31 protein-coding genes and 2 pseudogenes (1 of these 33 running past the window's edge) are annotated in these 45,097 nt (G+C 64.5%); 19 read left to right on the forward strand and 14 right to left on the reverse strand.

The window, feature by feature from the left end; all coding sequences use genetic code 11:
- The 5 genes from IEX32_RS12270 to IEX32_RS12290 all read left to right on the forward strand — a co-directional run.
- On the forward strand, positions 1-73 hold the final stretch of the coding sequence (locus tag IEX32_RS12270) for a phytanoyl-CoA dioxygenase family protein (protein WP_188771826.1). It extends 809 nt beyond the left edge of the window; only the last 73 of its 882 coding nucleotides appear in the window; its start codon lies off the left edge, out of view; the stop codon is at positions 71-73.
- Positions 70-678: a GntR family transcriptional regulator gene (locus tag IEX32_RS12275; protein ID WP_188771827.1), complete on the forward strand. Its 609-nt coding sequence runs from the start codon at positions 70-72 to the stop codon at positions 676-678. Before IEX32_RS12270 ends, IEX32_RS12275 begins: the two co-directional genes overlap by 4 nt.
- A 129-nt stretch (positions 679-807) precedes the next feature.
- A complete protein-coding gene (locus tag IEX32_RS12280; protein ID WP_188771828.1) occupies positions 808-933 on the forward strand; it encodes a benenodin family lasso peptide in 126 nt (41 codons plus the stop codon).
- An 87-nt stretch (positions 934-1,020) separates the two neighbouring features.
- Positions 1,021-1,680: a lasso peptide biosynthesis B2 protein gene (locus IEX32_RS12285; RefSeq protein ID WP_188771829.1), complete on the forward strand. Its 660-nt coding sequence runs from the start codon at positions 1,021-1,023 to the stop codon at positions 1,678-1,680.
- A complete protein-coding gene (locus IEX32_RS12290) occupies positions 1,677-3,443 on the forward strand; it encodes an asparagine synthase-related protein (protein ID WP_188771830.1) in 1,767 nt (588 codons plus the stop codon). Before IEX32_RS12285 ends, IEX32_RS12290 begins: the two co-directional genes overlap by 4 nt.
- A gap of 169 nt (positions 3,444-3,612) precedes the next feature.
- Here IEX32_RS12290 and IEX32_RS12295 read toward each other — a convergent pair whose 3' ends face one another.
- The 10 genes from IEX32_RS12295 to IEX32_RS12340 all read right to left on the reverse strand — a co-directional run bounded on the left by IEX32_RS12295 (position 3,613) and on the right by IEX32_RS12340 (position 21,899).
- Positions 3,613-4,077, reverse strand: a complete 465-nt coding sequence (locus tag IEX32_RS12295) for a PIN domain-containing protein (RefSeq protein ID WP_188771831.1) — start codon at positions 4,075-4,077, stop codon at positions 3,613-3,615.
- A complete protein-coding gene (locus IEX32_RS12300; protein ID WP_188771832.1) occupies positions 4,077-4,307 on the reverse strand; it encodes a type II toxin-antitoxin system Phd/YefM family antitoxin in 231 nt (76 codons plus the stop codon). Before IEX32_RS12300 ends, IEX32_RS12295 begins: the two co-directional genes overlap by 1 nt.
- A gap of 249 nt (positions 4,308-4,556) precedes the next feature.
- Positions 4,557-6,671, reverse strand: coding sequence for an Atxe2 family lasso peptide isopeptidase (locus IEX32_RS12305; RefSeq protein ID WP_188771833.1), 2,115 nt, complete (start codon positions 6,669-6,671; stop codon positions 4,557-4,559).
- Positions 6,665-9,238, reverse strand: coding sequence for a TonB-dependent receptor (locus IEX32_RS12310; protein WP_188771834.1), 2,574 nt, complete (start codon positions 9,236-9,238; stop codon positions 6,665-6,667). Before IEX32_RS12310 ends, IEX32_RS12305 begins: the two co-directional genes overlap by 7 nt.
- 100 nt (positions 9,239-9,338) lie before the next feature.
- Positions 9,339-10,334: a FecR family protein gene (locus IEX32_RS12315; protein WP_188771835.1), complete on the reverse strand. Its 996-nt coding sequence runs from the start codon at positions 10,332-10,334 to the stop codon at positions 9,339-9,341.
- Positions 10,327-10,899, reverse strand: coding sequence for an RNA polymerase sigma factor (locus IEX32_RS12320; RefSeq protein ID WP_188771836.1), 573 nt, complete (start codon positions 10,897-10,899; stop codon positions 10,327-10,329). The genes IEX32_RS12315 and IEX32_RS12320 overlap by 8 nt, the downstream gene beginning before the upstream one ends.
- Before the next feature lie 612 nt (positions 10,900-11,511).
- Complete coding sequence (locus IEX32_RS12325; protein WP_188771837.1) at positions 11,512-12,678, reverse strand: tyrosine-type recombinase/integrase; 1,167 nt, start codon at positions 12,676-12,678, stop codon at positions 11,512-11,514.
- A 775-nt stretch (positions 12,679-13,453) separates the two neighbouring features.
- Positions 13,454-15,634 carry a 1,4-alpha-glucan branching protein GlgB gene (gene glgB, locus IEX32_RS12330; RefSeq protein WP_229736351.1) on the reverse strand — a complete coding sequence of 727 codons (2,181 nt, stop codon included), beginning with the start codon at positions 15,632-15,634 and terminating at the stop codon, positions 13,454-13,456.
- Positions 15,631-18,828 (reverse strand): maltose alpha-D-glucosyltransferase, encoded by a 3,198-nt coding sequence (gene treS / locus IEX32_RS12335; RefSeq protein WP_188771839.1) that lies wholly within the window; start codon positions 18,826-18,828, stop codon positions 15,631-15,633. Before treS ends, glgB begins: the two co-directional genes overlap by 4 nt.
- Positions 18,825-21,899 (reverse strand): alpha-1,4-glucan--maltose-1-phosphate maltosyltransferase, encoded by a 3,075-nt coding sequence (locus IEX32_RS12340; protein ID WP_188771840.1) that lies wholly within the window; start codon positions 21,897-21,899, stop codon positions 18,825-18,827. Before IEX32_RS12340 ends, treS begins: the two co-directional genes overlap by 4 nt.
- Before the next feature lie 250 nt (positions 21,900-22,149).
- Here IEX32_RS12340 and IEX32_RS12345 point away from each other — a divergent pair, with 250 nt between their 5' ends.
- Genes IEX32_RS12345 through treY form a run of 4 tightly spaced genes read left to right on the forward strand, consistent with a single transcriptional unit; the run spans position 22,150 to position 28,777 of the window.
- A complete protein-coding gene (locus tag IEX32_RS12345; RefSeq protein WP_188771841.1) occupies positions 22,150-22,410 on the forward strand; it encodes a DUF2934 domain-containing protein in 261 nt (86 codons plus the stop codon).
- A gap of 18 nt (positions 22,411-22,428) precedes the next feature.
- The gene (gene glgX / locus IEX32_RS12350) at positions 22,429-24,531 is read left to right on the forward strand and encodes a glycogen debranching protein GlgX (RefSeq protein ID WP_229736352.1); all 2,103 of its coding nucleotides are present in this window, start codon (positions 22,429-22,431) and stop codon (positions 24,529-24,531) included.
- Positions 24,528-26,246, forward strand: a complete 1,719-nt coding sequence (gene treZ, locus IEX32_RS12355) for a malto-oligosyltrehalose trehalohydrolase (protein ID WP_188771843.1) — start codon at positions 24,528-24,530, stop codon at positions 26,244-26,246. The genes glgX and treZ overlap by 4 nt, the downstream gene beginning before the upstream one ends.
- A complete protein-coding gene (gene treY / locus IEX32_RS12360; protein WP_188771844.1) occupies positions 26,243-28,777 on the forward strand; it encodes a malto-oligosyltrehalose synthase in 2,535 nt (844 codons plus the stop codon). Before treZ ends, treY begins: the two co-directional genes overlap by 4 nt.
- A 70-nt stretch (positions 28,778-28,847) precedes the next feature.
- Here treY and IEX32_RS12365 read toward each other — a convergent pair whose 3' ends face one another.
- Complete coding sequence (locus IEX32_RS12365) at positions 28,848-29,957, reverse strand: glycosyltransferase family 4 protein (RefSeq protein WP_188771845.1); 1,110 nt, start codon at positions 29,955-29,957, stop codon at positions 28,848-28,850.
- 416 nt (positions 29,958-30,373) lie between these two features.
- Between IEX32_RS12365 and IEX32_RS12370 the strand changes: the two genes are divergently transcribed.
- Together IEX32_RS12370 and IEX32_RS12375 are read left to right on the forward strand one after the other, a co-directional pair.
- Positions 30,374-31,378, forward strand: coding sequence for an SDR family oxidoreductase (locus IEX32_RS12370; protein ID WP_188771846.1), 1,005 nt, complete (start codon positions 30,374-30,376; stop codon positions 31,376-31,378).
- A complete protein-coding gene (locus IEX32_RS12375; protein WP_188771847.1) occupies positions 31,375-33,195 on the forward strand; it encodes a glycoside hydrolase family 15 protein in 1,821 nt (606 codons plus the stop codon). Before IEX32_RS12370 ends, IEX32_RS12375 begins: the two co-directional genes overlap by 4 nt.
- 95 nt (positions 33,196-33,290) lie before the next feature.
- On the opposite strand, the gene IEX32_RS12380 is transcribed toward IEX32_RS12375, so the two are convergent.
- On the reverse strand, positions 33,291-34,007 hold the full coding sequence (locus IEX32_RS12380) for an extensin-like domain-containing protein (protein ID WP_188771848.1): 717 nt from the start codon (positions 34,005-34,007) through the stop codon (positions 33,291-33,293).
- 320 nt (positions 34,008-34,327) lie between these two features.
- On the opposite strand from IEX32_RS12380, the gene IEX32_RS12385 reads away from it, so the two are divergent.
- The 4 genes from IEX32_RS12385 to IEX32_RS12400 all read left to right on the forward strand — a co-directional run bounded on the left by IEX32_RS12385 (position 34,328) and on the right by IEX32_RS12400 (position 38,987).
- Positions 34,328-34,624 carry a hypothetical protein gene (locus tag IEX32_RS12385; RefSeq protein ID WP_188771849.1) on the forward strand — a complete coding sequence of 99 codons (297 nt, stop codon included), beginning with the start codon at positions 34,328-34,330 and terminating at the stop codon, positions 34,622-34,624.
- Positions 34,625-34,762: 138 nt separating this feature from the next.
- Positions 34,763-35,818, forward strand: a complete 1,056-nt coding sequence (locus tag IEX32_RS12390; protein WP_188771850.1) for an AI-2E family transporter — start codon at positions 34,763-34,765, stop codon at positions 35,816-35,818.
- 3 nt (positions 35,819-35,821) lie between these two features.
- A complete protein-coding gene (locus tag IEX32_RS12395; protein ID WP_188771851.1) occupies positions 35,822-36,793 on the forward strand; it encodes a DNA topoisomerase IB in 972 nt (323 codons plus the stop codon).
- Between the two features lie 355 nt (positions 36,794-37,148).
- Complete coding sequence (locus IEX32_RS12400) at positions 37,149-38,987, forward strand: type II toxin-antitoxin system HipA family toxin (protein ID WP_188771852.1); 1,839 nt, start codon at positions 37,149-37,151, stop codon at positions 38,985-38,987.
- A gap of 323 nt (positions 38,988-39,310) precedes the next feature.
- On the opposite strand, the pseudogene IEX32_RS20700 reads toward IEX32_RS12400, so the two are convergent.
- Positions 39,311-39,523, reverse strand: a pseudogene (locus tag IEX32_RS20700) (IS110 family transposase); the annotation flags it as partial.
- Positions 39,524-40,211: 688 nt separating this feature from the next.
- Here IEX32_RS20700 and IEX32_RS12410 point away from each other — a divergent pair.
- Positions 40,212-41,222 carry a 2-hydroxyacid dehydrogenase gene (locus IEX32_RS12410; RefSeq protein WP_188771854.1) on the forward strand — a complete coding sequence of 337 codons (1,011 nt, stop codon included), beginning with the start codon at positions 40,212-40,214 and terminating at the stop codon, positions 41,220-41,222.
- Positions 41,223-41,224: 2 nt separating this feature from the next.
- Positions 41,225-42,727, forward strand: coding sequence for an L-lactate permease (locus IEX32_RS12415; RefSeq protein WP_188771855.1), 1,503 nt, complete (start codon positions 41,225-41,227; stop codon positions 42,725-42,727).
- 28 nt (positions 42,728-42,755) lie between these two features.
- On the opposite strand, the gene IEX32_RS12420 is transcribed toward IEX32_RS12415, so the two are convergent.
- Positions 42,756-44,321, reverse strand: coding sequence for a Fic family protein (locus IEX32_RS12420; RefSeq protein ID WP_188771856.1), 1,566 nt, complete (start codon positions 44,319-44,321; stop codon positions 42,756-42,758).
- Positions 44,322-44,546: 225 nt separating this feature from the next.
- Between IEX32_RS12420 and IEX32_RS12425 the strand changes: the two are divergent.
- Both IEX32_RS12425 and IEX32_RS12430 read left to right on the forward strand, forming a co-directional pair.
- A pseudogene (locus IEX32_RS12425) lies at positions 44,547-44,642 on the forward strand (transposase domain-containing protein); the annotation flags it as partial.
- A 31-nt stretch (positions 44,643-44,673) separates the two neighbouring features.
- The gene (locus IEX32_RS12430) at positions 44,674-44,988 is read left to right on the forward strand and encodes a hypothetical protein (RefSeq protein ID WP_188771857.1); all 315 of its coding nucleotides are present in this window, start codon (positions 44,674-44,676) and stop codon (positions 44,986-44,988) included.
- Positions 44,989-45,097: the final 109 nt, after the last annotated feature.

Raw genomic sequence — 45,097 nt, forward strand, 5'->3', positions numbered from 1 at the left:
TGTCGATGCGCTCCGGCCCGACCAGGAAGCGCTGGTCGAAGCCTATCTGGAGATGCAGCGGGCACGGTCATGAACCCGGGCGCGACCGCCGAGCGCGTGCTCGATACGCTGCGCGGGCGCATCGCCGGCCGCGAGTTCCGTCCCGGCGACCGGCTCGATGCGGCCGTGCTCGCGGCCGGCCTCGCCGCGAGCGTTACGCCGGTGCGTGACGCGCTGCACCGTCTGACCGGTGAGGGCCTGGTGGAAACACGCCTGGGAAGCGGATTTTACATTCCCGCGCTCGACGAGCCGCTGCTCAAGGATCTCTACTACTGGTCCGCCGAGCTCGTGTTCCTGGCGATCCGCGGCTGGCCGCGCAGCGAGGCCGGGACGAGCCTGCCCCCCACGTCTGCGGAGCCATCGGTGGCCGAACGCGCCGGCACCCTGTTCCTGGCCATCGCGCGCCTTTCGGCCAACAGCGAACACGCGCGGGCGCTCGCGCGTCTGAATGCCCGGCTCCATGCGGTAAGGACAGTGGAGCCGCTGGTTCTGGGCGACACCGACGGGGAACTCGACACCTGGCTTCCCGTCCTCGCGGCAGGCGAGCGCGAGGGGCTGCGGCGGCTTTGCACGTCCTATCACCGCCGGCGCATCCGCGCCGCGGCCGAACTCGTGCGCGCGGTCTACAGGGCGGAGTGACGCGCGTCCTGCTCTGCCGCCAGCGCGAACAATCGGCATATCAGGCGCGTATAAGTTTCGGATAATGCGCCCGCGTTCCTAGCATTCTCGTGCTGCAGCGCTTTGCAGTGAACCGAGAAGGAGCACATCATGGAACGTGAAACGCATGACGAAGTGATCGAGATCGGCAAGGCGAGCGTCGAAACGCTCGGCGCCTCCGGCATCCCGGTCGATGAAAACCTCGGCCAGTTCCAGGCCGGACTCTCCGACGACTGACGACAAGGCGCGCGGATCCTTCTGTGGGGAGGGGGCCGCGCGCCGCTTGTCCTTGCGGACACCGAAAAACTCGCCGGATATCACACCATGGGCCATAGTCTGCGCGCCGGGATCAGTTACTGCGATGCGGGCGGGCGCCTCATCTTCCTCGACGTTCACGCCGATCGCTACTTCTGCCTCGCGCCCGAAGCCGAGGCGGCTTTTCGCCGTCTCGTGGCGCATCCCGGCGCGAGCGAAGCGGCGGCGCCAGGACTGCTGGAGTCCGGGATGCTGGTGCGGACCCGGCACGCCGAGGTGCCGCGCCCCTTTTCGCTCGCCAGGCGCGCCGAGACCAGTCTTCTCGACCTGCCGCGCCTGCGTGCTTCTTCAGCCGAGCTTCTCGCCGCGCTGTCACGGCTGGCGCTTGCCGGCCTTTTGCTACGGCGGCGCGGCCTTCGCCGCAGCCTGGAGCGTCTGGCCGCAGCCAGGCCCAGCTGCGCGCCGGCGCGCCTCGACATGCCGCAAGCGCTACAGCGCCCGGCCGCGGCCTTCGAGATGAGTGCGCGCCTCGTGCGCTCGCACGACCAATGCCTGCCGCGATCGATCGCGCTTGCCCGGCACTGCGCGGCGCGCGGGCTTGCGGCCGATCTCGTCATCGGCGTGCGCCTGCGCCCTTTTGCCGCGCACGCCTGGGTGCAGGCGGGACCCTGGCTCCTGAACGACCGTCTCGACACCGTGCGCACCTACACGCCGATCCTTGCGGTATGACGCGCGCACGCTTCATCGCGCTCGTGCGGCCTTCCCGAGAGGCCGGCGCCGGGCTAGCCCGGCGCATCGAGGAGCGATCGCGCGAAATGCCCGGCCTGGAACCGGTGCTTGAAACGGGCACGCTCAGTGTCGCGACAAGCGCTTGCTGCCCGCTCATTCTCGAAGGCGCGGGAGTCATAATCGGATCGCTGTTCCGGCGCGGGGCTCGTCGCCGGACGGACCGGCTCGAACCGGAGGAAGCCGCGCGCATCGCGGCCAGTCGCGGCGGCGATCTCGTGGAGCACTACTGGGGCCCCTATCTCGCCATTCTGGCAAGACCAGGGGGATCGGGGGTGGATGCTGTGCGCGCGCCGCTGGGCGAATTGCCCTGTTATTTCGCGCGGCACGAGGATGCGATCGTCCTCGCCTCCGACACCGAGCTTCTCGCCCGCTTCGGCTTCTACCGGCCCGCGGTGGCCTGGGACGCCGTCGTTCGCGCCCTGGCGGCACGCGACTTGCGTACGCCCGCGACCTGCCTTGCGGGCCTTGCCGAACTGCCGGGCGGGCAGCGCCTCGAAATCGCCAGCGGGCAAACCAGGAGGCGCGAGCTGTGGTCGCCCTGGAGCTTTGCCGCACGCGATGGGCAGATCGCGCGGATCGAGGATGCGGTCGAAGCGCTCGCCGCCACCGCGAGTGAATGCATCGCGGCAAGGGCCTCGGACTACCGCAGGAGCGTGCTCATGCTTTCCGGCGGGCTCGATTCGTCGATTCTCGCGGCAGGTCTCAGCCAATGTAGCGCGCAGGCGCATGCGCTCACGCTCGTAACCGGCGATGCCGTCGGCGACGAGCGCGACTACGCGCGCTGCACCGCGGCGGCGCTCGGCGTGCCGCTTGAGGAGGGCCTGCGCGATGTTTCCCGGATCGATCCGGGCCGATCGGGCGCGAGCCGCCTGCCGCGCCCATGCGTGCGTCTGTTCCTCCAGGAATCGACGCGCCTTGCGCGCGATCTGGCCCGGCGCACGGGAGCCGACGCGGTCTTTGGCGGCGGCGGGGGCGACAATGTCTTCTGCTCGCTCCAGTCCTCCGCTCCTGCCGCCGACCGCCTTCTCACCTCGGGGCCCGGCTGGAACTTCCTTGTCACGGCCTACGAGATCAGCCGCCTCGCGCAGGCCAGTCTGCCGGCGGTGATGCACGATGCCGCGAGGCGCGCCTGGCTGGGCAGCAGCGCCTTCAGGCCCTTTCGCGACGTCAACCTGCTCGCGCCGCGCGCGCTTGAAGCCATCGCCCCTGCCGGCGGTCATCCCTGGTTTTCCGCCGCGCCCGGGGCGCTACCCGGCAAGGCGGCGCATGTGCGGCTCATCGCCTATGCCCAAAGCTACGTCGAAGGCCTCGATCCGCAGGGCTCGCCGGCAAGCGTTGCGCCGTTGCTTTCGCAGCCGCTGGTCGAGACCTGTCTTCGCATCCCCAGCTGGCTATGGTTTGAGGAGGGCCGCAATCGCGCCGTCGCGCGCCGCGCCTTTGCCGGAAGGCTGCCGGCGCGGATCGTTCAGAGGCGGTCCAAGGGCACGCCCGACAGCTTCGTCGCCGAGATCTTCGAGACCCACCGCGGCGCCTTGCGCGAAATGCTGGCTGATGGCCAGCTGGTCAGGCGCGGCCTGATCGAGCGCAACCGCCTGCTCGAAGTGCTGGACGACCCGCGGCCGGCAAGCGGGGAGGGGTTTCGCCGCGTACTCCAGTTCGTCGATGTCGAAGCCTGGGCCCGCGGCTGGGAGAACCGCGCCTGATCGCTTTCCCGCGCTCGGCCGTGCCGCGCATGCCGGTGAAGGTAGGCTAGCCGCGAAGGCGCGAGCTTGTCAGTTCAGCCGTAGCGGGAAGCCGGTCCGTGGCCCGCACGAACGCACAGGGATAGCCCGAGGCCTTCAGCCGCGCTGCCCCATCCGGCCGCTTTGATGCCTATCCTGAGCCACCGATCAGAGCCGAGAGCCTGGGATGCGTGTCGTCCGCCAGCGGATTGATGACCGTCAGCCCGCGCGTGACGAATCCGTGCTGCATGTCCTCGGACAACAGTAGCGTACAGCCTGCGTCCGCAGCCGCGGTCAGAATCAGGGCATCCCAGAATTGCAGCTTGTGATCGATCACCAGGTCGGCGGCAGACAGGGCGGTGCGTGTTTCCGAAGCCGAGGTTCCAAAGGCTTCAGCGAATTCGAGCAGGACTTCGCGCGCCTCATTCGCCGTCGCGCCGCTCCGCCTGAGCACGACAAACAGTTCGCCGAGGGTTTGGGCGGGGGCGACGATACTTACCGATTCCGCTAGCCGGGAGACCAGCGCCCGAACCTTCGCGATCTTGTCATCGTCCTGCGCCGAGCGGCTGACGCCGGCGAGGTAAGCGAGAATGTCGCTGTCGAGGGCGACACGCATCAGTCGTAAAGATCGCCGCGAGACCATTCTCCGGAATGGCGGACGGGAAGGCTCTTGACGAACTTGAGAAGCCGGTCGACCGAACGGCGTTCCCGATCGCGGTCTACGGGGAGCACGCGCGCGACGGGGCGACCGCGAGACATCACGGTAAAGCTCTGACCTTCGGAGACATCGCGCAGAAGCTCCGAGAAATGCTGATTGGCCTCGCTGGCACTGATCGCTCTATCCATGAACGCAATTTAGTGGATAACACTAGATTGTGCAAGATCGGCAGCTAGGGAGTAACGCGGTCTTTCCAGCGGCCCCGGCGAACAGATGGAAATTTCTGAACCCGCAAGCGGTCAGCGCCCTACCTTGGCCAAAGCCGTCGGCGAAACCGGCGCTCGCGACCGGTTGCCCTCCCCGCGCTTGAGCGCTCATATCATCCAGGCCGATGAAACGCGGCGCGGCAGGGCCGATACCGGCCGTAGGGCACCCGATCACGAGTGCGAGGGCCTCTCCCGCCTTGCCTCGCGCAGGACCTGCCAGCGGCGGTACTGCGCGGCTTTGCCCGGATCGGTATCCCGCCTGCCCTGCAGCCAGAAGGCGAACCAGTCGAGATTGCGTTCGTAGATCGCGCGGCGATGCGCCGGCTGCCACTTGATATGGTGTTCGCCGGGAAAGACGTGCATCTCGACCGGCTGGCCGGCCTCGCGAAGCGCGGTGAACGTCTGGAGCGCGAGCAGCGTTTCCTCGTCGGCAAGCTGCATCAGCAGGGGAACATCCATGCGGCTGGCATTGAGCGCCATCGAATAGGGCCGCCAGAAGTCCGGACTATCGCGGCTCGCGGGCGGAAAGCCCATCGCCTCCATGGTCTCGGCATAAGCGATGCCGCCATATGTCGTGATCGACTGGGGCTCCATGCAGCAGGTGCTGATCGCCGCGGCCGCGAAGAGATCGGTGTTGATGAGCGCGAAGCGCGCGCTCGAGGATCCGTCGCTCAACCCGGTGATGCCGATGCGCGCCGGATCGGCGATGCCGCGATCGACGACCATCCCGATGCCGGTTTCCAGCGACGAGAGCAGACTGCGCCGCTCTGCCCAGTCTTCAAGATTCGCCGCATTGACGTCAGCCCAGGAGCGGATGCCCGGCCGGCTTGCCGCGACGAAGGGCGCGCGCTCGATGCTCAGGACCGCGAAGCCGCGCGCGGCAAAAGCGTGGATCGGATATTCATCGCCCGTGCCGCCGCGCAGGAAGCCGTCGCTGTGATACTGGACGACGATCATCGGCAGGCGCACGCCGGGCCTGTAGCCGGGTGGTAGCACGAGATCGCCGCGCGCCTCGAGCCCGACGTCGTTCTTCCAGTGCAGCCGTTCGACTTTCCCTAGGGCAATATCGCGGAACTGCAGATTGGGATCGAAGGCACGGCGCGTCTCGCCCGTGTCGGGATCGATCATGACCAGATGGCGCGGCGTGGTCGCGTTCTCCGACGTGCACAGCAGCGAGGTGCCGGCCATAACGCAGCCGAGCAGGACATTGCCGGTGCGCAGGATCGCGCGCGGCGCGGCGGCCTCGCCCGGGCGCCAGCGATATAGGCCCATGCGTCCCTTTGCCCAGCCCTCGCGCCTCAGGAAGATGAGGTCCCTGCCCTCGCGGTCCCACCACATAGCGGTAAAGCCCCCATCGCAGGCCTTCGCGCTGCACACGATGCGCTCGCCGCCGCGTTCCTCGACCACGAGCCGCAAGGGCGCCAGCGGACTGGCGCCGCTTCGCTCGGTCAGCGCGCGCCGCCCGCCGGGCGCCGCTGCCTGCGGCGCGATCGACGCGCCCGACTGGTCCTCCATCGCCACCAGCGCCTTTTCAGCCGCGCTGGCGGATCGAACCTCGCCGCTTTCCGGGTCGATCGAGAACGCCCGGCGCGGCGTATCGGGCAGTAGCGGGCGCATGGCGTAGTTGGGCGCGAAACGCGCATCATAGAGCCAGCCCCCGCGTCCCTCGCGCGCGACCTTGTCTGCCGCCTCCGCCTGCCCGGGCTGCGAGACGAAGACGAGGCGCTTGCCCTCCCCGCTCCAGGCGAGCGTCTTCACATCGACTTCGGAGCGTGTGACCCGCCATGCCCCGCGGCCATCGGCGCGCGCGCGCCAGACCTGCGTCACGCCGTGATCGCGTCGCAGGTAGGCGATCCACCTGCCATCGGACGACCAAGCCGGCGTGACGATCGCCGGAAATCCAACGTCGACGACAAGGCCGCGCGCCAGCGTCGTGTTCGTGATCATCTCCCCCCCGCGATCGAGAATGCGCGGACCTTCGCTTCCGGAAAGATCGATCACCACCAGCGCGCGGCAGTAGCTGTTGGTCTTGGGGTCGGCGCGGCTGAGAATGAAGGCCGCCTTCGTGCCGCCTGGCGAGACCCCAAGCGGGCTGGGCTGGCCGAACATCGCGCCGTCGGGCTGGCCGATGTCGCGAAGTCCGACAAGATCGTCCGGCGTGACAGGCCGCTTGGCTGCCGCCGCGCGTGGCGGCGGCAGCAGGTCGTCGCAGGCCGCAAGCGCTGGCGCGGGCAATGCCGCGAAGTTCGCGGCAGCAATGGCTCCAAGAACGCGCGTGCTTACCATGACCTGGCAATCCCGAATCCGAGGTAGCGTCCGACCGGCGAATAGTTGGTCGAATCGTAAGCCGTGTCGGAAAAGAACGTGGTTGCAATCGCATCGGGACGATCGTTCAGCAGGTTCTGCGCGGTCAGGCTCAGCTCGAGCCCACGCAGCGGCCCGTCGCCGTTCTTGAAGGCATAGCGCGCGGTCAGATCGAACATTGTCATGCCGTCCACCGCGATGACGGGGCTGGAGCGCGTGTCCTCGACGCCCCCGATCCGGCTTGCCGCAGCGTTGAGCGTGAGGCCGCCTTTCGTCCAGGTCACGCTGCTCCGGCCGCGCCAGTGCGGCGGGTTGAACAGCGTGCCGGCTTTCTCGGTGATCGGCGCACCCGAAGTCAGCTGCTGGCTGCTTTCGATATAGCTCGCATTGAGCGCGAAGCGCAGAGTCCCACCCGTTTCGCCCAGACGCGCGCGGTATTCGGCCAGGACATCGACCCCGCTAATCGTCTGCCGCCCGGCGTTCAGGTTGGTGTTGTCGATGATCGCCACGACCCGGGCCGGATCGTAGGCGCTTCCCGAGACGTTGAAGAACTGCGCTGCGTCGGCGACAGCCGCCGCGACGGCGGCGCTGCCAGGCGCAAGCACGACCTGATCTGCATAGAGCGGGTCGCTGAGCGCCTGGGACTGGAAGGCGATCGGCGTGACGATACGCTCCGCGTAGCGAATCGAGAAGTAGCCGGCCTGAAGGCGCAGGCCCGCAAGGCCTTGCGGCTGGAACTCGATTGTCGCCGTCCAGGTCCGCGCGCGCTCGGGCCTCAGCGCCGCATTGCCGCCCTGGATGAGAAGCGCGCTCGCGCCTGCCGGATATCCCGCACCGCCAAGGCTCGCGGCCGGATAGAGCAGCGCGGTGCGCGCCTGGTATTGCTGGAACAGCGTCGGCGCGCGAAACGAGCGGCCCCAGCTCGCCTTGAGCGCGACATCGGGGAGCGGGGCGTAGATCACACCGATCTTGGGCGTCGCGACCGCATCGATGCCCGGATAGCGCTCATAGCGGATCGCGCCGCTCACATGGAGCCGGTCGATCCCGGCGATGTCCTGCGCCGCCGAGACGAGCGGCAGGTCGATTTCGCCGTAGAGGTAGTAGCTGTCCTGCCGGGCCCGGACATTGTTGGGATCGCCCTCGGCCCGAAAGGCGTCGAGCAGATTGTCGCGGTAGCCCGCGCCGATCGCCAGCTTCGCCGCGCCGCCGGGCAGGGCGAAGAGCGGACCGTCGGCGGCGAGTTCGGCGGACCTCGCCGAATTGCAGTAGCACACGAATGCCGAAGCGATCGGTGCGGCGCCCACGAAGCTGTCGCTGCGAAGACGGACCTTTTCCTCGCCATAGACGCCCGAAAGCACCGCGCGCCAACCGGAGGCCAAGTCGAGTTCGAGCGAGGGCGCCAAGGCAAGCGAGCGGCTGGTCGATCGCTTCTCGGCCCGGCTCACATCCAGATCGCCCGCAGCGTTGAGCGGAAAGCCCGATGTACTCCAGCGCTTGTTGAAAAGGGCATCGATCCTGAAGGTCAGCGCCTCGCCGAGCGCCTGGTGGCCGGCCATCGCGGCCGCATGGCGCCGCTGCGCCGGGTAGAGTGTGACGCCCGGGCGCGAGGCGGCGTAGGAACGCTGGCCGGAAACGATGTCGCTTTCGCGGGCATATTCGTAGGCGGCAACCAGACCGCCCGATCCCCAGCGTCGGCCCGCAAGAGCACCGTATTGCTGGCGAAAATGGCCGCCCTCGGTCGAGCCGCCGATATCAACGCGCGTTTCCAGCCCCTGGTAGTCGCGCTTGAGGATGACATTGGCCACGCCGGCCACCGCGTCAGAGCCGTAGAGCGCAGAGGCGCCGTCGGCGACGATCTCAATGCGATCGACCATGGCAAGCGGTATCGCCGAGACATCGACGCCCTGGCGCGAACCGTTGTAGGCGAGGCGGTGACCGTTGATCAGCGTAAGCGTAGCATCGCTTCCCAGGCCGCGCAGATTGATCGTCGTAGCGCCGCCGACATTGATGCCGCTCGAGGACGGCACGTTGTTGCCCACGCCCGGGTTCTGCCCGCCGCCGAAGTTCTGCGGGATGGCGCGCACTACATCGCCAGTGCCAGTCTGGCCGGCTTCGCGCATCTGCTCCTGATCGATGCGCACGACCGGCGAGGCGACAGGCGCGCCGCGGATGCGGCTCCCGGTTACCACGATCTCGCCGTCGCTGCCCGCGCCCAAGGTTCGAGCCTCGCCCCGGGCGCGGATCACATAGCCGCCCCCGGACTGCTCGAAGCCGAGACCGGTCCCTTCCAGCAGGCGCGTAAGCGCCTGTTCCAGCGTGTAATAGCCCTTGAGCGCGGGTGCCCGCCGATCGCCGACAAGCACGGTCTCCACGAGAACTGTCCTGCCCGAGAGCAGCGCCGCTGCCCGGATGGATACGCCGAGCGGCTGCGCGGGCAGGTCGAACGCGATTCGCCTGGCAGGCTCGGCCTGTGCGACCGAAGGGACAGCGAGCGCGATAATGGCCGCCCTGCCCAGACAATGGAGCGCTGTGCTTTGAGGTGTTGGCATCGTTTTTTGTCCTCCCCCCTTGGCCGACGATCGGCGGGTCACAGAGGAGGACGGCGGGCGGCGTGAATACCCGCCAACTATTTTCTAGCGAGGCGCCGATTCAGGGTTCGGGTTGCCTCCCGAGCAGAATTGTTCCGGAATCGGGATGTTCGATGCCGAGCCCGAAAATTCCGGCCACGGCCTCGGCGAACCTGTCCGGCTCGCGCGCCGGGAAGGCCCCGGTGACCTTGAGCTCGCCAAGCTGCGGATCGGCGAGGCGCAGCTGAACCTCGTTGTAGCGATTTATGGCCGCGAGCGCGGTGCGGAGCGGCGTAGCATCGAGCGCAAGCATGCCCGAGACCCATTGGATGTCCTCCTCGGCGACCCGAGTCGGCGCCGTTCCGGATCCCGGCACGACCTTTTCGCCTTGTGCCAGTGTTTGCCTCGCCGCGTCGCGGGAAGTAGCACCGGCGCCGCGCAGTTCGACGGAACCTTCCAGCGCGGCAACGACGGGCCGGCCGCCGACCAGGCTGACGTCGAACAGCTTGCCCGCCGGGACGATCCTGATGCCGGCGGCCGAGACAACGAAGGGGCGGCGTCCGGACGCGACATGGAAGCGCGCCCTTCCCTGCTCGAGTTCCAGGCGGCGCGCCGACGCGGTGAGCATCACTTTCACCCGGCTTTGCGTATCGAGAACGAGCCGCGAACCATCGTCGAGTGCGATGATACGGATTTCTCCCAGGCCGGTCTCGTATGTGGCCGCCTCGGCCTGCGAAACAAGACCGAAGGGAGACATGCCACGGACAAGGCCGAAACTTGCCAGTCCCGCAATCATGGCAAGGCCCGCGCCGGCCATGGCCAGATGCGTGGAGCGGCGCATATGCAAGGGTGCCTTCGCCAGCTTGCGCTCCCGCGCGATCCGGCTTGTGGCCAGCCCCGAACTCTCCTGCCAGGCGCCCGCGATTTCTTCAAACGCGATCTGATGGCGCGGATCGGCGCGCAGCCAGGCATCGAGCGCGCGCTCGATGCCCGCTTCGCCGGCCTCGCGCCGCGCCAGCCAGCGGGCCGCCGCGTCGTGCACGCGCCCGGGAATGTCCGGCGACTGATTGTCAGTCATGGCGGCGCAGGTGACGGCCCAGTTGCTTGATCGCCCGGCTCATCTGCTTTTCGACTCCTCTCACGCTCAGTCCCGTCGCTTGCGCGATTTGCGCATAGCTATAGCCATCAATACGGCAGGCGAGAAAGATCTGCCGGGTGAGCGGCCTGAGGCGGCTCACCGCCTCCTCGATGCGCATCAGCCGGTCGCGTGCCTCGAGCGCGGCAACGGTATCGCCGCCGGAGAGGGGTACATCGTCGATCGGGACATGGTCGGCCTCGCCGCGGCGCGCGGCCTGCCTGCCCTGGTCCCTGAGCGTGTTGCGCGCGGCCTGGCGCAGATAGGCCCCCGGCGCGGCGATCGCGGCGCGCGCGCTCGTTGCGGCCATTCGGACGAAGACCTGCTGGACGATGTCTTCGGCTTCACCCCGCCGCGTACGGGCGGACACGAAACGCATCAGCGCGGAGCGCTCGCGGCGGTAGATGTCCTCGAGCGAGGCGGCGTCGGATACCGGCCGGTCGGAATCAGGCGGCAGCGGATCGCCTTCCTCGAGCGGCACGCGCAGGGCGCCTAAACTCGCCGGCATGGCTCTGGGCGCCTGGACGCCGGTTCTTGCTGCATAGCCATCGATCGCCTCCCTTTGACCGGCGAGGCGGGCCCGGCGCGAGCCGGGTGTTGAGAACATGCAAGAGAACATGCGCCGACGCCTTTGGCCGCAAGCGGCTTGGACATGCACGTCGGCCACCCGGCCGCGTCTGAAGCGGGTCGATCTTTCCCTTGCGAGGTTCTCACGCCTCGGCGCCGCACGAAACTGCGGCACGCGCTCAGGTTACAGTGCGAACAGCCAGGCGCAACCCCCTTTGTTTTCAATGCGATTCAGGACTTGGCGAGCGGGGGAGACGAACTGCTGTCGCTGCGTATACGAGGGCCTGATGGTGAACGACATGCTCGACGACAACCGATCATTGCCGGGCGGAGGCCGGCGGCGGCGCACTGTCCCGACACCGTAGTACCCACGCCTGCGCAGCTCAATCCGAGATGGCCTCCCCCCATTCCCGGCCCAAATGCTCTTCGGTCCGGTACATCAAGGATGGCGACGGCAGCACACATTTGACATTTGATCGGCAATGCCGAGGCAGGGCTTCATTGCGTTGATGAAGTGCGCCGAACTAAGGCCTTTGCCTTGCCTCCGGTCCATTCATAACGCTAATTTCCCGAGCGCTTTCACCGCCGCGTCACGGGCAAGGTGGCTATAATGCCACTCAATCATTTCGACGCTCGTTCCCGAGATTTGCCCAATCGTGAGAAGCGGGAGACCCTCCCTTACCAAATCCGTTATCGTGCTGTGCCGCAAGGTATAGGCAGTTGTATTGTCCGGAAGGTCAGCAGCCTTTGCCGCGCTTTCTATCGCGTCGCCCCAAGTGTTGCGGTTCCAAGCATCACCGTTAGCTCGGCGAAACAGCGGCACGGTGGCGATCTGATCACTCGCCTGTTCGGCGAATAGCGCAGCCGCCACGGGCGAAATGACGAAGCGCCGTACGTTTCCAGTCTTGTCCGTCCCGGTGGTCAGCTCCGAAGTGCGCTTATCGAAGTCGCCAACGGTCAGCGCGGCCATTGCACCGGGCCGCAACGGCAACAGGCACAGCGCTCGTACAAAAGGCGCAGCTTCGGCATCTACATGCTCCAGCAGGCTCCGACGCTGGTCTTTGTCGAGGTACAGCAACCGCCGCCTATTGGCATTCCTGAAGGGTTGGAGGGCTTCCTGCCAAGCCGCGTCCGTCCCCGGCTTGCCGTGTGCCAGAAACTTGTTGAGGGCCGCCCGGAGCGGGGCCATGTCGCGATTTATGGTAGACTTTGCCCGCGCCCTCGTGCGCTGTTCGCCCTTCTTACGACGGCTGATCACGGCAGGAGCCTCCTCCAGCCGCCTGCGCCATTCCCTCAGATGATGGCGACGCAGCTTGTCCAGTTTCACATTCGCCAGCAGATCACTGTATACATGACGGCGAAAGACGCCCTCAGCAATTCGGTGATCGTCGCTGATGGCGGTCAAGTAGTCGCGGCAGGCATCCGCGACGGTCTGGATTTTCTTCTGCGCGGCACCGCCAGACTCGACGAGGTCGGCGAAAGCCTCGGCCTCCTTCTTCGCCGCAGCAAACTGCTTCCGAGATGGCAGAGCGGCGAAGTCACCCAGCCTTTTGAAACGGTATTTCCGGTAGTCCTCGTCATAGGCACGCGCGATCCAAGTCCCCGCGCCTTCCCGCGCGGACGGGCGATAGCCGAGATACCGGCCAGGGCTAAGGCGCTGCCAGTGAGGCTCGCGCCGTGCCTTCAGATTGTCGCGTTCCTTGACCGTGCTGAGGTCCATCTCCTCCTCCGAAGTGTTCCTTACGGAAAATTTACGGAAAACATGTGCGGATTGCAATCGACTTATCTGGAAAAACTACTGTTTTATCAGAATGTTAATTGTCCATAAGGGTCCAGAAGCGTCCGGCTTCACACCCTTAAAAAGGGTGAGGTCGGGAGTTCAATCCTCCCCAGCAGCACCAGTTTTCAGGGGACTTAGCTGAGACAGCCCGGCCCAGCCTGCATAGAACAGGTTCGGAAGAAACGGCGGGCGAAAAGCCTACCCCAAAATTGGGGTGCATAGTCGTTGCATCGCCAGCGCGCGCATTCGCCTCTGCCCGGCTTGGAGAGGCGCTCCGGACAATGTCTGTCCGATCTTCGGGAGTGCGCCTGGCGGGTCCGCCGCGCCGCCGGCGCGCCCGCGTTCGCTGCAATAGGTTTTGCCGCGCTTTCGGGGCGAATGTCAGCGGTCTCGGCCGATGGTGGCCACGCTATGCGCACCGACGCTGCTGATCATCGCCTACTGGGTAATGAACCGGCTGGCGGCGCAGTTGGCACGCCGGATGCCAAGACGATGCGCGGGCGCGGGGTAAGCGCCTGAGGCCGCGCGTCTCTCGGGCCTCTCCAGCACCGACGAACTCAACGAGACCGTGCTTGAGCGCAACGGTGCGATCAGCCCAATCGCGCGTCGGCGAGATCGCCGGAACGAATAAGCGCCACCACGCGTCTTCGCGGTCCCGGCCCGCGCCGCGATGGCGAAACTGGTGTGCAAGGAATTCGGTCAACCCGTCCTGGCATCAGGCTTCCTGACGCAGGATGGTCGCGCCCAGCGGAGGGATGACCAGTCGTGCCACCGATGGCTGGTCTTCGGCCAGCACGTTGCCGGCGTGCACCGTTCCGCCATTGCCGATATTCGCTCCGCCATAAATCGAGGCATCGCTGTTCAGGACTTCACGCCAGGTTCCCGCGTGCGGCAGGCGCACCTCATAGCCGTAGTGCGGCTGCGGGCTCAGGTTGAGCGCGATGACGATCGAAGGCGTGCTGGGCGCGCGCCGGGAATAGACAAAGATGCTGTTACGGCTGTCATCGCCGACCAGCCATTCGAAGCCGGCGGGGTCGGCATCTCCGGCGTGCAACGCGGCCTCACCCGAATAGAGCCGGTTCAGATCACGCACGAGCCGCTGCAGCGCGGCATGCTCCCCGCGGTCGAGCAGGTCCCAGCGAACCTCGGCATCGTGGTTCCACTCGCTCTCCTGAGCAATCTCGCTGCCCATGAACAGCAGCTTCTTGCCCGGATGCGTCCACATGAACGACAGGTAGGCCCGCAGCGTCGCGAACTTTTGCCAGCGGTCTCCGGGCATCTTGCCGATCAGCGACCCCTTGCCATGCACAACTTCGTCATGGCTGATCGGCAGCACGAAGCGCTCCGAGAAGGCGTAGACAAGGCCGAAGGTCAGTTCGTTGTGGTGCCAGCTTCGGTACATCGGATCACGCTCCGCGTACTTCAGCGTATCGTGCATCCAGCCCATGTTCCACTTGTAGGAAAAGCCCAGCCCGCCTTCGCTGACTGGCGCCGACACTCCCGGCCATGCGGTTGATTCCTCGGCAATCGTCATTGCTCCGGGACAGCGCTCGGCAATGACCGTGTTCATCCGCTTCAGGAATTCGACCGACTCCAGGTTTTCGCGTCCGCCATGGATATTGGGAACCCACTCACCGGCGCTGCGGCTGTAATCGCGGTAGAGCATCGAGGCGACGGCATCGACGCGCAGTCCGTCGACATGGAAGGTTTCCAGCCACCATAGCGCGGAGGCCAGCAGGAAGCCCGAGACTTCCCTGCGGCCGAGATTGTAGATCAGCGTGTTCCAGTCCTGATGGAACCCCTCGCGCGGGTCGGAATGCTCGTAAAGGTGCGTGCCGTCGAAGTGGGCAAGGCCATGCGCATCGGTGGGAAAGTGCGCGGGAACCCAGTCGAGAATAACGCCGATCCCGGCGCGATGGCAGGCATCGACGAAAGCGGCAAAACCTTCCGGCGTGCCGTACCGCGCCGAAGGTGCGAACTGCGAGAGCGGCTGATAACCCCACGAGCCGCCGAAGGGATATTCCATGATCGGCATCAGCTCGACGTGGGTAAAGCCCATGTCGGCGACATAAGGGATCAACCGCTCGGCCAGCGCCCGCCAGCCGAAATGGCCTTGCGGATCGTCTTTCGGCCGCAGCCAGGAACTGGCGTGAATCTCGTAGATCGAAATCGGAGCATCGCTCCGCTGGCGGCGCGCACGCTCACTCATCCAGTCGTCGTCGGTCCAGTGGTAGTCTGGCGCGGCGGCAACGATGGAGGCGGTTGCCGGCGGAGGTTCGGTCTGACGGGCCAGCGGATCGGCTTTCTGGGCAATGCCGCCGCCCGCGCCCAACACTTCGAACTTGTAGCGCGCTCCGGGGCCGATCCTCGGGATAAAGATTTCCCACACGCCGGCGCCGTGCCGCAGCCGCATCGGGTGACGCCTGCCGTCCCATGCGTTGAAGTCGCCGATCACCGAAACCCTGCGCGCATTTGGCGCCCACACCGAAAACGCGACGCCTTCCACGCCGCCCAACACGCGCGACTGTGCGCCGAAGTTTCGTGCAAGGTCCCAGTGCCGCCCTTCGCCGAACAGATAGAGGTCGAGATCGCCCAGAACGGCACCGAAGCGGTAGGGGTCCTCGGTCTCCTGTTCGCCTCCCGGCCAGCGGATGCGCAAGCGGTATCGCCCGGCATCCGGCGCGGGGCCAACGAACAGGCCGTCCGCCACCTTCGTCATCGTCTCGCCTTCGCCGCTATCTGCGCTTACGACGGCGACACTCAGGGCGCCCGGCTGAAAGGTCCTGACAATCCGCTGGCCGTCTTCCTCGTGAGGGCCGAGAAAAGCGAACGGGTCGCCGAGCTGCCCTTCACGCAGGGCCGCGATCCGTTCGTCGAGACCAAAGGCAGCAGTCACGGCGTATCTCCGGACAAGAGCCGATCCGCCGCCAGCGCAAGACCCGTTACCGGAACGCCCATCCATTCCGGCCGGTTCGCCGCTTCATAGGCCACTTCGTAAGCCGCTTTCTCCAGCACGAAGAAGTCCAGCAGCGGATCGGGAGACGCATCCTCACCGTAATAGCCGGCAAGGAACGCCTTCCCCGCCTTCTCGCGGAAGCGGGCCGCCACCTCGTCAGCGCGCTGTTCCTGGGTCTCGGGCGCGGCCGGCCTGTTGCGTTCGGCGACGGCGGCGGCGTAATCGAACGAACGCAGCATGCCGGCGACGTCGCGCAGCGGCAGATCCTTGGCGCGCCGCTGTTCGAGCGGCCGCGCGGGCTCGCCTTCGAAGTCGATGAACATCACGTCGTGGCCGGTCACCAGTACCTGCCCGAGATGCAGGTCGCCATGTATCCGCGTGCGCAGCCGCCCTACGAACCGGCGCGGATCTTGAGAAATGCTCTCGATGAGGAGGTCGCGGTTCGCGATCAGCCTATCGGCCGCCGCGCGCGCTTCGGCATCGAGCGGCGGATCGCCGAGAAGGAGATCGAGAGCCTTGCATACCTGGGCTGCCATGCGCTCGCCGAGTTGTTCCGCATCGTCCGGCACCATGGGCTCGGGCGCGAACGCCCCGTCGCTGCTGCCGCGTGCGAGCACCTCATGCATCTGAGCAAGTCGCCGGCCAAGATTGACGGCGAAGTTCTGGTAATTGGAGAAGCTCAGCTCAACGTCGGTGGCCAGCCGCTCGAGCGCGTTCAGCGTCCACTGCCAGCCGTCGCCCTGATTGGCGACAAAGCGTTGCACCAGCATCAGCAGGACAGGGTCGCCATTAGTAATGTGAGTCACGCTGCCCAGCATGGGCGGCACGTTTTCAAAGCCGTTCGCCGCCAGGTACCGCACCATCTCGAGATCCGGGTGAATCCCCGCCTGAATCTTGCGAAGCAGCTTGAGAACCGCCGTGCGGCCGACAACCAGCGTGCTGTTGGATTGTTCCGCCGCGATCCATTCCGGCTCAGCGTCCGGATCAAGGTCGAAGCCCTCGCATTTCTCGAATCGGATCTCTCCACCGTCGAGCGAAATGACCGCATCGTCGCGCAGGCCGGTGAGGATGGACCTGGCGAACGCGGCGGTCGCGAAGCCATCTGTCAGGAGCCCGACCCGGTGCCCGCGCCGGACGCGGGCGATGGCGAGATTGGAAGCGAAGGTTCCCGACGGCGTCCCCTCCCATGCGATGCCGAGGGGGAGCGTGTAGATGGTGGTGCCGGAACCGGTCGTCACTTCGATCTCGGTCAGCAGCAGATCGTCCGCCGCCGGAAGACTGGCGACGCTTCCGGTTCTGACGGAGTTGACGACTTCGTCCTTGGCGCCGAACCACCGGCGGTGAGTCAGGTAATCGGGAAGAACCTCGCGCTCGAACACCGTGCGTCCATCGCCCTTCACGACATCGTCAAGGCGCGGTCGAAGCACGAATGTATGCTGCTCGACTTCGACGCCGGGGGCGCCGCTCGACCAGTCCGGTGGGGCTGCCGCTTCGGACAGCAGGAACCACAGAAAGCCGTAGGGCTGCAGCGTGAGCAGGTAGGGCAGCTGGCCGAGCTTGGGAAATGGCGTGCCGCCCGACAGCTCCACCGGAGTTCGCCCTTCGAACTCCTGAAGGTCAAGCTCCACCGCCTGCGACGTGCGGCTGAGGTTGGCCACGCACAGGACCAGTTCATCCTCGTGCTCGCGAAGATAGGCAAGGATCTTGCGGTTCGCCGGGCGCAGGAAGCGCTGCGAACCACGGCCAAAAGCCCGGTTCCCGCGCCGCACCGCCAGCATGTTCTTGAGCCAGACCAGCAGCGAATGCGCGTCGCGCTGTTGCGCCTCGACGTTGACCGCCTGGAAGCCGTAAAGCGGGTCCATGATCGGCGGAAGGGTCAACGCGGCCGGGTCGGCGCGCGAGAAGCCGCCGTTGCGGTCCAGTGACCACTGCATCGGCGTGCGCACGCCGTCGCGGTCGCCGAGGAAGACATTGTCCCCCATGCCGATCTCGTCGCCATAGTAGAGGATCGGCGTTCCCGGCATGCTGAGCAGCAGGGCATGCATCAGTTCGATACGGCGGCGGTCGCGCTGCATCAGCGGGGCGAGCCGGCGCCGGATGCCGAGATTGATCCGCGCGCGGCTGTCGGCGGCATAAGTGTCCCACAGGTAATCGCGCTCGGCGTCGGTCACCATCTCGAGCGTCAGTTCGTCGTGGTTGCGCAGGAAGATCGCCCACTGGCAGTTTTCCGGGATATCCGGCGTCTGACGCATGATGTCGGTGATGGGGAAGCGGTCCTCCTGGGCCAGGGCCATGTACATTCGCGGCATCAGCGGAAAGTGGAACGCCATGTGGCATTCGTCGTCGTCGCCGAAGTACTGCTGCGTGTCCTCGGGCCACATGTTCGCCTCGGCCAGCAGCATGCGGTCGGGATAATGCACATCAAGGTCCGCTCTTATCTTCTTGAGGACGGCATGGGTTTCGGGGAGGTTCTCGTTCGAGGTGCCGTCGCGTTCGATAAGGTAGGGAATGGCATCCAGCCGCAGGCCATCGACCCCCGCGTCGAGCCAGAAGTGCATCACCGCGATCACTTCCTCCAGCACGCGCGGATTATCGAAGTTGAGGTCTGGCTGGTGCGAGTAGAACCGGTGCCAGTAGTAGGCCTGCGCCTCCTCGTCCCACGACCAGTTCGACTTTTCGGTATCGCAGAAGATGATGCGCGTGCCGGAATAGAGCTTGTCGTCGTCCGACCAGACGTAGAAGTCGCGCTCGGGAGAGCCGGGGGGTGCCTTGCGCGCGGCCTGGAACCACGGGTGCTGGTCGGACGTGTGATTGATTACCAGCTCGGTGATGACGCGAATGCCCCTCTCGTGCGCCGCGTCCGTGAACCGGCGCGCATCCTCCAGTGTACCGTAATCCGGGCTGACATTGCGGTAGGCGGCGATGTCATAGCCATCGTCCTTGCGCGGGCTCGGGTAGAACGGAAGCAGCCAGATCGCCGTCACGCCGAGATCGTCGATGTAGTCGAGCTTCTGCATCAGCCCCGCAAAGTCGCCGATGCCATCGTCGTTGGAATCGAAGAAGGACTTCACATGAAGCTGGTAGATGACGGCATCTTTGTACCAGAGCGGGGCGGCTGGGCTTTCGACATTCATGCGTCTGCTCCGGGAGCTATTCGCCAGATGCGGAACGGAAGGCCGGGACCGAGCCTGACGTGCTGCCATTTCCCGAACCAGCGGAAGCGCGCGCCCGATGGCAGGTCCTCGACACCGATGCTGCCGTGATCGTCGATGCCGAAATCCCACAGCGGCACTTCGAAGTCCGCCGACTGGTCGTGATGCGGATCGAGATTGACCATCACCAGGATGATGTCGCTGCCATCGGGGCTGGGCTTGGCGTAGTAGAGGATCGCATCGTTATGCGCGGTCAGGAACCGGGTGTTGAGGTGGGTCTGGAGAGCGGGATGGCTGCGGCGCAGCCGATTGAGCATGGTCACGTCGCCCACGATGTTGCCGGGCGCGTTCCAGTCGCGGGGGCGTATCTCGTATTTCTCGGAATCGAGATACTCTTCCTTGCCCGGCACCGGTTCCGCCTCGCACAGCTCGAAACCGGAATAGAGGCCGAACAGCCCTGAAAGGGTCCCTGCCAGCACCGCGCGGATGCGAAAGCCGGCGCGGCCCGATGTCTGCAGGTAATGGGGATTGATGTCGGGTGTGTTGACGAAGAAGTGGGGGCGGTAGAACTCTTTGGGTTCGGTCGTGGTCAGTTCGGTAAGGTATTCGGTCAGCTCCGCCTTGTGGTTACGCCAGGTGAAATAGGTATAGCTCTGCGAAAAGCCGATCTTGGCGAGCCGGTACATCATGGCGGGCCGGGTGAACGCTTCGGCGAGGAATATCGCGTCGGGATGCCGCCCCCGGATGTCGCCGATCATCCATTCCCAGAATGGCAGCGGCTTGGTGTGGGGGTTGTCGACGCGGAATGTCTTGACCCCGCGATCGATCCAGAACTGCACCGCGTCGCGCAGCGCCACCCACAGCGAGGGGATCGCCTCGCGCTGGTAGAAATCGACGTTGACGATGTCCTGATACTTCTTCGGCGGGTTTTCGGCGTATTTGATCGTCCCGTCAGGCCGCCAGTCGAACCAGTAGGGATGCTCCTTGATCCAGGGATGATCGGGCGAGCACTGGATCGCGAAATCGAGCGCGATCTCAAGGCCGTGATCGTGCGCCGCCGCGATCAGGCGCGCAAAGTCCTCGAAGCTTCCCAGTTCGGGATGAAGCGCGGTATGGCCGCCCTCACGGCCGCCGATGGCATAGGGGCTGCCGGGATCGCCTTCACCCGCGACGAGGCTGTTGTTGGGCCCCTTGCGGTTGATCCGTCCGATGGGGTGGATCGGCGGGAAGTAGAGCGTGTCGAAACCCATCTCCCGAATGGCGGGCAGGCGCTTGATGACGTCGTCGAACCTGCCATGCCGGCCGGGATCATCGGTCTCGGAACGCGGAAAAAGCTCGTACCAGCTTGAAAAACGGGCCTGAAGCCGTTCCGAATCGACGCTTTGGGCTGGCGACAACAGAAGGTGCGGATGATCGTCGGCCTCGTCCATCAGCACGGCGAGGTCGTCCGAGAGCAGCGCCTCGTCATCCTCGTCTTTCTTGAGCCTTTCCATCCATCTGTGGAGCGCCTTACAAAGCTCGCCCGAAGACCGCGCGATGGCCTGCTCCACGAGCACGCGCCCTTCAGCAAAATCGACCTTCTGCGCGACGCCGGCGTCCAGCTTCTTGCGGAAGTCCCGCCGGAATCCCCCGAACCGGTCGAGCCAGGCCTTGATGCGGAACTCATGGCGGCCCAGCCGGTGCAGCGGAAAGGCGCCCTGCCACAGGTCGTTCGGAAACTGCGACATGCGCACGGACATCCAGTCCGCCTGGTCGCGGGGACGCCAGAGGATCTCCGCGGCAAGCTGCTCGTGCCCGTCGCCGAAGACTTTCGCGCTGACCTCGACGGTCTCGCCGACCACGCGCTTGACCGGGAAATCACCGCCGTCGACGCTCGGTGAAATCTGCTCGATGACCAGCCGGGGCTGCTCGACCGCGCCCATGGCCGTGGATGGGGTCTCAAGCAGGATCGGTGCTCCCGAAGTCGCCTCCGCGATGCGGACCTCGCATCCCCGCAGCGGCTTGAAGACATCCTCCGCAAACGTGAAATTCGCCCCCACCGATGGCAACAGCAGGTCCGGATCCGGTGCGGGTTGCGGCTCGGGGGCAGTGTTGATGAGGACAAGCATCAGCGAAGACGCGGTCCTGACATCGCCGCCGTCGCTGCGCAGCAGCGCCGTGACCGGGCTGCTCGACCCGGTCAGCCGCCGCATCTCGCCGAGGTGCCGTGCTGCCCGGCGAGCGGTCGCTGTCGCTCGCGCCGATGCCTCAGGGCACAAGTGGACCGCGCCGAGCGGGGCGATGATGCCCCCGGTTGTGGCGGCGCCGGCGATCAGGGCCCGTCCGATAACCGCCGGGTTATCGCTGCGCACCTGCGCGGGCCTCGGCTCGGCCGCCAGGAAGGTGCAGCAGCGCAGGGCCTCGGTTTCCTCGACCAGCCAGGCGGCGCGCAAGTCCCACCAGCCGAACGAGGAAACGAGGAAGTCGAGGCCGAGTTCGGCGCGGGCCACCGCCTCGGCGCGCGGCATCTCAAAGCCATCCGCGAAAAGCAGCAATGATCCGTCGCGCTCCTTGACCATGGCAATGAGCCGCTTCAGCAGGCCGGGGTCGATCCGCTCGACGTTCCGCAAGCGGAAACCGCGCACCCCGGCATCGACAAGGTCGAATATGGCGGCCGCTATCGGCTCAAGCAGCACTTCGCTTTCCGGCTGCCTCAGGCGCGCGCGCGCCGTACCGGCCGCCGGCCTGTGCTTGCGCGGGTCGATCGGCGCGTCACCGCTGCCCGTGCGGCGGATGGCGAAAAGCGCGGGATAGCGTTCGATCAGCGGATGCTCGATGGGAAAGCTGGTGACATCGACCTCGGTCGCCACCTGCAGGCCGGCCTTTCCGGCTTCGGCCAGCACGAATTTGGGAACGAGCGGCGCCCTGCCGAACATCGAGCCGTCCTGCTTCCACAGCAGCGACTGGAATCCGCCCCTGGCCGCGGCTGGCAATTCCAGGGCGAGCATCTCGCCCAACTGGGCGGAATTCTGGTCGACGGAGACCAGCAGAGGGGGGAGCGCTTGGGACGCCAAAGCATGCTCCTCAGCAACGGGCACTCACCAACCAACGCGCGCCTCGTCCCTGCGTTCCGAAGTGGTCGACATCCTTTTGAGCAAATCGGGCTTTTGAGCAAAACCGGGTCGCCTCGTTCTGAATCGTCCGTGCCGGTGAAACTCCAGCGGCCGCGAACCGTTTCAAAACTGGACTGCGTGTCTGCCGGGGCTGCGTGAGGCGGGGCCGGTGCCGCATCCACGAGGCGTCATGTCATGAAAGGCGAGTACCATGGCTGATCAGGATGGTAGGATCCGCGAGCGCGCGCACGAACTGTGGGAAAAAGAGGGACGGCCGCAGGGGCAGGAACACAAGCACTGGTTGCAGGCGGAGAGAGAAATCGCCGCCGAAGGCGCGAGCAAGTCAACAAGCGCCAAAGGCAATTCCCCACCCGGAAAGCCAGCACAAGGGGAACCCGCGAAGACGAAGACAAGCAAGGCCGCTCCCCAAGCCGCAAAGCCGAAGAAGCCGGGGACAGCCGGCGGCGGCTAGTCACGCTGAACCGGAATGGTGTCCCTGCCCGATCGACTTGAAAGCGGCTCGCCCTACCCCCTGGGCGCGAGTTTTGATGGACTGGGCGTCAATTTCGCCGTCTTCTCGGCCCATGCCGAGAAAATCGAGCTGTGCCTGTTCGACCCGCGCGGCAAGCGCGAGACGATGCGCTACGAGTTGCCCGAGTGCACCGACGAGGTCTGGCACGGCTATCTTCCGGACGCGCGCCCGGGCATCGTCTACGGGTACCGGGCACATGGCCCTTACCGACCGCGCGATGGTCATCGCTTCAACCCCAACAAGCTCCTGCTCGATCCTTACGCCAGAAGGCTAGTCGGAGCCTTGCGCTGGACTGACGCGCTTCATGGCTATCCGGTGAAGTCGCGGCGGGCGGACCTTGCGTTTGACCGGCGGGACAGCGCGCCGGCCATGCCCAAGGCCGTCGTCACGCATGACTGCTTTGACTGGTCGCGCGACATCCGGCCGAACAGGCCGTGGTCCGAAACGGTCATCTACGAGGCCCATGCCAAGGGTCTCACCCGATTGATGGAAGATGTGCCGCCGCAGGAGCGCGGGACGTTCGCCGCCCTGGCGCACCCGAAGGTGATCGACCATCTGTGCCGCCTGGGCGTAACCGCGATCGAGCTCATGCCCATCCATGCCTTCGTGCACGACCGCTTCCTCCAGGAAAAAGGCCTGCGCAACTACTGGGGCTACAACACGCTCAGCTTCTTCACGCCCGAGCCGGGCTATTTCGCCGGCGACACGCAGGACGAACTGCGCGTCGCGGTCCGGCGTCTCCACGCCGCCGGCATCGAGGTCATCCTCGATGTCGTCTACAACCACAGCTGCGAGGGCAGCGAACAGGGCCAGACGCTCTGCTGGCGCGGACTCGACAATGCGACCTATTACCGACTTCTGCCCGATGAGCCGCGACACTGCCTGAACGAAACGGGGACCGGCAACACGTTCGATCTCACCCACGCGCGCGTGATCCAGATGGTGGCGGATTCGTTACGCTACTGGGCGACATCTTATGGGATCGACGGTTTCCGGTTCGATCTCGGGCTGACGCTCGGCAGGACCGAGAATGGCTTCGATCCCAACGCGGGGTTCTTCGACGTCGTGCGCCAGGATCCGATACTGGGACGGCTGAAGCTGATAACCGAGCCGTGGGATGTTGGCCTGGGCGGATACCAGCTCGGCAACTTTCCGCCCGGCTTTGCCGAGTGGAACGACCGTTTCCGCGATACGGTGCGCAGCTACTGGCGCGGCGACGAGGACCGCCGCGGCGAACTGGCGGCGCGGCTGTCGGGTTCGGGCGACCTGTTCGACAGTCGGGCGCGGCGGCCTTGGGCCAGCGTCAATTTCGTCACCAGCCACGACGGCTTCACGCTGGCCGATCTGGTCCAGTACGAAGAGCGCCACAACGAGGCCAATCGCGAGGACAATCGCGACGGCCACGAAAACAATCTCTCGCGCAACTGGGGCGTGGAGGGCCCGACCGACGACCCTAGGATCCGCGAGACGCGGGCCCGGATACAGCGCTCGATGCTGCTGACCCTGCTCGCCTCCCTGGGAACGCCGATGCTGGTCGCCGGTGACGAATTCGGGCGCACGCAGCACGGCAATAACAACGTCTATTGCCAGGACAACGAGATCAGCTGGATCGACTGGGGCCTTCTGAGCACGCGGCAAGGCGAAGCGCTCTTCGGTTTTGCCGCGCGTCTGATCGAGCTGCGAAAGCGCTATGACGTGTTGCGCGCGCCAGTGTTTCCTTACGGGCAGGATTCCCCCGGTGACGGCGTCAACGACATCGAGTGGTGGGACGAGCGGGGCAGGCCCCTCTCGTCCGACGATTGGCGCAATCCGCATGGCCGGGCTCTTGCCATGCGCCGCGCGGTCGCTCAGGAAGACGGCACGATCGAAGCGATAAGCCTGCTCCTCAACGCCGGGGACGAGCCCCTGAAGTTCCGGCTGACCGGCGACGCGTGCGAACACGTGCTGCTCGTCGACAGCGGCAGGCCGGACGAGCCGGAAAGAGCGATCGGCGATACCTATCGGTTGCTGGATCACAGTGCCGCGCTGGTACGCTCCTGCATCCAGAAGCCGGAGCCGTGAACCGCTGGGGTCCCCTCGAGACCGAACCCGGTCTCTGGCGGTTTCGGCTCTGGTCACCGGCCGCGCGGAACGTGGACCTGGAGGTCGAGGGCCAGAGGCCTCTGGCCATGCAGCGCGAGGCGGACGGCTGGCTCAGCGCCGAAGCGGAGGCACGGCCCGGAACGCGCTATCGCTTTGTCCTTGCCGACGGCACCGCGGTTCCCGATCCGGCCTCGCGCGGCCAAAGCGGCGGCGTCCACGGCTGGAGCGTGGTGACCGCGCCGAATGAATATGCCTGGCGCAATCCGCATTGGCAGGGAAGGCCCTGGCAGGACGCGGTCATCATGGAACTCCATGCCGGGGTCATGGGCGGTTTCGCCGGCATCGAAGCTGAGCTGGAACGGCTTGCGGGGCTGGGGATCACCGCGGTCGAACTCATGCCGCTGGGCGCTTTCAGCGGCACGCGCAACTGGGGCTATGACGGGGTGCTGCCGTTCGCTCCGGCGGAATGCTACGGCACACCCGCCGATCTCATGCGCCTGATCGACCGCGCGCACGGGCTGGGGCTGATGGTCCTCGTTGATGTCGTCTACAATCATTTCGGGCCTGACGGGAACTATCTGGGGCTTTACGCGCCCGGCTTCTTTCACGCCGGGACGGATACGCCCTGGGGCGGGGCGGTCGCGGTCGAGAAGGCGCCGGTCGCAGACTTTTTCCTGGAAAACGCGCTGATGTGGCTCACGGATTACCGCGTGGATGGCCTGCGCTTCGACGCGGTGCATGCCATCGGCGACACGCAGTTCCTCGATTGGCTGGCCCGGGAGATCAGGGGGCGGGCGGCGGCGGATCGCCACATCCACCTGATCCTCGAAAACGCAGCGAACGATGCGCAGCGACTGCGGCAGGGGTGCTACACAGCGCAGTGGAACGATGACTTCCACAATGTCCTGCATGTGATCCTGACCGGCGAAACGGAAGCCTACTACGCCGATTTCGCCGGCCGCCCGACCGAGCGGCTGGCGCGATGCCTCGCCGAAGGCTTCATCTATCAGGGCGAGCCGTCCCCCAGCCATGCCGGCAAGCTGCGCGGCACACCGAGCGGGCATCTCCCGCCGACGGCCTTCGTGGCCTTTCTCCAGAACCACGATCAGGTCGGCAACCGCGCCATGGGCGAACGGCTGATCACGCTGACCGACACGGCGCGGCTGCGTGCCGCCATGGCGCTGCTGCTGCTCTGCCCGCAGATCCCGCTGCTGTTCATGGGCGAGGAAAACGGGTCGCGAACGCCGTTCCTGTTCTTCACCGACTTTCACGACGAGCTTGCCGACGCGGTGCGCGAAGGCCGGCGGCGCGAATTCGCAAACTTCGCCGCTTTCCGGGACAAGAGCGCGCGCGCGCGGATTCCCGATCCCAATGACGCGGCAACCTTCGACGCCTCCCGGCCTGAGCCGGGGCCTGACGCGGACGCCTGGAATGCCTTCATCCGTTCGCTGCTCGAATTGCGTTCGAAATGGATAGCACCCCGCCTCGAGGGAACGATGCCGATGGGCGCGGAAGTTCTCGGGACCGGAGCCGTCGTCGCAAGCTGGCGCCTTGGCGATGGCCAGGTGCTCACGCTGGCCGTCAACCTGGGCAAGGAACCTGTCGCATCCTTCCCGGGGCGCGGAACGCCGATCTTCGCTGTCGGTTCGCCGGGCGCCGCCGGAAGTCTTGCAGCATGGCTGGAGCCGGCATGAAACGTCGCAAACACGCCGGAGCCGCAGGGCCTGCCATCGACCGGGCAACGGCGCTCGCCACGTGCCCGCGCGCGACCTACCGCCTCCAGTTTCACGCGGACTTCACTTTTGCCGATGCGGAAACCCTCGTCCCCTATTTCGACGAGCTTGGCGTCAGTCATGTCTATGCCTCTCCGATCACCACGGCGCGGCGCGGATCGCGGCACGGTTACGACGTGACCGATCCCACCCGCGTCAACCCGGAGCTGGGCGGCGAAGCGGCGCTGCGGCGCTTGTCCGCTGCCTTGCGCAAGCGCGACATGGGCCTCATCATCGACATCGTCCCCAACCACATGAGCATCGCCGGAGACGAAAATCCGTGGTGGCATGACGTCCTCGAGAACGGACAGGCGAGCGCCTTCGCCCGCTATTTCGACATAGACTGGAACGCGCCGCTGGTGCTTCCGGTTCTGGGCAGCCCGTTGCCGGATGCGATTGCGCAGGGCCATGTCCGTCTGGTCGATGCGGGCGGACGGCTGTGCCTGCGGCTCTACGACGAAACGCCTTGTCCATTGCGGCCGGACGATCCCGTTCTGGCGATGCCGCGCGGCGACGCCTTGGCCGGCCATGATCCGGGCGAGGAAAGCGGACGCAAGGCGCTCGCCGCGCTCGCGCAGCGCCAGCACTACCGACTGGCGTACTGGCGGGCCGCCAACGACCAGCTCAACTGGCGGCGGTTCTTCTCGATAAACGAGCTGGCGGCTCTTCGCGTCGAGGACCCCGACGTATTCGCGGCGACACACGCGCTGGTTTTCCGGCTGTTCGCCGCGGGCGTTATCGACGGCGTGCGGGTGGATCACGTCGATGGTCTGTCCGACCCGGCGGGCTACTGCCACCGGCTCGTATCGGGCCTGGAAGAAGCTGGTCCAGGGCGCCGGCCCTATGTGGTGGTCGAGAAGATACTTGCTCCGGGCGAACACCATCCCCGGGATTGGCGCGTCCAGGGCACCAGCGGCTACGATTTCATGCGTGAGGTGACCGCCCTTCTCCACGAACCGGCAGGGCGCGAGCCGCTCGCCGAGTTGTGGTCCCGGATCAGCGGCAGATCGGCGCGGTTCGAGGATGAGGAGTTCACCGCGCGCCGGCAACTGCTCTCCTGGCAGTTCGAAGGCCAGCTTCGCGCCTGCGTCGATGCTTTTGCGGCGCTGGCGCATGGCGCGGGGGATCTGGCGTGGATCCCCAAAGCCATGCTGCGCCGGGCCGTGGAGCGCCTGATATGGGTCTTTCCCGTCTACCGGACTTATGGAACAGGCGTCTCCTCGCCCCCGCAAGACGCTCCCGTCCGGGAGGCCGCCCGCCGCGCCGCGGCGCGGCACAGTCCTCCCGGCGAAGACGCTGTCGCGGCACTTGTCCTTGACTGGCTGGAAGGGAACGGCCCCGGAAACGCGCGCCTTGCCGCCGAAGCCGTCCGCAGGTTCCAGCAGCTCTCCTCGCCGATCGCCGCCAAGGCGGTGGAGGACACGGCCTTCTACCGCCACGGCGTGCTGCTTTCGGCCAACGAGGTAGGTTCAGACCCCGCGCGCTTTTCCATGCCGATCGCGGATTTCCACGCGGCGATGGCGCGCCGCTGCGCGAAAGAACCGCACGCCATGCTCGCCCTGGCAACGCACGATCACAAACGCGGAGCGGATGCGCGCGCCCGTCTTGCGGTGCTTTCGGGCGTACCCGAATTCTGGCGCTCGCACGTTCGGCGATGGATGGAGCTGGCCCGGCCAGACGCGGCAGGCATAGACCCGGCCGACACGTACATGCTCCTGCAGACGCTCGTGGGTGCCTGGGACGCCAGCGCCCTTGCCAACAGGCCCGAGTTTCTCGCGCGAGTGCAGGCATGGCAGGAAAAGGCCCTGCGCGAAGCGAAGTTGCGCTCCTCGTGGGTGGCACCCGATCTCGGATACGAGGCCAGGTGCAAGAGTCTCACGGACGCCCTGTTCGGGTCGGAGCGCCACCGCGAATTTCGGGACAGCTTTGCCCGCTTCATGCAGGCGATCTCGCCAGCGGCAACGGCGAACTCCATTGCGCAGACGGCGCTGCAGCTTTCCGTTCCGGGCGTGCCGGATATTTACCAGGGGACCGAACTGCCCGATTTCAGTCTCGTCGACCCGGACAATCGGCGGCCGGTCGATTTTCTCCGTCGAAGGGACTTGATGGCCTTTACCGAAGATTGCGGGGCCGAAGCGGCGAAGCTCCAGCTGATTTCGCACCTGCTGGCGATGCGGCGCGCACGGCCCTCGCTGTTTGCCACCGGCGATTATCGGTCGCTGGAGGTCTCCGGACCTCGGGCCGGCCACGTGGTCGCCTTCGCTCGTCGCGAGGGCGGATCCAAACTCGTCTGTGCGGTCGCCATTCGCCTCGATCGGGTTCTGGTGGGCGGTTCGGCGCCCTGCCCTTCCCCGCAATGGTGGGACGGGACTTGCGTGGAAATCGGACCGGGAGAGGCCTTGCAGGCGGCCAGGCTCTTTGCGACGACGACGGCCAGCATCACGCTTTGCTGATCGGAGAGCCAGGCGCATCGGGAATCCGGGTTGAACCTGATCCGCCTCTGAGCGCGGAGCCGGAGGGCGCTCAATCAACGCAAGAGGGCAAGCCTCGCGCGGATTGGCGCTCTTTCAGCACACCTTCGTATTGGGTGACCATCGCATCGGCCATGGCCTTGACCGAGTAATCCATGGCGCGGCAGCGCGCTGCGTTGCCGAGCCGGTGGCGGAGATCCGCATCGCGCAGGAGCGTTTCGATGGCTTCGACATAGCCATCCTCATCAACGGCATCGATGAAGGTCGCCGCGCCGCCCCACAGTTCGTGAAAACTGGCAATGTCCGAAAGCACCAGCGGACAACCCGCATGCGCCGCCTCCAGTACGGCCAGGCTGAACGGCTCGAACACCGCCGCCGAGACAAACACGGGCCTCCGCGCGAGATGCGCCCTTATGGCGCGTTCGGAAAGCTGGCCGAGAACGCGCAGGTGATCGAACCTGGCCTGCTGCCCCCGCGACCCCTTGCTGGTGCCGGCAGCGATGAACGGCTCCTGCAGACGCGCCGCCACGCCATCCAGAAGCGCAATGTTTTCCACCTCGTCCCACAACCGCCCGGCCGTAAATGCAAAGGGAGCGCCATGCTCCAGGCCCGCCGGTAGATGCGGCAACGTTCCGTTGTAAACCACCTCGATCGGCCGATCGACGGCACATGCACTGGCCAGTTCGTCCGCGAAAGCCAACGTCGGCGCGATCAGGCGATCGCAAGCGACAAGCCCTTCCAGCATCATCTGCCGGCGCCAGGCCATATCGTCATCGCGCTTCCCTGCCCGCGCCCCTACCCGCGCCCCTGCCCGCCATGTCGACAGGCAGCCGTGCGCGACTCCGATCACCGGCACGGGCCAGTTCCCGGCCGCCGCCAGCATCGGCGTGTTGAGGTGAACGAGATCACAACTTTCGCGCCGGACAATTTCGGCGAGCGTCGCCGCTGCCGCTTCCATTGACCGGCGATCGGCACCAGCCCCGTCGAGCGGCAGCTCCGCGGCGACAAGTTTCACGCCATCGAGTACTTCGATCTGCGCGCGCTGCCCATCATCAGGAGCAGGCCCGAACGCGGCAAGCAACACTTGCCAGTCGCGATGAGCAAGAGCGCCGGCAAGCGTGACAGCGTAGCGCCACAACCCGTCGATCGTATCGGCCGTCATCAGGACTCGCTTCGAAGCCTTCACCAGCGGACACCTCCCTCGGTCGCCTGGAACGCCGCACACCCGAAACGCGGCCGCGAGAATCTGGCGAAGCGATAACGGACTGCCGGATTAACTCCAAGACATGCAGCATACATGACAACTACTTTGCTCAATACTACAGCTACTAAACAAAGCCTGATGTTGAAAGTAAATTAAATGTTCCGCAAAAAACATCGTCCCACCCGTCAACTCCGATCCTCCGAGAAAGGTTCCCGCTTCACCAGCGCCTTGCGACCGAGGGGGCCGACAAGGCATCCGGCAAACCAGGCACCCGGAACCGTCAGCGGTATCGTCGACGAGCCGGAGGCATTTGAGCGCTCCATGGGGCCGCTGGGGAGCTGGAACAATTCCTGGTCGCGCGGCTTTTTGTTCACGTGCGAAGTAACCTTAGACCTGTCGTCGTCATTACCGGTGCCTCGGCCGGAGTGGGCCGCGCGGTGGTGCGCCGCTTTGCCCGCGACGGAGCGCGGATCGGCCTGATCGCGCGGGGCATGGAAGGCCTGGAAGCCACCGCGAGAGAAGTACGCGAGGCTGGCGGGGAAGCGCTGGTCCTGCCCGCCGACGTATCCGATGCGCAGGCGGTGGAAGACGCGGCCGAGCGCGCGGAGAGGCACTTCGGCCCCCTCGACATCTGGATCAACGACGCCTTCGCGGGTGTGCTCTCTCCGTTCATGGACATGAGCCTGGAGGATTATGTGCGCGTCACCGAAGTGACGTATCTTGGCCAGGTTTACGGCACCCATGCCGCGCTGAAGCGAATGCTTCCCCGCAACCGGGGCGCAATCGTGCTGGTCGGCTCTGCCCTTGCCTATCGCGGCATACCGCTGCAGTCCGCCTATTGCGGCGCAAAACACGCCATACAGGGCTTCCAGGATTCGATCCGCGCGGAACTGATTCATGCCGGCTCGAAGGTTCACGTCACGATGGTGCAGCTTCCGGGCGTGAACACGCCGCAGTTCGACTGGATCCGCACGACGCTGCCCCGCAAACCAAGACCGGCGAGCGCGCCCTATCAGCCCGAAGTGGCCGCCGAAGCCATCCATTGGGCCGCGCATCACCGCCGCAAGTCGTTGCAACTGGGCTGGCCGACGCTGGCGGCGATATGGGGTGACCGCTTTGCCTCCCCGCTTCTGGACCGCTATCTTGCCCGCACTGCCATTTCCGGCCAGCAGGACAAGGAGCCGGTGTCTCCCGACCGCCGCGACAATCTCTATTCCCCGGTGCCGGGAGACTTCGGCGCGCATGGCCGCTTCGATGACAAGGCCCGCAAGCGCAGTTCCCAGTTCTGGCTGAGCCGGCACCGGACATCGCTGGCACTGGGCGCGGCAACTGCACTAGCTGGTGTCGGCGCGGCCTTCTGGACCCTGCGCAGCAGATGAGCGGCCGCAACAGCATCGACGGCTACGCCATTATCGCCGACGGAGAAACCGGCGCGCTCATCGGCCGAGATGCGACGATCGAATGGCTCTGCTTCCCGCGCTTCGATTCGGAGGCATGCTTCGCTTCGCTACTCGGTACACGTGACAACGGTTGCTGGGCGCTTGCTCCGGTGACGCCGGTGCTCAAACAATCACGCCGCTATCGCGACAACACGCTGATCCTCGAAACAGATATGGAAACCCGGACCGGAAAAGTCCGGATCATCGATTTCATGCCGATACGCGGCGAGGCCCCGGACATCGTGCGCATCGTCGAAGGCATTGCGGGCGAGGTCGAGATGGCCAGCGAACTGATCCTGCGCTTTGACTATGGCCGACTGCACCCCCTTGTGGAGCTGCAGGACCAATGCAATGCTCTGGCCGTGGCCGGGCCCGACGGCGTGGCGCTGAGTTTTGACGCCGGCATCGAGTTCGCCGATCGCCGGCTTTCCAGCAGGTTCACGGCGCGCGAAGGCAGTCGGACGACGTTCGTTCTGACCTGGTACGCATCGCACCTGCCTCCTCCTCGCCACGTCGTGCCCGAACAGTCCCTGGCGGATACCGAGCAGGAATGGAAAAGCTGGACCAATCGCATAGACTATAGGGGCAGTCACCGGGACGCCGTCATACGTTCGCTGATCACGCTCAAGGCGCTCGTGCACCGGCCTACCGGCGGCATGGTCGCGGCCCTGACCACCTCCATTCCCGAACGACCCGAGGGATCGCGCAATTGGGACTATCGATATTGCTGGCTGCGCGACGCCACTTTCACTCTGCTGGCATTCACCCACTTCGGCCTGCACAAGGAAGCACGGGACTGGATCGCCTGGCTCGAGCGCGCGATCTGCGGCGATCCGATCGAAATGCAGCCATTCTTCGGCATCGATGGATACCGGCGGCTGCCGGAATGGGAGGTCGAGTGGTTGCCGGGTTTCAATCAGGCCCGGCCCGTCCGCATCGGCAACGGCGCGGCGCACCAATTGCAGCTCGATGTCTTCGGTCAGGTGATCGACGCGCTCTTCCAGGCGTTCAGCACCGAGAAAATCTGTGCGCCCCAGCCCGGGGACGACCTGATCACACGGCTTGCGGACAAGCTTGAAGAGGTCTGGGAGAAGCCCGACGCCGGCATCTGGGAAAGCCGGGGCAGACCGGCCCATCACACGTATTCGAAAGTCATGTGCTGGGTCGGCTTCGACAGGGCAGCCGCATGGCACGACGATCACGACAAGGAGCGCGCCGCCCATTTCCGCCAACTGGCCGCTCGGGTTTATGATATGGTCATGGCCGAAGGGTTCGATGCCGGGCGCAATACGTTCGTCGCTGAGTTCGGCCATACACGCCTCGACGCCGCGCTACTGCGACTGCCGCTCGTTGGCTTCATAGAGGCCCGAGATCCGCGCATGATCGGGACCGTCGCCGCAATCGAGGAAGAACTGCTTTGCAACGATGGGCTGGTGCGGCGCTACCTTCCCGAAGAAACTGATGATGGAGTTGGCGGCCAGGAAGGTGCATTCGTGGCCGCATGCTTCTGGCTTTCCGAGATCTATCACCTGCAAGGCCGCAGGGCCGATGCCGATGCCCTGTTCGAACAAACTTTGGCTTGCGCCAACGATCTGGGCCTGCTCGCGGAGGAACTGTCCATCGAAGGGGAGCCGCGCCAGTTGGGGAACTTTCCGCAGGGCCTGTCACATCTTGCCCTGATCATGGCCGCCCAGCAGCTATGCGAACCCGAGCACCCGGCCCGCGAGCGCAAGGCGCGGTCGCAGGACGCGGCATGATGCTTCACGGTCTGCGCGTGACAAGGTCGCCCGCGATCAACAGAATTTCCATACCCTGATTGCCAATCGCCGGATCGATCGCTCGCCCCGAAAGTTCAGCGGCAGACAGTCCAACCGCCAATACGCCGCGCCTGGTCGAGATGGAGGTGATCGGCGTGTCCAGCATCATATTCGGGTGAGAGCACGGTCGCAAAACTGCGGCACGCATTGTTGCCTACGGCATGGAGGAAAGTGGCGGCGCTACCCGCTCCGTACCAGTCGGAGCGGACACTTATCCTGCGTCCGTCGGCAAGTACAAAGGCAGCGATATCGATTGCATTGCCGCTGGCGTGCTCGCTCCAGTTTCCTTCCTTTCCTCCTATGCGTCGGCAATTGGCCGTTCCCAAATGCTCGATCCGCACCACTCTCGAACCCAGTATCGCTTCCGCCTCAGGCTGCACCCCATGTTGCAGCCACCAGGCGAGCCCGGCATCGACCGCGCAGGTCGCCTGGGCGCCGCGCGGCGCGAGCGTCACATCGGCCCGGGCCGGTGTTCCCAGAATCTGACGATCCGCTCGCCGGCAAGCGCCTTCGCCAACAGGAGGAAGCGGTTCGACCGTGATGCCGCTACGAGCGAGGAAGGCGCGACATTCCGCCAGGTTTTCGCGCAAGTCGGCGAACTTGCGACCCGTGGCCCAACCCGGAGGATCAGCAAGCCTTAGCGGCGCCCAGGGATTGTGCCCGGGGTGATGATGCAGCCACTCGCGCCCGGCGAGCACGCCGCAGGCTACGAGCAGCAGGACGAGGGCAAAGCGGTCCAGCGAGAAGGGCATGCAAGGGAGAAATCCTGCCCCGGCGTTTCGTTTCACTCAGGCAAAATCAAGCGGGCCGAGGATCGCAAAGCGGGTCGCTGAACGACGGGCTTCCTCGCGCTGGAAGGGCGGCGAACAGCGAAACGCCTGGCCCAAACCGGCCCCCCGAGCGACACGGTTCATCTCAGGGTCGGAACCCAGAGGCCCAATTCCGCGCTCTCTGTATATCCTCCGTCAACCCCACGAATGGAGACCGGGGTCCGGTTTACGTCGGGGTAAGGCCGGAAATTCGAAAAGGCCGGCCATGCCCCGGCCGTTGTCTGAGTTTGGGAGAACAGATCATGCAACACGTGATTGCGTACTTTGCGACGAGGGAGGCCGCTGACATTGCCACCGAACACCTTGTCCAGGAGCATGGCATCGGCAGGCCGGACATTTTCCTGCAGCCGGCAGGTAACGAAAACAGCGAGGGTCAAAGGCCCTCGGGAGGAGACTCCGGCGCCGTTGCGCCTGGCACGGTCACACGCCATGATGGCGCGATCGGTTCCGCGATCGAACTTTCGGTCGATGTGGATGACGCGAAGGCGCCTTCGATCCGTAAGGTTCTCGAGCAGGCTGGCGCCAACGTCCGCGCCTGAGTGCGGGGAGCAGCTGGTTCACCGTGCGCTGCAAAACCAAAAGACCAGATTCCACTCAGTCGCTCCACGCAACCGTGACACTTGCTGCGGGTTGATGCGTTTCCGCATGTAATCAACGCCTGCGGCGGGAAACGGGAGATGAGCATGCCGGAGTCCGGGAGGCACCGCCTCTTCGTGGAAAGACTGCTGATCGTGGCAGTCGTTGGCCTTATCGCGGCGGTGCTGTGGTCCCTCAGGATCTTGCTGGTGGTTGTCGTCGGCGCCGTCGTCATAGCCGTGCTGCTTCGCACTGTCGCGGACCCGATCAGCCGCTACACCGGCCTCGGCCCCCGGCTCGCCACGCTTGGTGCAATACTTCTTGTCGCGTTGATCGCAGGTTGCGCCATCTGGCTGTTCGGGTCGACCGTGGCCAGCCAGTTCGCCCACCTGAGCGAAACCATTCCCACGTCATGGAACGAGCTCAGCCGGCGAATTGGCCAACTGCCCTTCGGCAACCAGCTGCTGGCCGCGATGAAGCAGGGCCTGGACTTGCCCACCCTGGTCCCCAAGATCGTCAACCTGGCTGGCAATGCCGCCACTACCCTGATCCTGATAGTGTTCGGCGCAATCTTCTTTGCGGCACAACCCCGGCTCTACACCCGGGGGCTGGTGATGCTCGCCCCGCCTGACCGCAGGCACCTGGTGTCGGTATCGCTTGAGGATTCCGGCCGCGCGCTGCGGTTGTGGCTTCTGGGGCAGCTCATCTCAATGATCGTGGTCGGCTTGCTAACGGGTGTGGGACTGTGGCTCGCCGGGGTGCCCTCGGCGATGGCGCTCGGCCTGATTTCGGGCCTTACCGAAGGGGTTCCCTATCTCGGACCGATTGTCGGCGCCATACCCGGTCTTCTCCTTGCCCTTACCGAAGGACCAGAAACCGCCCTGTGGGCTCTGGTGGTTTACGTCGCGGTCCAGCAGATCGAGGGCAATACCCTCGTACCGATCATCCATCGCGAGCTGGTAAGCCTGCCCCCCGCGCTTACCCTGTTCTGGATTGTCGCTGCAGGTTTCCTCTTCGGTATAATCGGGCTCATCTTTGCCGCGCCGATGCTCGTCGTGATCTACGTACTGGTCAAACGCCTATACATCCGCGAGGCGCTGAACACCGACACTCCGCTGCCCGGCGAACCCGCGGACGAGAAAAGCGGCCCAGGTTAGCCGATGTACTACGCCGACGTCGACAAACCCTCGATCACCCGGCGCAAATATCGCGGCCGATGGATCTACATCGACGCAAAAGGTTCCCGCATAGAGGACCCCGGCGAAATAGAGCGGCTGGACAAGATCGGGCTTCCACCGGCTTACACCGACGCCTGGTTCGCTGCAGATTGCAACGCCCATATCCAGGCCACCGGGATCGACGCCCGGGGCCGCAAACAATATATCTATCACGCCGATTTCATCGCCCGGCGCAATGCCCGAAAGTTCAACGCCTGCGCGACGTTTGGCCAGCTTCTGCCCCGGATCAGGGCGCGAGTGGAAAAAGATCTCGCCGGGCGGATATTGTCGCGGGACCGGGCGGTCGCTTCGATAGTGAAACTGCTGGATAGCGGCCAGATCCGGGTGGGCAACGAGAGCTACGCCCGAAACAACCGCAGCTTCGGCGCCACGACGCTGCGTCAGCGTCACGCCCGGCTGGAGGGCAATCGGTTGGCCTTGCGCTTTCGCGCGAAGTCCGGGCGGCTGTGCACGCTCAATGTCACGGACCGCGGCCTCATCCGCTTCGTGAAGCAAGTGCAGGACCTGCCGGGTCAGCACCTGTTTCAGTATCGCGCCGAGGATGGCGAGTTCCACCCTGTGAGTTCCACCGAAGTGAACGCGTACATTCACGAGACCATGGGTGATGACTATACCGCCAAGGATTTCCGGACCTGGGCCGCCAGCGCGCTGGCCTTCGAATGGCTAGCCGCTGCCGATGAGACCGCAAGGCTGGGCGATATGCTGGCTCACATTGCGCAGCATCTTGGCAACACGCCGGCGGTCGCGCGCAAGTCCTACATCCATCCGGCGCTGATCGAGGCCATCCGCTCACGCGATCTCGATGCGTTTTCCGGCAAGTTTCCACGCCCGACCCGCTGGCTCACGGCCAACGAGCGCGGCCTTATCGCTTTTCTGGAACGGCAGGGTTGCTGAGCGTGGGCCACGCAAGCAGTCCTATCCACGATCCGTCCGGTTAATCCTGAGGTGTGGGTGCGCCGCCAGACCCGCCTCGACAAGTTCGCCGAGAAAGCGCGCGAAGGGAGCGATACTCTGTCCTGTGCTCGCCTCATCCAGGGCCGCCATATAGGCGTCGCGTCACTCAAGAGGTCTCAGACTGCGTTTGCAGCAGCAGGCGCGCAACACGAGAAACTTGTAATCGCCCAGACGCAACCTGGTGAATAGAATTCCAACTATTTCGTATATGAAGTACGCGAAAGTTGGAATCAACGTTTGCAGCGGGATGAGAGAAATGCTACTTTTGCGTATGTCAAATACGTGAAAGTTGAAAATGCCCCTTCACCTCGTTGGCGAAACAATCGACAAAAACCGCGCTCACTACCAGGCCGAGGCTGGCAAGCTGGTTCAGCTGATGCGCGGCATCTATGTCGACACGGACGAGGATATTGACGCCACCGTCCTTCGCCATGCCATCCGCATAGCACGTTACCTCTATCCCCGGGCCTATCTCTCCGGAGCAAGTGCCGTGCTCCTCAGGCCTACCGATGCCGGCAAACTCTACATCACCGGACCGCGCAACCAGCGCACGCGGCTGCGCAGCCTGGAAATTATCCAGAACAAAGCCCCGGATGTCCCTTCCGTGGCCACCGCTGTTGTCGATGACGGCAGCGGCGAATTTACCGTTGAAGTTTCAACTTTTCGGCAGAGATTCCTTGAGGCTTTTCGCGTTCGCAGCGAGCATGCCGCCTCGATCGACAGTGTCATGCGAACCGCGATTGCCAAGCGGCTGATCGAGGAATACGGCTCACGCGAAAAAGCTGCGGATGCAGTATGGGTTCTCGCGCGCGAGAACCAGTGGTACCGGGAGGGCGAAGAGGCCGAGCGCTATCTCCGCAAGGGTATCGAACTCAAACCCGCCCCGAACCAGGCAGCCCTTGAATTTGCCGTCGCCTGGCATGGTCATCGGATCGGAACGCTGGTGCACGACGGCTTCGAATGGCGCTGGAACGCCGCGCCGGACTTCAATTTGCCGCTGGTGCGCCAGACCGTCCCCGGCAAGTTGCCGCCCTTCATCAGTTCGCTCCTGCCGGAAGGCTGGCTCGAAAACGTGCTAAAAGCTTCCGACGAACGGACGGCGTTGCGCTCTGGCAAACGCTACATGTCCAATATTGTCGTGACCGAAGATCCCGCCGAAATTCTCGACCTCCCTGCCGATGTCCTGGTGGCGCGGCTGGCAGATTTCGAAGCGGCGGGTGTTTTTAATGGCCGGTACGAAGGTCCAAGGCGCGGCGATCTCGAAAGAAGTTTCGAGCAGAACCTTGCCAGCCTTTATGCCGAATCCCGGACGCCGCGCCTTTCCGGCGTGCAAATCAAGGCGCCGATGTGTCTCGAACCTTCCGGATCGTTGGTGCCGGCGACCGACAGGCCATTCACCCATATTCTGAAACCGGCCGGCACCAGCGGCTTTGAAGCGCTGCCGATGGTCGAATGGATGAGTCTGACCCTTGGACGCGAGGCGGGATTCATGGTGCCCGATTTCGCACTTGTGCCCATGTCTGACGGCATGATGCCTGCTCTTCTGGTCGAGCGATTCGATATCAGGACATCACCGGATGATGATCGGCTGCTGGCGCTCGAAGATTTCTGTTCGCTTCTCGACCTGACGGCGGCCGACAAATATCGCGGAACCATCGAGCAGGCCGGCCGGGCTCTTCGTGGCCTTTCAACTGCGCCTGAAGATGATGTGCTGACACTTTTCAGGCGCGCCCTTTTCGCTTGGCTGATAGCGGATGGCGACATGCACCTTAAGAACCTCGCGGTTCTCAAAACTGCCTTCTCGGACGACCGTACATTTGCCAGCGTCCGGATGGCGCCGCTCTACGATGCGGTTACCACCGTCGTATTTCCCGGCCTTCAACATGACCGCATGGCCATGAAGCTCAACGGCAAGGATGACAGGCTCAAAATGGCGGATTTCATGCGGGCGGCCGCTACCCTCGGCTTAAGGGCGGCGGATGCTGAAACGGCGACTGCGTCGCTGCTTGATCTTCTGTCCCAGGCTGTCCGGTCAGCCAGCCTGCCCAAGGACCTTGCGATCGGCGACAGTGGAGAAGAAGCAGTTTCCCGAATGATTGAGACGTGTCAGAGCCGGATCAGCGCGTTCGCTTAGCGCCAGCTCCCACTTCTGTCAGCTGACGCAAGTCCAGTGGAACGTGACGCGGCACTGCTGCCGCGCAGTATAAATAAATGGACGCCTTCTGTCATTGGGTTCTGGGTTGCAAGGTGGATCGGCTCGGGGTTCATGCTTCTGTCCGTGATCGACGCATGGTCGTCACATGATGCGGTCGGAGTAATCAGGGTAGCCGATCTCGAAGACGGCGTTGATCGCCAAAGTGTCCAGCGGCTTTTCCCTGACCATCGTCCCCTTGCCGGTCATCCCACAGGGGATCTCTAAGTTGCTGGGTGACTGGGTGTCTTTCCTCTCGTCGAAGACTATGCCGGCTGGCCGTACACGAAGTCGGTTTCGTCGACCCACATCCGGTGCAGAATGATGCCGAGCTTGCGGGCCAGCGCGACCTTGGCGCGCTTTGCGCCGCGGCGCTTGGCGATATTCATCGCCCAGGCCTTGATCTTCGACCACTTCGCAACGCGGGTCATCAGAACATGCGCTGCCTCGAACAGGGCGCCCCTGACCGTCGAGTCGCCCGCACGGCCCGCACCCGCACCGGGGCGACGCCGGACGCCTGCATGCAAAGGCTGGCCTGCTTTGGTGGCGGGCCCGGAGCCCGTAAAGCCGGTCCCCTGGACCGCCAGGGATCGGGCGCATTCATTATTCGCAAGAAGCTGCGCGGCAGAAGTGACGCGCGCCGTGAACCCGTGGCTCTTCGCGCCGAAGCGGCAGAAGTGCAAGCCGGCGCGTCGATCGTCGCCATGACGGTAATAGTCTGGGCGGCGATGTCGGGTGCCTGCCTTTGCCGAGCTCCTGGCTCGGCGAGGACTGCACCTGATCACCGTAGGAGTGGCGCTGCCGAAGGGCGGCGATGGCTACCCCGGTCCTTGCGCGAGCGGGCAGAAGTGACCGCCGCGCCGAATAGCGTCCTGCCGCATTTCTCTGATGCTGAGCCGATTAGCGTGGATAATCGGCTCATCTTCGGCGAACCTTTCAAGCCAATTAGCATTTAAAACTTCGCATGAAAAATTCGGTCAACCAGTCGTGACCACGATGAACTCCTCCAGGAGGCGCGAGTTCACTGGCGGGCAGCTTATCAAGCGGATGCGTTGAGGGTCTTTACCTGACCGATTTGCCACGGGGTCGGCTTGGTGCTCCTCACTTTAATTTGGTACGGTATTTTTGGTATTTTTTGAGGTGGTTGAGACATGACAGGAGAGTGATTTGAAAATAGCAGTATTTAGTTCGCATAGTTATGACCGCGACTTTTTAAGCCGGGCCAACAGTTCGTTGAGCGGCGGGCACGAGTTGCACTTTTTCGAAACACGACTTACTCGGGGCTCAACAGGTCTCGCCGCAGGCCATGACGCGATATGCGCCTTCGTGAACGACCAACTCGGCCGCGAGGTGCTGGAAGATCTTGCCGCAAACGGGACGAGGCTGATCGCCTTGCGCAGCGCCGGCTTCAATCACGTCGATCTCGAAGCAGCGCGCAGTCTTGGCCTTACCGTGGCGCGCGTTCCCGCTTATTCGCCAGAGGCAGTTGCAGAGCATACAGTCGCGCTGATCCTGTCCCTCAACCGCAAGACTCATAAGGCTTACGCGCGGGTACGTGAAGGCAACTTTGCCCTTGAGGGCTTGCTTGGATTCGATCTTTGCGGTCGCACTGTAGGGATTGTTGGCACGGGCAAGATCGGACTGGCCGTTGCCCGAATTATGCTCGGATTCGGATGCCAGGTTCTGGCCTTTGATCCGGAGCGAAATCGGGAATTCGAAGAGATGGGCGGAAGCTATGCCGACCTGCCCGAACTGTTTGCGAATGCGGATATCATTTCTCTCCACTGCCCTCTTACGCCTGCCACCCATCATCTGATCGACGGTAAAGCGATCGATCAGATGAAGCCCGGCGTCATGCTCATCAACACCAGCCGCGGCGCAGTGGTGGATGCCAAGGCACTCATCGCCGGGCTGAAGGCGCGCAAGATCGGCCACGTTGGCCTCGACGTCTACGAAGAGGAAGGAGACCTGTTTTTTGAAAATCTGTCGGACCAGATGATCCAGGACGACGTGTTCGCGCGACTGCTGACCTTCCCGAATGTGCTGATCACAGGCCATCAAGCGTTTTTCACGCACGAAGCCATGACCGCCATCGCCGAAACCACCATCGACAACATTTCGAGCTTCGAGAAGACGGGATCGGCAACGTATCCGGTTTCGATCGAAAGGCTCGCCTGAGCATGACGGCACTGCTCGCGCTTTTGCCGATTTTGTTGTTCATTCTGCTGCTCGTGGCATTCCGCCTGCCGGCGGCCGTTGCGGGGTTTGCCGCCGCCTGCCTTGCAGGCGTAGTCGCAGTTTCGGGTTTTGACTACGCTCCCACACTGCCTAACCTGCTCGGCCCGGTGCTCGAGGCCTCCTTCACATCGGCGAGCATTCTGTGGATCATCTTTCCGGCGCTCGGAATTTACGAATACCAGGAGAAGACCGGGCAGACTGCCCGGATCGGCCAATGGCTTTCGTCCGTATCGACCAGCCCGCAGATCGTTGTGCTGCTGCTCGCCTGGTTCTTCGCGATCTTTCTGGAGGGAGCGGCAGGGTTCGGCACCCCGGTTGCGCTTGCTGCGCCTATGCTCGTTGCGCTGGGCTTTGCCCCGCTCAAAGCGCTTGTCTTCGCCCTGATAGGCCATGCCGCAGGCGTTTCGTTCGGCGCTGTGGGCACACCAATTGTGCCGCTCTTAGAAGCCGCAGCCGTCGATCCCCGGACGCTTTCTCTCGTAATCCTTATATTACACGGCGCGCTGGGCTGGACCTTGGCTTTGTTGCTGTTCAGGCTTGCCGCACCCGAAGAAGCGCCGGCACAGCCTGTCCCCTGGACCGCCCCTCTTGCAGCTGCGTTCCTTTTCTTCCTTCCCGCCGCAGCTTTCGCCTGGATTGCCGGCCCAGAGCTTCCCACTCTCGGCGGCGCGCTCGTCGGAGCTGCGCTGTTTCTGATTCTGGTGAAGCGGAAGTGGTCGCCTGAACGGAGTTCGGAGGAACAGAAAGCATCGGCACTGGTCCGCGCGGGGCTGCCTTACATCCTTGTCCTGGCCTTTGTACTGGCAACCCGCCTGGTACAGCCGGTGGCGGAATTTTTCCGCACCGCAACGGTCGATTGGAGTTTCGCAGGCGAATTCAGCGGTTCGTTGGCGCTCCTCTACCATCCCGGCACGATTCTGATGATTGCGCTGCTCGCTGCAGCAGCAATCAGCCGCAGCGGAATCGATGTGCTGAGATCTTCGCTTGGAGCGGCCGCAGGGCGCCTGCCACTGGTTGCGCTTGCATTGGTGGCAGTGCTGCTAATGGCCCGGCTGATGGTTCACAGCGGGATGATCAACGCCATGGCCTTGGCGGCAGAGCAAACGCTGGGAAGCTACTGGGTTCTGGCGGTGCCGCTGGTCGGCGCGCTTGGCTCCTTCGTCACTGGATCGGCGACGACGTCAAACATCATTTTCGCCGATTTTCAGATCGCTGCCGCCAAGGCCACCGGATTGACCTCTCTGCTCGCCCTGGCGGGCCAGGGCTTCGGCTCGGCGATCGGCAACATTATTGCGCCGCACAACATCGTTGCGGGAGCGGCAACTGTCGGCTTGATCGGCCGGGAGGGTGACGTCCTCAAGCGGACCCTCCCGGTATGCATTGCATACACTACAGCGGGCGGAGTGCTGTTGCTGGGGCTTAGCTCGCTCCTATGGGACATGTGACCTTTGTGGCTTGAGCCACGGCCCAAGTTCATCGACCGTTCTCCGGAACGGTTGCGACGCCTTTGCCCTCGATGCCCCGTTGGACAAGCTGTCCAATGAATGCGGCGAAAGGCTCGATGTCTCCGTCAACGCTCGCGCTTTCCAGAGCCTGCATGTAGCGACCGCGATCATCGACGGGGATCACGGTCCATGGATAGCCGCCGGACGCGAGCATCACATTCATGAGAAAACGGGCGACCCGGCCGTTGCCGTCCGGATAGGGATGAATGTAGCCGAACAGCCAATGCCCAAGCACGGCGCGTACTGAAGCTTCTTTCTCTGCGGAGAGCAGATCGAACAGCGCCGGCATGGCATCGAGCACGGCTTGCCAGCGCGGTGGGACGTGCCGGGAGGATCGGATAAAGACCGCATCATTGCGGTAGCCCGCTAAGGCCTCGGAACCGATCAGACCGGCAGCAACACAGGGCTGCAATAGTTCGCGGTACCAGGCGCGATGAGAACTGCTGACAAGCTTGCCGGCGTCTGCGCCAGCGATCACCTTTTCAACATCTGCTTTGACGGCTTGGAATGCCTGCCAGTAGCCACGGGCGGCGAGCGCATCGCGGGCAGTGCGATCCCCCTCCACTTCGTGTGGGTCCCAACTGCCGGCCCGCACCCGCTCGATCAGGTCCGGCGAGACGCGGTAGCCTTCGATGGAGAGCGAGTGGTAGGCATCACTCTGATAAACGTCATCGACTTGCTGGAGGTAAGCTGCCCTGTCTGCTGGCAGCCCGGGCGCTGGCGGGAAAATCCGGATGATTGTCTCGCGATGGGTTTTCCAAAGGACCTGCAGGCGCGCCACGATGGGCGATGCCGCCGGGGCGATCTTCGCGAACTGGCGATCGACTTCGAACGGGTCGGTTTCGCGAACGGCGTAGTCGGCTGCCTTCATGGTCGCCACGATCTCGTCGGCGATGTCAGCTTTGCCGATGCGCCGGAAGGCTCCCGCGAGACGACCGGCTATAGCCGAGTGGCCGCCAGCGAGAAGGCGGCGAAGCAGATCGCTTGCATCGGATATGCCGGAGAACACGACCTGCGCTTCGACCGGATAACGCTGATAAAAGCCTTCCGAGACTTTGAGCAGGGCGGCTGGTGCGGCGAAGAGGCGAAGCCCGTCCTTCTCGACGAGATCGTCCTTCGGCGGCATGTCCTGCTGCTTGAGGTCGTAGAGGGACGTGCCGAATAGAAGCTGCACGGTGTTGTTGGTGCCCTTCGGGCTGTAGACGATCACCTGGTTCGGTATGACGGTATTCCCGGCATGGATCAGCAGCGACTGATCGGGCGAGAGGTGCCATCTCGGCCCGAAGCGCTCGTCCGAATAGCGGGTGCAGAATTCCCAGAAAGAGGCGAACCAGGGCGTTGTGTCGCCAGTGCGCTCGCCCGGGCTGGCCGAGATCAGCCAGCCTTTCATCACGTCCTGCAGAAAGCCGTTTTTGAGCAGCCGTTCACGATGAGCGCGCGTCAGTTCCTTTGACTGAAAAACGCGGCGTCCTTCGTCCTGAAGGGCTTTCAGAACGTCCAGCGAGTCTGCCAGCTTTGTATGCGGTTCCGCCACGAAGGGCCTCCCATCTGCGCAACAGCGAGTTTTCCGTGTTGCGCAGATACAAGTATATTATGCTGCAGACTTACAAGTCAATGATGTTGTGCGAACCCGCGTTTTTTCTGCCGTGCCATCACAAGTGAATGCTGTCCAGAACCAATTGTCGTTGAGGGGGAATCGGAGATTGGCCCGGACTGGTCAGCAGCCACGCAGCCCTATACCCGGGAGGTATAAAAACGCGCCAAGATGAATGGCCTCGATCCCCAAGCCTACATCACCGACCTGCTCAATCGCATCCACGACCACAAGATCAACAGAATCGGCGAATTGCTCCCCCGCCGAGCACTCCGCAAGCACTGGCCGCCTGATGGCCACGGTTACTTACGTCCGCACCCTCGGCTATGTAGCGCGACACGGCTATGTCGTCAGTATACTCGACGAGGACCTGGAGCTGCTGGAAGCTATCGTCTCGAACGATGACAACCTGACCTATGGCGCCATCATCAGCGTCTACACCGGCCCCGACGAGGCCATCACCGCACTGACCGATCACGGCGTCGAAGAGCTGGCGGACATGCTCAGTGAAGCGCGTCTCACGACCACGGCCTGGCACCAGTTCCTCGATGACTTCGTCGACGACACCGAACTCGCCGCCCGCTTCAAGGCCCAAGCTTCGCGGTAGCAATCGGCTTGCTCTTACCCACAAGTGCCCAATGGGGGTCTTGAGATGCGGGCGCCCTCGACGAGATCGGCGAGGCGCGACATGCCTCTCCATATGACGGTCGTACCTG

It is taken from the genome of Novosphingobium endophyticum, from assembly GCF_014640675.1.
Classification (GTDB): Bacteria; Pseudomonadota; Alphaproteobacteria; order Sphingomonadales; family Sphingomonadaceae; genus Novosphingobium; species Novosphingobium endophyticum.

Coding starts and splice junctions, on each gene's coding strand:
- IEX32_RS12275 (WP_188771827.1), top strand. CDS start 70: ATGAACCCGGGCGCGACCGCCGAGCGCGTGCTCGATACGCTGCGCGGG.
- IEX32_RS12280 (WP_188771828.1), top strand. CDS start 808: ATGGAACGTGAAACGCATGACGAAGTGATCGAGATCGGCAAGGCGAGC.
- IEX32_RS12285 (WP_188771829.1), top strand. CDS start 1,021: ATGGGCCATAGTCTGCGCGCCGGGATCAGTTACTGCGATGCGGGCGGG.
- IEX32_RS12290 (WP_188771830.1), top strand. CDS start 1,677: ATGACGCGCGCACGCTTCATCGCGCTCGTGCGGCCTTCCCGAGAGGCC.
- IEX32_RS12295 (WP_188771831.1), bottom strand. CDS start 4,077: ATGCGTGTCGCCCTCGACAGCGACATTCTCGCTTACCTCGCCGGCGTC.
- IEX32_RS12300 (WP_188771832.1), bottom strand. CDS start 4,307: ATGGATAGAGCGATCAGTGCCAGCGAGGCCAATCAGCATTTCTCGGAG.
- IEX32_RS12305 (WP_188771833.1), bottom strand. CDS start 6,671: ATGGTAAGCACGCGCGTTCTTGGAGCCATTGCTGCCGCGAACTTCGCG.
- IEX32_RS12310 (WP_188771834.1), bottom strand. CDS start 9,238: ATGCCAACACCTCAAAGCACAGCGCTCCATTGTCTGGGCAGGGCGGCC.
- IEX32_RS12315 (WP_188771835.1), bottom strand. CDS start 10,334: ATGACTGACAATCAGTCGCCGGACATTCCCGGGCGCGTGCACGACGCG.
- IEX32_RS12320 (WP_188771836.1), bottom strand. CDS start 10,899: ATGCCGGCGAGTTTAGGCGCCCTGCGCGTGCCGCTCGAGGAAGGCGAT.
- IEX32_RS12325 (WP_188771837.1), bottom strand. CDS start 12,678: ATGGACCTCAGCACGGTCAAGGAACGCGACAATCTGAAGGCACGGCGC.
- treS (WP_188771839.1), bottom strand. CDS start 18,828: ATGAATGTCGAAAGCCCAGCCGCCCCGCTCTGGTACAAAGATGCCGTC.
- IEX32_RS12345 (WP_188771841.1), top strand. CDS start 22,150: ATGGCTGATCAGGATGGTAGGATCCGCGAGCGCGCGCACGAACTGTGG.
- treY (WP_188771844.1), top strand. CDS start 26,243: ATGAAACGTCGCAAACACGCCGGAGCCGCAGGGCCTGCCATCGACCGG.
- IEX32_RS12365 (WP_188771845.1), bottom strand. CDS start 29,957: ATGACGGCCGATACGATCGACGGGTTGTGGCGCTACGCTGTCACGCTT.
- IEX32_RS12375 (WP_188771847.1), top strand. CDS start 31,375: ATGAGCGGCCGCAACAGCATCGACGGCTACGCCATTATCGCCGACGGA.
- IEX32_RS12380 (WP_188771848.1), bottom strand. CDS start 34,007: ATGCCCTTCTCGCTGGACCGCTTTGCCCTCGTCCTGCTGCTCGTAGCC.
- IEX32_RS12385 (WP_188771849.1), top strand. CDS start 34,328: ATGCAACACGTGATTGCGTACTTTGCGACGAGGGAGGCCGCTGACATT.
- IEX32_RS12390 (WP_188771850.1), top strand. CDS start 34,763: ATGAGCATGCCGGAGTCCGGGAGGCACCGCCTCTTCGTGGAAAGACTG.
- IEX32_RS12395 (WP_188771851.1), top strand. CDS start 35,822: ATGTACTACGCCGACGTCGACAAACCCTCGATCACCCGGCGCAAATAT.
- IEX32_RS12400 (WP_188771852.1), top strand. CDS start 37,149: ATGCCCCTTCACCTCGTTGGCGAAACAATCGACAAAAACCGCGCTCAC.
- IEX32_RS12415 (WP_188771855.1), top strand. CDS start 41,225: ATGACGGCACTGCTCGCGCTTTTGCCGATTTTGTTGTTCATTCTGCTG.
- IEX32_RS12430 (WP_188771857.1), top strand. CDS start 44,674: ATGGCCACGGTTACTTACGTCCGCACCCTCGGCTATGTAGCGCGACAC.